This window comes from Nostoc sp. DedVER02 (genome assembly GCF_034530675.2).
In the GTDB taxonomy this organism is placed as follows: Bacteria; Cyanobacteriota; Cyanobacteriia; order Cyanobacteriales; family Nostocaceae; genus Nostoc.
In genome coordinates this window covers 173,014-220,787 of the sequence record NZ_JAVRCP020000006.1, presented here as the reverse complement: position 1 = coordinate 220,787, position 47,774 = coordinate 173,014, and the positions used below count along the sequence as shown (strand labels likewise).

Here is a 47,774-nt window from a genome sequence, read left to right as displayed (position 1 = left end):
GTTTGCATCTGTTTTATTATTTTCGAGAAATGGTATAAGAAGCAACGGAAAGAAGGCTTTTTTGATTGTGCTGAGTTTTTTGAAAAATTAAATATTATTCCAAGATCGCCCGAGTTACTTTAAATACATTAATAACAGCAGTTAATCGATATTAAATATAAGATGAATTTATAAAATCTACAAAAGATTTAAAGTTATAAAAAATATACGTAAATTTGATATTGATAAAGGAAAAGCTTTAGCAATCGTTGAAAATAAATTTATGGAAGGTTTTATTTGTAGTAATATTCCTGCGGAAATTACTAATCTTATTGTTCCAACTTGCTCCCCGATCGATTGCATTGGTACAGCCCGACCCAGGTATCGCTTGAATACGCAGGTATGAGTAGTTAAGTTTATAATTGGAAACTGTGACTCAAAACTCAGAACTAATCAGGACTTACGCAAGAACTCTCTGAAACTCTTATTCCTTTGTGTCCTACCCTTCGGGAAGCCACTTCGTGTCTATGCGTCCTTTGCGATTCGTTTTATCATGATTTTGCGTAAGTCCTATAATTAATTGGAGCAAAGCAACTGGTGAGCAGCTTATTACAAGGAGTCAACCTGTACTTAATTGGCATGATGGGCGTTGGTAAGACTACGGTAGGGCGCTTACTCGCAAAGCATCTAAGTTATGGGTTTGTGGATACCGATGATGTCATAACCCAAGCAACAGGTAAATCTATAAATCAGTTATTTGCAGAAGTTGGTGAAGCAGAGTTTCGCAAGGTAGAAAGTGACGTGCTTTCACAAGTTTGTGCTTTTACAAAATTGACTGTCGCAACCGGTGGGGGCATTGTATTACGGCGAGAAAATTGGAGTTACTTGCACCACGGTTTGATAGTGTGGCTAGATGTGCCAGTTGAACTACTTTACAGCCGTTTAGCTGAGGATACCACCAGACCGCTCTTGCAAGATGCTGACCTCAAGGGTAAACTGCGATCGCTTCTCGAACAACGAACACCACTTTACTCTCAAGCCGATTTGTACATCACCGTCCAAGAGGGAGAAACACCTGAAGACATTGCCAACAGAATAATTGAGGTAATTCCTAGCGTTCTCAAACCACAAGTTTCTCATTAATCGGGAATATTAATCTAACTGTGTCTGCACATTTTTTCAACTGGATGTCTTGGGTTTGCAAGCTCCATACAAGCGTCAGTATACAGATTATGGCGTAGCGTAATGTGATTGCTTCTCGAACAACGAACACCACTTTATTCTCAGCGAATACTTGAAGCAATTCCTAACGTTTTCAAAACACAAGTTTCTCATTAAGAAGACTTAAATTACCAAATTTTGGTCATCCGTAGGATAAACCCTGGTAATTCTGGATTACCACTAACTACTTCGGGATTTTCCAAAATCTCAACTTCTCGATTCGGACGGTAAATGTAGACTTTTCGATTCTGCCGATCTATTAACCAGCCTAGTGATGTACCGTTATCGATGTACTCCTGCATTTTCTCTTGTAATTTGATCAAGCGATGTCTACGACGGGCTACGCCTACGCTAGATGAGCGTAACTCAATCAGGTATCTACCACTCATCTATATCTACCTGTTCGCAACCTTGTTCAATTGCTTCGCGCATTAACTGAATATCATTTGGTGATATTGTACCTGCAAAATTTAATAATTGTTTACCAGGAACACCATGAATTTGCGAACCTACTAAAGTTCTGGCAAACTCCAGTACTCGATATTGCAAGTCTTCAGGCATAACTTTTAATTCTTCAATTAGCCGATCGAGAATCGATGTATCCATATTTCTCCTAATAATTTTCGATTCTGGTTGCTAGTCCTTATTTTAGAGACTTTCACCTTTCTGAGACAGATAATAAGTAAAAATTTTCTTTAATAGCAGAACAGTCTTTTCATCTAACAGAATCGCATTACCGCGATGTCTCTTGACTTGCCTCTATGCGTCTGGACATCCAAATAAGAGATAATTTGTGAGTGATAAGTAGAGCGATGTGAATAATTCAAGGTTTGTAGTGAGGACTTTAGTCCTCTTATGAGGGCTGAAGCCCTCACTACGAACTAATTTCAATATTTTTACATTACTACTTAATCTAGTTTGATTTATTCTCACCGACTTACTTACCTATACAAAAAGCCTATTTTTGCTCTTGGCAGCTATGAGATATTGTTACAGGTTACAAAGTCTTCTACACTTACTGAAATAGGTTTTAACTCTCTCTGTTAGGCTCCTCATGACGGTCAACGATTCTGAATACATTAGGCAAACTGAAGCCACTCGTGTACGTGTACTAAGCGAAGCACTACCTTATATTCAACAATTTGCCGGTCGCACTGTTGTTGTTAAATATGGTGGCGCAGCGATGAAAGATAGCGCACTCAAAGACAAAGTGATCCGCGACATTGTATTCTTGTCCTGCGTGGGCTTGCGGCCAATTGTAGTCCACGGCGGTGGCCCAGAAATTAATAGTTGGTTAGATAAGTTGGGAATCGAACCACAATTTAAGAATGGTCTGCGAGTCACTGATGCCGCCACAATGGATGTGGTGGAAATGGTTTTAGTTGGTCGAGTTAACAAAGAAATTGTCGCCCTAATTAACCAAGCTGGTGGATTGGCTGTAGGACTTTGTGGTAAAGACGGTAATCTATTTACAGCCCGTCCCCAAGGTCAAGAAGACATCGGTTTTGTCGGGGAGGTCAGTAATGTTAACATCAAGATTTTGGAAACCCTTGCTGGCAATGGGTATATTCCGGTAGTGTCTAGCGTCGCCGCAGACGAGACAGGGCAAGCTTATAACATTAACGCCGATACTGTAGCTGGAGAAATCGCTGCGGCACTAGGAGCAGAAAAGTTAATTTTACTGACCGACACCAGTGGAATTTTAAAAGATTACAAAGACCAATCTACTTTGATTCCGAAAGTAGATATCCGCGAAGCCCGCGAGTTGATTGTCAATGGTATAGTTAGCGGTGGGATGATTCCCAAAGTTAATTGTTGTGTGCGATCGCTTGCTCAAGGAGTTCGTGCAGCACACATTATTGATGGTCGCATTCCCCACGCCCTGTTACTAGAAATCTTTACTGATGTTGGGATTGGGACGATGATTCTCGGTTCGCAATTTATGTCGTAGAGTTTAATAGTCGTGAATGAATTTTTGATACTCGCCTGCCATACTCCCTGATTTCCTACCGAGGATAGGTAATAATAACCCGCGAAGGTGGGGAGCAGCTTGTCGTCAGACATCGCCCACCGCTAAATGGTGTACGCTGCCATGAATTATTTATAATCACCGGATTAACTAGGGTTGAGTCCCGAATTGCTGGATTGATCGGCGTGGAGTTTTTCACGTTTTGCCTTACCTGCGGATAGTAAGAATCGGGGTAATCAGTGCGTTGTGGCATTAGTCTCGTTTTTGGGTTTACAGCCATAGGTGTGGGAATCGGGCTACCATAAATCAAGGAACTAACAGCAGGTGAACGCATAACTCCATAAGCGCCATCAACAACGATCGCACGCTGGCCAAAAGCTGGAGCAATACTTGCAGGCATCACTGCTAAAGTCATACCTACTAGGAGCCAATTCAGTTGCGAATGCTTGATTTTCAGCATAATTTTGCTCACCTGCATTTGATACCAGAGTTTTTAATCAGAAAATAGTCTCAGTTCCTTAGTTAAAATTTTAGAAGTTTATCCACTTTCAGATTGCCAGCCTTTGAAAAGATTCCAAAAAGATTGCTGCATTGGCAAAATTAAAATAGTGCTAATTTTTGTATAAGACGTGAGTGCAGAAAGTTTAGAAATTGCTAAAACCTTTTATCAGACGGGGAAAATTGCCTTTGAAAATGGGCGATACCGCGAAGCTGTAGAAAATTTAGAAAAGGCCAGCGCCCTATTAGCTCGTAATTCTCCCTTTGGGGGTGAAGTAGAAATTTCCCTGGTGACAGCTTATGAAGCGGCTGGACGCACGGATGATGCGATCGCTCTTTGCGAAAGACTCAAACGCCATCCCTATATTGAAATCAGCAAACAAGCGCGACAGATGGTTTACATCTTAAAAGCACCAAAGCTGAAAAGACCCAGTGAATGGATGACCCAAATCCCCGATTTGAACAAACTACCAGATAATGAGCTAAAAATTTCTATAGCTGCTAAACCTACTAAATCTTCCGTGCAGCAGAAGCCTAAATCTATAGAGCCAGAATTTGTTGACCTCAGTCAGGTCAATACAAGGGATAATCGCTTTATCTGGGTAGCGCTAATTGCTATTGGTTTAACCATCTCGTACTTAGTTTGGTTGAATTTTTCAGGAACCCCTGGCTGATACCAATTTTGGATTTTGGATTTGAGATTTGAGTTTTAGTTCATGTGTCACCCGCAAGGATTGAGGCATCAACCAAAATCCAAAATTTAAAATCTTCGAACTTCATCCGTTTATTGATGAGGCTAATCCAAAACCCAAGTTGCGCTGGAAGCGCACCAAAAGCGCGACCTAAAATCCAAAATCTGTTGACTTTTGGGGAAATTTATGGTTTCAAATTATTCAATTTTGGGAAAGATTGTCTGGTGGTTAATCAGACCATTTAGTTATGTGTTGACATTAAATGGTCGAAATCGCATAAACCGCACCTTTTTGATGCGAAATCTGATTTTGTGGCTAGTGCTGTTAACATCCCTATTACTGACTGGCTGTGTTAAGTACGATGTGGGGCTTAACTTTGACAATTCAAATAGTGGCGAACTAGTACAGCATATTAAATTGGGAGAGCGGCTAACCAGTTTTAGTGGTGATTCTGTGTACGAATGGTTAAACAGTATAGAACGCCGCGCCCGTCAATTAGAAGGTAAAACGCAGCGAGTTTCCCAAGAAGAAATTATCGTCACAATTCCTTTTAGCAGTGGTAGGGAATTGCAAGAGAAGTTCAACGAGTTTTTTAATTCCCGTGGAAATCAACCCTCTGAATCTGTACAGAGTAAATCTGACTCAGAACTGCCGAAAATTGAATCGAACGTCCTCTTAGAGCAGAATTATTTTTTACTTTTAGTTCGGAATCGGTTAATTTATGATTTGGATTTGCGATCGCTCTCCCTAATTGCCAGCAAAGGTAATGTTCTGGCTAATGCTGGTTCAATTCTCGACTTGGAATTTAGCTTGAAGACTCCTTGGGGAGCTAAAAATATTCAACTAACTGAAACTGCCATTGAACCAGAAAAAAATGGCAATCAACTAGTGTGGAGACTTCAACCTGGGCAACTTAACCATATAGAAGCGGTTTTCTGGCTTCCCAGTCCCCTTGGTATTGGTGCATTGTTAATTACCCTATTTGTCTGGGGAGGATTGTACTTGAGATATAATTTCATGCCCGATCCTAGAATTCAGTTTCCTCCCAAAGCAGCAACTATCCAAGAATAGTAGCTCGATCTTGCCAGTTAAGGGATTTTCAAGAATTGAAGAAGAATTCAGAAGTCAGACAATACTGTTCGGTTAAGGTAAGAGACGCGATAAATCGCCGTCTCTACAATAATCAGTCCTTTGTAGAGACGGCGATTTATCGCGTCTTTAGGATCGTATTATTTTCATCAACTAACCTTAATCGAACCGTATTGAGAAGTCAGAATGAAGAGGCGACGCTCGAATACTCGCTATTCTCGTAGAGAGCGTCTTGAAAACCACCAAATTTTTAATACCGTTTATTCATCTACCAGTCGCACAAAATTTATTCTGTTAGCGGATAGCTAAGGTTTAGCCCATTCTGGCTCCTGACTCCTGAATTCTGTTTTGATCTATCTCATTTTGTCGGGTGAGCATCTTGCCTGCCCTTCCTTTATTTTTTCCACTCAAAACCCAAAAAAATCCCCCACCTTGCGGCAGGGGATTTTTATTACTTGCCTACAAAACTAGCAGCCGAATTAACCGAACTTACCAGCAGTAGAAGCAATCAAGAACGCGGCGTAAGTCACGACATAGCCAACAGCGAAGTGAGCTAGACCAACTACACGAGCTTGAACGATGGACAGAGCCACGGGCTTGTCTTTCCAGCGAACTAGGTTAGCTAGAGGAGTCCGTTCGTGTGCCCAAACAAGGGTTTCAATCAACTCTTGCCAGTAACCTCTCCAGGAGATTAAGAACATGAAGCCAGTAGCCCAAACTAGGTGTCCAAATAAGAACATCCAAGCCCAGACAGACAGGTTATTCACACCGTAGGGGTTGTAACCGTTAATCAACTGAGCAGAGTTAGCCCAGAGGTAATCGCGGAACCAGCCCATGAGGTATGTAGAGTTCTCATTGAACTGAGCAACGTTACCTTGCCAAACACCGAGATGTTTCCAGTGCCAGTAGAAGGTTAACCAACCAATGGTGTTGAGCATCCAGAACGCAGCTAGATAGAAGGAATCCCATGCTGAGATATCGCAAGTACCGCCACGACCGGGGCCGTCGCAAGGGAAGGCATAGCCGAAGTCCTTTTTATCGGGCATCAGCTTAGAACCACGGGCATCCAAAGCACCTTTGACCAAGATCAAGGTGGTGGTGTGCAGACCTAGAGCGATCGCATGGTGTACCAAGAAATCACCAGGGCCAATTGTCAAGAACAGGGAGTTAGTACCAGCATTGATGGCATCTAACCAGCCTGGCAACCAAACGTTAGCGTAGTTAGGCCATGCTGTGTAAGCAACACTGTCGGGGTTAGATAACAAAGTATCTAAACCGTACAGTACCTTACCGTTAGCAGCTTGGACGAATTGAGCAAATACTGGCTCAATCAAGATTTGCTTTTCAGGAGTACCGAAAGCAACTACTACGTCGTTGTGTACGTACAGACCAAGGGTGTGGAAGCCTAAGAAAAGGGATACCCAGCTGAGGTGGGAGATAATCGCTTCTTTGTGCTTTAACACACGCTCAAGAACGTTACCCTTATTTTGCTCTGGGTCGTAATCACGAACCCAGAAGATTGCACCGTGAGCAAAAGCACCAAGCATCAGGAATCCAGCAATATACTGGTGATGCGTGTACAACGCTGCCTGGGTTGTGTAGTCCTTCGCAATAAATGCGTAGGAAGGCATGGAGTACATGTGCTGCGCTACTAGGGAAGTAATAACACCTAACGCTGCTAAGTGCCATCCCAATTGGAAGTGCAGGGAGTTGTTGTAGGTGTCGTAAATACCTTGGTGAGGTAGGTTAAACGGCCCTTCAACTGGAATACCAAAGAAATTCTTGGCATTCAATGCTTCTTTAAGACTGTGACCAATCCCAAAGTTTGTCCGGTACATGTGACCGGCAACGATGAATAGAACTGCGATCGCTAAGTGGTGGTGAGCGATGTCGGTCAGCCACAAAGCTTCTGTCTGAGGATGGAAGCCACCCAAGAAACTCAGAATTGCAGTTCCTGCACCTTGAGATGTCCCAAATACATGACCGGGAGTGTCAGGGTTTTGAGAGTAAACACCCCAGTTGCCTGTAAAGAATGGTGTTAAACCAGCTGGATGGGGTGGGGTGTTGAGGAAGTTATCCCAACCTACGTGCTGACCGCGAGATTCGGGGACAGCAACGTGAATTAAGTGACCAGCCCAAGCCAATGAACTAACACCAAACAAACCTGCTAAGTGGTGGTTAAGGCGGTGTTCAGCGCTCTTAAACCATGCCAAGCTAGGACGGTACTTGGGTTGTAAGTGCAGCCAGCCAGCAAACAGTAGTACAGCAGCGAATACCAGCAAGAAGACTGAACCGTTGTACAGTTCGCCGTTATTCCGCATACCGATGGTATACCACCAATGGTAGAGACCAGAGTAGGTAATGTTTACCGGATTGCTAGCGCCAGCTTGGGTAAAAGCTTCGATCGCTGGTTTACCGAAGTGGGGGTCCCAAATCGCGTGGGCGATGGGACGGATGTGAAGGGGATCTTTAATCCACTGTTCAAAGTTACCTTGCCAGGCTACGTGGAACAGGAGGCTGGATGCCCACAGGAAGATGATTGCCAAGTGACCGAAGTGAGTTGCGAAAATCTTTTGGTAAAGATTTTCTTCCGTCATGCCATCATGGGTTTCAAAATCGTTGCCTGTAGCGATCGCATACCATATCCGACGAGTCGTCGGATCCTGTGCGAGATCCTGGCTAAATTTCGGAAATTTCGTCGCCATAGGTTTAATAAATCCTCTGACCTTTAGCCATCAAGTATCAGCGTCTAGAGTCCTGAGTTTTGAGTTCTAAGTTCCGAGTTCTCAGCACTTAGCACTCAGCACTCAGCACTCCATAACTGATTGCTACCCTACTGAAAGGATGTGTGCATGGAAGAACGCCCAAGTTGTGGCAATTCCTCCTAAGAGGTAGTGAGCTACCCCTACAGCCCGACCCTGAATAATACTCAAAGCGCGAGGCTGAATAGATGGTGCTACCTTCAGTTTGTTATGCGCCCAAACAATGGACTCAATTAGTTCTTGCCAGTAGCCGCGACCACTGAACAGGAACATCAAGCTGAATGCCCAAACAAAGTGAGCGCCTAAGAACATGAGTCCATAAGCAGATAGCGCACTGCCGTATGAATTGATGACTTGTGTAGCTTGTGCCCACAAGAAGTCCCGTAACCAACCATTGATGGTAATAGCACTTTGGGCAAAGTTACCACCAGTGATGTGAGTCACAGCACCGTCTGCATCTACGGTTCCCCACACATCTGATTGCATCTTCCAGCTGAAGTGGAAAATTACAATTGACAGGGAGTTGTACATCCAGAAGAGTCCGAGGAATACGTGATCCCAACCAGACACTTGACAAGTACCGCCACGACCAGGCCCGTCGCAGGGGAAGCGGAAGCCCAGGTTTGCTTTGTCTGGAATCAGACGAGAGCTACGGGCAAACAGCACACCTTTGAGCAGAATTAGTACAGTGACGTGAATGGTGAAGGCGTGAATGTGGTGAATTAGGAAATCCGCTGTACCCAACGCAATGGGCATCATCGCCACTTTACCGCCAACAGCCAAGATACCGCCGCCAAAGGCATAGCTAACTGGTTCTAGTGCATTGGGAGCAGTGCCACCGGGAGCCAATGTGTGGATATTTTGTACCCACTGGGCAAATACTGGCTGCAACTGAATCCCTGTATCAGAGAACAAGTCTTGAGGACGACCCAATGCGCGCATTGTGTCGTTGTGAATGTAAAGTCCAAAGCTATGGAAGCCAAGGAAAATACATACCCAGTTCAGGTGAGAAATAATCGCGTCACGGTGGCGAAGCACTCGATCGAGCAAGTTATTTTGGTTAACAACAGGATCGTAATCCCGCACCATGAAGATAGCAGCGTGAGCCGCTCCACCAACGATCAAGAAGCCACCAATCCAAATATGGTGAGTGAATATGCACAACTGTGTAGCGTAGTCAGTTGCCAAATATGGATAGGGGGGCATCGCGTACATGTGATGCGCGATGATGATGGTCAGTGAACCCAAGAAGGCTAGGTTTGTAGCCAACTGAGCGTGCCAAGATGTGGTCAGGTTTTCGTAAAGACCTTTGTGACCTTCACCTGTGAAAGGGCCTTTGTGGTTTTCTAGAATCTCTCTAATGCTGTGACCAATACCCCAGTTAGTACGGTACTGATGACCAGCAACAATAAAGAGAACTGCGATCGCTAAGTGGTGATGAGAAATATCAGTTAACCACAAGCCACCAGTTACTGGGTTCAGACCGCCCTTGAAGGTTAAGAAGTCAGCATACTGACCCCAGTTCAAGGTGAAGAAAGGTGCTAAACCAGCAGCAAAACTAGGATACAACTCGGTCAACAAGTCTTTGTTCAAGATGAACTCGTGGGGCAAGGGGATGTCTTTGAGAGCAACGCCTGCATCCAAAAGCTTGTTGGTCGGTGCGGACACGTGGATTAAGTGACCTGCCCATCCCAAGGAACCACAACCTAGCAATACTTGCAAGTGGTGATTCAGCATCGACTCCACATTCTGGAACCATTCCAGTTTAGGAGCGCGTTTGTGGTAGTGGAACCAGCCAGCAAATAAGAATAAGCCTGCTAGTACCAAGCCACCGATGGCAGTGCAGTAAAGCTGGAAGGAGTTTGTAATCCCCCAACCACGCCATACTTGGAACAAACCGGAAGTGATTTGAATACCGTGGAAACCACCGCCAACATCACCGTTTAAAATGTCTTGTCCAACAATAGGCCAAACGACTTGAGCGCTAGGCTTAACGTTTAACGGGTCACTTAGCCAAGCTTCGTAGTTAGAAAACTTCGCGCCGTGGAAAATCATCCCGCTCAACCAGATTGTCACTACGGCTAGGTGGCCGAAGTGGGCTGAGAATATCTTGCGGGATATATCTTCTAAATCGCTTGTATGTGTATCGAAATCATGGGCGAGTGCGTGCAGGTTCCAAATCCATGTGGTGGTTTTGGGACCTCTGGCTAAGGATCTGTCAAAGTGTCCAGGTTGCGCCCATCTCTCGAATGAGGTTGGAACCGGATCGTTATCGACGATTACTCTTGCCTTCTTTTCCTCTCGCTCCGGAGGACTTATTGTCATTTGACCTCCTCTCTTGATAAGGAATGAGGAATCATGAATACCACAAAGTGAACCATTACCGCATACTCAGAATTTCACTGAAGCCGCGATGAAGACCCTATGTGGATAGTTGTTTCTCGTTGAATTATAGAGTCTTCACCTGCACTTTGTTGGAGATATTTTAACAATAATTCAAACTTCGTGGAATATTGCTGAAATTACCGCCCGATCTGCCTTTTAACTTCAAAGTATTTGTCTAAAAGTCAATAGATTAACCATTTTAATTTACAAAGAATAACAATTGGTAAGTTTTATGATTTTGCTGTATACGCTTGGCTTACAGCTTTTATTGTTATTACTTATGAACATTTGTGTCATATTTCCATTGTTGTAAGTAAAAAGCTGTAAAAGGTATGACTTGTTTTAAAATTTACTGGAATAAGTAGGGGATTTGAGGTAGATTTCACCTTTTGGGCTATAGTGCCAGATGGACAGTTTGAGCGAAAATAATCTGTGCAATTGTCGAAGACTATCGCTGGGTACAACGCATGAACTCGTGGCAGAGAAGGGTGTTAGAAAAGCTTCTCCCTGAGAAGTTCCCTATTCTTAAGTGGATAATGACATTGGTGCTGGTATTAAGCTTGACCAGTTGTGGCGAGAAAGCCGATAGCCAGGAAGTATCAACTGGTTATAGAGAAAACCCTCCACAGATTTCTCAAATTTCAAAGCAATTTTCGGAAGTCTCCCCACCATCTGTTATTCAAGCACTGCGTCCAAGTTTGGAAGTTTATCAGCCACAAGTGGCAATTGTGACTCCTAAACCTGATGAAGTTTTCCAAGATAATAAAGTTACAGCCAGTTTTCAGGTTAAGGATCTACCAATATTTAAAGATCCACAATTACAACTGGGGCCGCATCTCCATGTAATTCTGGATAATCAACCTTATATTCCTGTTTACGATCTGAACCAACCCTTGGTTTTGCCAGAGTTATCTCCAGGTACTCATACTCTGCGTGTCTTTGCTTCTCGTCCTTGGCATGAAAGCTTTAAGAATGAAGGTGCTTATGCCGAAACAACATTTCACGTCTTTACTAAAACCGACGACAACAACCCAGATCCCAAGTTACCCCTGTTAACTTACAGCCGTCCTCAAAGTAGCTACGGGGCAGAGCCAATCTTACTAGACTTTTATCTAACTAATGCTCCTCTGCATCTCGTTGATAAGGAAAACACTAACGAAGGATTTAGTGATTGGCGCATCCGCGTCACAATTAATGGTGAAAGCTTTGTTTTCGATCGCTGGCAAGCAGTTTATCTTAAAGGTTTCCAAACTGGTAAAAACTGGATAAAGCTAGAATTTCTCGATAATCAGGGAAATCCTCTCAAAAATGCCTTCAATACGACAGTGCGAGTCATTGACTATGAGCCAAAGGGTAAAGATACTTTGTCGAAAATTGTCAGAGGAGAACTCACAGCAGATGAAGTGCGCGGCATTGTAGACCCGAATTATAAACTTACACCTACACCTACTGTTGAAAAAACACCCCAGATACAACCGAAGTTAGAAAAACAGCCCATTCCTGAAACTGAAGTTCCGAAAGAATCGAAAACACAACCAGAACAACCAAAATTGGAAGTTCCAACGGCTGTACCATCTCCCACCTTATCCCCAACACCACCAGAAATAATTACGCCAACGGTAACGCCGACTCCTGAATCAACGCCGCTACCTGAAAAAGTTACCCCTCAGCCAACTAAACCTAAAGTTGACGGATTTTTTAACCGTCGGGCGAGTAAGACACCTACTCCAGAAGCAACAGTTGAGCCATCTCCTAGTTTGCCACCCACGCTACCAGAGATTATTGAGCCTCCAGCACCAGAAATAATTACGCCAACCCCAGAACCACAGCCAGAGGTAACGCCAACTCCTGAATCAACGCCGTTACCTGAAAAAGTTGCGCCTCAGACAACAAAATCTAGATTCGGTGGATATTTTAAGCGTCGAACGAGCAAGACACCTACTCCACAGGTAACAGTTGTACCATCTCCTAGCTTGCCTCCTACACTGCCAGAGATTATTGAGTCTCCAGCACCGGAAATAATTACGCCAACAACTCCATCGGCTGAATTCTTAGAAAAACAAGTTCAACAGCCATAAAAGACAGGATTTAGCTCTCAATACTGCTCGGGTAAAACATTTTTAACTCGGCATTGGGTTTAGGGAAAAGGTTAAAGGGTAAAGGTTAAAGGTTTTTCCTTTTCTCTTTTCCCTTTAACCTTTAAGCAACAAGTATTGACTTAGCTCTTTATTTGTGAAAATTCGCGTTGTTCAGATACCCGATTTCTTTAAGAAGTCGGGGATATTAAAACTATGCAATAAAAAGTTTCAAAATTTTTGCTTTTGCTGAATCATTAGGGAATTTTAAGTAAGGATGACTTTTATTGCTTGCTTAGGATTAATATGGCTTTTCAGACTCCAGGTTCAGGTTTTTCATCAGCTTACGACGATGTTATCGTTGTACAATCAAGCAGGAAAGGGTGGTTCTCAAAAATTACCAACAGTCTGAGTATTGGTAACAAAATTAAATTTGGATATGGTCTTGCCCTCGGTGTGGGAATTGTCGGAACCACAATTGGGTTAGTGTTTGGCGATCGCTATCAGCAACAGGCGTTGCAAAATCAACAAAATGCCTTTAAAGAACTCAATTTGCTTTATCAGCTTCAAACAAGTATCCTTCAAACCCGGACGCATCAACAGCAACTCATTCCATTAGTGAGAAATCCAAAGCTGTACAAAGAGGAATATCACCACATTACTAGTACACATGCACCTGAAATGAAGCAGGTTTGGTTGGAACTTCAAACATATATAAAAACTGCCGATTATGCGAACCAAAGCCACACTGAGAATATTCCTCTGCTTCTAAAAACTTATGAAGGTGTAACACAAAATTATATCCAGCAACTTGAGGAACTATTTCAGCAACTTGATTTATCTCCTTTGACTGAGAGTAAAATTGCGATCGCTCAAGGACGACTATTGAAGTTTACCAACAGTGAGTTAGCGCTCCAGTTTGATGGTATATCTGATGAACTAGTCACTATAATTAATACCTCTTATCAGGAATTACAAGCAGCAACGGCAACGTTTAAGAGCGCAGCACAAATACGGTTTCAAATTATTGTTGCTAGTATTCTCTTGTCAATAGTAATTGCTAGTGTTTTAGCTTTTTTGACAAGTCGAACCATTACCCGTCCTATCGAAGCACTAACGAATGTGGCGCAGCAAGTCACTAAAGAATCTAACTTTGATCTGCAAGCACCTGTGATGACAACGGATGAAATTGGAATATTAGCTATTGCATTTAACCAAGTTTTGCACAGGGTTAAATGTCTACTGGAAGAACAACAAGCAGCTGCATTTTTCCAACAGCAAACGCAAGAAGCCCAATTGCTCCAAAGTGAGAAAATGTCTAGTTTAGGACGAATGGTAGCTGGCATTGGCCACGAAATTAATAATCCGGTAAATTTTATCTACGGGAATTTAGATCCTGCTATTCAACACGTAGATGATTTATTAACATTGTTACAAACCTATCGCCAAGAAGTGCCTATTCCACCTCTAGCGGTACAAGCCCACGCTAATGAAATTGATGCAGAATTTGTAGAAGAAGATTTACCTAAACTTTTGCACTCAATGAAGTTCGGTGCCGATCGCGTCCGCCAAATTGTCTTGAGTTTGAAAAACTTTTCTCGCCTAGATGAAGCAGAAGCCCATGCAGTCAATTTACACGAATGCATTGAGAGTACCTTACTCATTCTCAATAACCGCATCAAAAAAGGCATTACCATTGAGCGCTGCTACAGTGATATTCCTAGTATTGAAGGTTTTTCTAGCTCCCTTTATCAAGTGTTTATGAATATTCTCAACAATGCCCTTGATGCATTGGAGGAACAACATGATAGTCAGGAATACCCACGAATTGCGATCGCTACCGAAGTTCAAGACAAATGGGTAGTTGTGCGTATCGCCGATAACGGTTCTGGTATTGCCCCTGAGACTCAAGAGAAAATTTTTGAAATGTTTTTTACCACTAAAGCCACAGGCGTTGGCACTGGTATGGGGCTTTCAATTAGTCATCAAATTGTAGTCGAAAAACATGGAGGACAACTAACTTGTAAATCTGAGGTGGGTAATGGTACAGAATTTATTATTTCTCTCCCCATTCAAAAGGTGCATTTACCCAAAGACACTCAACAAATAATTACTAATTCGTAATTCGTAATTCGTAATTAAAAAACTGGTCAGAGTAAGATGTTTTTATAGGTGGTAGTCGAGAATGTTATGGTTTTTGGAGTATAAATCCTTATCCATAGCGTAATTACGAATTACGAATTTTCAGCTGTAATTCTTGCGCTAAAGCCTCAACAAAGAGAAGCCCCCCTAGAGGGTTTCCGATATTATCCAACCCAGGACTGTAGCAAGCGATCGCTCCCTCACCTGGTACTATTGCTATCAGTCCACCGCCAATCCCTGATTTCATCGGTAGACCAATTCTGACTGCAAACTCCGCAGAAGCTTCATAAAGTCCACAAATTGACATCACAGCGTTGACAATTCGGCGATTTTGTGAATTTACCAAGCTATTTTCAAAAGCTAGAATTTTTCCTAACAGGGCTAAATCTTCAACTCGCCCTGAAATGCAGCATATTTGATTATAAGTGTCAAGTGCTGTTTCAAGATTTTCTAGATGACCTGTTTCGGCAAGATAGTTTGCGATCGCTTCATTGGCTGTTGAGCGTGTTAATCGCACTGAAGTCAACATCACTTCGTCTAAATGTAGTTGACAACCTGCTAATTGATTCAACCATTGACAAAATAAAAAGGTGCGTTGGCTAGCGTCCTTTCCTGGTAACTTATCAGCGAGGGTGATTGCACCACTATTAATCATCGGGTTGCGGGGACGGCCGCGATCGCTAACTAATTGTTCTAAAGAATTAAAGGGTGCATCTGATGGTTCTACTCCAACCCAGCTAAAAACTGTTTCTGCACCAAAATGTTCTAGCAGATAAAGTAGGGAAAATGTTTTAATCACGCTCATTAGCGGGAAAATACAAGCTGTATCCCCAAAGCTGATGGTTTTCCCTGATTTACAGCAGATATGGACTGCAAACCAACCAGGATTAGCTTTTGCTAATTGCGGAATGCGATCGATAACTCGTCCCTGTTTCGCCTGGATTTTAGCTTGTTGTACCCAAACTGATAACTCTGTAGTAGTTAGTTTATTAAGTCCTTTCAAAGCTGTTAAACCATTTCTAGTTTAAATGAAGCTGTTACTGTTGAGCGGGTTGGTAGCGAACTTGTAAAGTTACAAAAGTTTCTATTCTTTGTTCTCCAGCGACAACAGGCGTGCTAGCTAAATTCATTGGAGCCGCTTTCTGTATTAAGTCAGTCATCTCCATCGCTACTGGCATAGGTGGACGAGCGCCGTTAATTTGAATGCTCACAATTTCCTGTTGCTTGAGTTGCAAAGCACCAAGCGCCGCATCTGCTTGAGAACGAGCATCTTTCGAGGCTGCATCAATTGCCTGCTTTTGGGCAGCAGCTATTGCCTTATCGGATGCTACTAATGTTACACCATCAATTCGCGTAGCTCCGGTTTTAATCGCTTCATCTAGCAACCTACCAATTTTTTCTGGAGGAATTTGGAAGCGTACAAGATTACTTGCAGAATAGCCAATTATTTGGTTGCCATCTTTTGGGCTGTAGCGAGGACTTAAAGTGATACTAGTGGTTTCTAATTTAGTCACATCTTGACGGGCTTTTAATAAGTTAACCACTGCTTGCGATCGCTTAACAAGCTCCTCTTGGACAAGTCCAGATGTTTCACCCTGTACCTGAACGCCTAAACTAACTCGTGCATTTGTTTTGGGAATATCCACCATACCTCTTCCAGAAACCACAAGTGTTTGAGATTGGAATGACACATTTGGTTCAACTCGGCTTTGGCTTTGAGCCGCTTGACAACCTACTAAACTTAACAAACATAAAGCAGATAGCAACCGTGGTAGTGTTTTACCAAAATCGACTTTAAAATTTATCAAAGAATAATACATAACTGTATGAGAAAATTTTCGTGTGTTTCTAATGTGGCACTTGGTCAATTGATAACTGATAACGTTACAGTTTTGGAAACTTAAAAAATTGCCTTGCCTTTTACTATGCTTCCCCGTGTTAGAGCGCCTGAATTACCGCAAAATTACTCTTGGCTCAATACCGATAAACCTTTGTCTCTTAAACAACTTAAAGGTAGAGTCGTAATTTTAGATTTTTGGACATACTGCTGTATCAACTGTTTGCATATCTTGCCAAACCTAAAATATTTAGAACAAAAATATAAAGATAGCCTTACCGTTATTGGTGTCCATTCCGCCAAATTTGACAATGAGAAAGAAACCGAAAATATTCGCCAAGCCATCTTGCGCTACGACGTTGAACACCCGGTTGTAATTGACAGCAATTTTCGACTTTGGGAAGAATATGCTGTACGTGCTTGGCCTACTTTAATAATTATTGATCCAGAAGGTTACGTAATTGGTCAAATTGCTGGCGAAGGAAACCGTGACGCTTTAGACGAGTTGATTCAAAAGTTAATTCAGCAACACCAGGATAAAGGTACGATTAATTTTCAAGAAATTAGCTTGACTTTAGAAAAACAGCGTCAACCATTAATTACACCCCTAGCTTTTCCTGGTAAAGTGTTAGCTACCCAAGCAGGTTTGTTCATTGCTGATTCTGGACATCATCGCCTGGTTATGAGTAGCTTCGATGGTGAAATTCTGCATTTGATTGGTACTGGAAAATCTGGTTTAACTGATGGTGCTTTTCACGAAGCGCAGTTTTTTGCACCACAGGGAATGGCTTATGATGCAGAAAATCAAATTCTTTATGTTGCTGATACAGAAAATCATACCTTGCGGCGAGTTGATTTGAAGCGTCAAGTAGTTGAAGTGATCGCAGGAACTGGTGAACAAAGCCGCAATATTCATCCTCATAGCGGTACTGCTTTAGAAACCGCGCTAAATTCCCCTTGGGATTTAGTGAAAGTGGGAAATACGCTATTTATTGCAATGGCTGGGCCGCATCAAATTTGGGAAATGGATTTAGAAACTAACATCATTAAAACTTATGCTGGTACTGGTGCAGAAGCTTGCATTGATGGTTCACTTACCGAATCTGCTTTTGCTCAACCTAGCGGTATTACTAATAATGGGCAAGAATTATATATCGCTGACAGTGAAGTTAGTTCAATTCGTGGTGTTGGAATTGTAGAACCCTATCAAGTGCGAACCATTTGCGGTAGTGGCGGTTTATTTGATTTTGGTGATGTAGATGGACAAGGTGAAAATGTCCGTTTGCAACACTGTTTAGGAGTTGAATTCGCTCAGAATTTTATATGGGTTGCAGATACCTACAATCACAAAATTAAATTAGTTAGTCCTAGTGGCAATTGTCAAACAGTTTTAGGAGATGGTAGTGCGGATTTACAAGATGGACAAGGTAAGAATAGCCAATTTTTTGAACCTTCTGGATTAAGTGCGATCGCTTCTTTTTTATATATTGCCGATACCAATAATCATGCTATCCGCCGCGTAGATTTGAAGACTCTTGAGGTTACAACAGTAGAATTTATTGGTTTGTGTGCGCCAGATGTTTGTATTCCACCTGATTCATAGTGTTTAAGTATTTTCACTAACTTGATATCAACAAAATTACAGAATAAGCTGGGAGTAAGCTTAAATTACCAAGCTAGTTATGCTCTGAATTGACTCGATTGATATGAATAATAAATTCATTACTCTAGACTGTGATGATGATGTTGTACTCTTGCAGACAGATACTTTTAAAGTTAGCAGATTAAAGGAATTAGTTCGGCAACAGATTTGCAGCAAGTGGGAAAATCATATTGCTTCTGATTTCTTAACTCAAAAAGCTATCACTTCAATTTCTGCATTTTTCCAGCAACTAGCTTTTAATCAAGAAACTATCAAAATAGATGAAATTAAATTTAATTTGGTTACAGATTGCCAGATACTTAAAATTAAAGGTACAGGCTGGCAGAAAGGTAAACTGGAAATTCAAATATATATATCAAATACAACCAAAGATAAATATAAATTTTGTCTTAAATTTTGTCCTTATGAACAAGATGAACCTGAATCGCCTTTAGATGATATCCGTAAAATGATACAAGCAGAAACAACATGAATACCATCCTCCACATCACCAAACGCCAACAATGGGAAGACGCGAAAATACTCGATAGCTATCGCGCTGATTCGCTAGAGAGTGAAGGTTTTATACATTGTTCAAAGTCAACGCAAATACTTAAGGTTGCACAGAGATTTTTTAATAATCAAAAAGAATTGGTACTATTGTTTATTGATTCTGAGAAAGTACAAGCTGAAATTCGTTATGAAGAGGCTGAAATTGGCGAGTTATTTCCTCATATTTATGGTGAGTTAAATATTGAAGCTGTGTATCAAGTGATTGATTTTGAAGCTGGGGAAAATGGTTTATTTGAGTTGCCGCAAGAAGTTATAAATTTAGAAGAATAACGAACCGCCAAGGCGCGAAGAGGGAAAATGATAAGTCAAGGGTTTGAGGTAGGTGTATATTGATAAAATGGCGTTATTTTTGGATTTCTAGCTAATGGCTAGGGCTTTGCTACATCCAATTTGGTAAAATTCCTTTTCGCTCATCTCTAATTTGAGTAAAAATGAAGTTATTTAACAACTAACATCCTATGGTTACTCTTCAACTCAGCCAAATTCGAGTTCCACCGGGGCAAAGGATAATATTGGAGGATGTTAGTTGGCAGGTATTTGAAGCAATCCTCAAGGAGTTGGGAGAACATCGTAGAAATCGAGTAGCATACAGCCAAGGAACACTAGAAATCATGGCTCCATTACCAGAACATGAGCGAACTAAGGTAATCATCGGAGACTTGGTGAAAGCTTTGCTAGATGAACTCGATCTAAATTGGGAATCTTTAGGTTCAACTACCTTTAAGCGGAAAGATACAAGTGTAGGTATTGAACCTGATGATTGTTTTTATATTCAAAACTATAAGCTAATGATTGGGAAAGACAAAATCGACTTAACAGTTGATCCTCCTCCTGATTTAGCGATTGAAATTGATGTCACTTCTAAAACCCAAATTAGTGCCTACGAAGCGTTGAAAGTACCTGAAATTTGGCGATATGAAAACAAAAACCTAGAAATTAGCTTGCTGCAAGGTGAACAATATGTGCAGTCTCTCATAAGCCCCACATTTCCTGCTTTTTCGATGATAGAACTTATTCCTCGGTTTGTGGAAATGGCACAAACTATAGGAATGAGTTCAACACTTAGAGTATTTCGACAATTGGTAAGACAACAAATACAAAATAGCGAAAGCAAATAGAATTCGCGGGTACAAAAATTCTTGTCCGCTAAGGTAAAATCAAGGTTTTGCCTGGGTAGACGCGATTTATAACGCCCTTTTAAAGTATTTCGCGCTTTACTTAAAGAAGGGGAATTAATAATCTAGAGTAATTGTGACCGAATTTAATTTACAAATCCAAGAAAATAGCGATCGCTTCTCTTCTAATATAGAGAATGAAGTACCTAGCTTACTTCCCTCCAGTAATACGATACACTGCACCGACACTAAAGGCGATCGCCTCGACCGTTTCCTTTCCCAAGAATTACCTGATTTATCCCGTTCGCGCATCCAACAGTTAATCGAACAGGGTAATGTCCAACTTAACGATAAAGTTTGCACTTCCAAGAAGATCAATGTCAAGCTAGGCGATCGCATCACTCTGGAAATACCAGAAGCACAACCCCTAGAATTGCTAGCAGAAAATATCCCTTTGGATATTCTCTACGAAGATGACCAATTACTCATTCTTAACAAACCCGCAGGTTTAGTTGTCCATCCCGCACCCGGTCATCCAGATGGCACACTGGTAAATGCTTTGTTGGCTCACTGTCCCAATTTACCAGGAATTGGCGGAGTCCAACGTCCGGGAATTGTCCATCGATTGGATAAGGATACAACGGGAGCGATTGCGATCGCTAAAACAGAAGTTGCTCATCATCATCTACAAGCACAACTCAAAGCAAAAACTGCACGTAGAGAATACTTGGGCGTGGTTTACGGTGCGCCAAAACTTGAAAATGGCACAATTGACTTACCCATTGGTCGCCATCCACAAGACCGCAAGAAAATGGCTATTATGCCTATTGAACAAGGCGGACGGTCTGCCGTCACTCATTGGCGAGTACTAGAACGCCTTGGTAACTATACATTAATCCACTTCCAACTAGAAACAGGACGCACCCATCAAATCCGCGTCCACAGCGCTAAAATGGGTCATCCCATTGTCGGCGATCCAGTTTATAGTTCTGGTCATTCAGTGGGCGTAAACTTGCCCGGTCAAGCACTCCACGCTTGGCGACTAAAATTGCAACATCCCATCTCTGGCGAGATGATTGAGGTGACAGCTACACCTCCCACCCAATTTACAAAACTTTTAGAGATGTTAAAAAGGCGAACTGCACCTTAAGCTGAAACTAACCCCATTTTACAGACATTGGCCATTGAGAAAAAAACCATACCCAATTCCCAATTCCCAATGCCCATTAACAACTAGCGTGCATCAGACATGGGATACAGTCTGTTCCACTAGTTATACCTAAATGAAACTCCTACATAACCCAAGACTCATGCACGCTATAAAAATATCAAAGCGATGTACTAGACCGCCGCCGACCAAAAATTGTTACTTAATTCCAGCTAACTGGCGATAAGGTACAGACTTTTCGATATCGATGTTGAATGACGAGATTCTTTGTGGCGTATTGCCAGCTGCATTGACACTTTGTGCCATAGACAAAAATAGAGCCGGATCGCCAGCCTTGGGTTTTTGCTCTTGTGGAAGGAATCTGCGTACTTCGACCTGCCAAATGATTTGGGGGAAACCCAGTTTAGCGCGGTGGTAATCTTCGTATCGAGGAGATTTGATGTTGAATGGCAACTCACCTGTAGACTGAGATGGTAGTATCCGACGGCGCTGATAAGGCACTGTAGAATATCCAAAATTGCTCAGGTACTCTTCAGTGTTGAGAACTTCATCAACAAAGCCTACAATACCCTTGGTAGCGACTACAATTGACCAAGCGATTTTTTCGCGCTCGTTGTATGGGTCGCGTCCTAGAACGCGCTGAATTACTTGCTCAACAAAGCGGTAATTATTGTTGAGGTCGTAAAAGCTTTTCTTAAAGGTATTGGAAAGCACTAACCCACGAACAAAGTCCCGAACAGTAATTTGTCCATTACGGAGTTGAGACTCTAAATATGTTTCGCGATCGGCAGCAAAAGCATAAAAGAAAAGTTGACGATATGCTGCTTCGATCAAATCGCCTAAATCTGATGGAGACAGGATATTGTCTGTAGTAAAAATCCTGGGCTGTTCATCGCCTGGTACTTCATATCCAGCTACACGCTGATTTTGACTTGAAGGTTCATATTCTAACAGAGGAATTGACATTCTAAAGCCTCCATGTTCTTAATCAAAGTTAACAACTTTAAATCACATATTAAGGGAGTAGTTGTATCAGAACCTCAGATTCTGATAAAATTTCACGAAACTTAACTAAGAGTGATTTCAGTATTTGGTAGCAAAAACGATTAATCGTGAGCGATTCAACTCATAGTGAATCAATAAAAGTAATGCAACTTAGTGCAACTTCCAGCTTAATAACTACAAATGATTAAAAAGTTTTGTTCACATATTTTAGATTAGAAGATTAGGTTTCACTTTTTTTAACTGAAGCAACAATATTTAACATTTAGCAAAAGAAATTAACGGGGATTGGGGATTGGGCATGAAGAAGAGACAAGGGAGAGACTTATTCAATAATTCCCCCTTGTCCCCCTGCCCCCTGCCCCCTGCCCCTTGTCCCCCTGCCCCCTGCCCCCTGCCCCTTGTCCCCCTGCCCCTTGTCCCCTGCCCCCTGCCCCCTGCCCCTTGTCCCCTGCCCCCTGCCCCCTGCCCCCTGCCCCCTGCTCTCTGCCTTCTCAACAATGACCTATCCAAAATTCCAGGGGATCTATGGTTGATTTACAGTAAGGCCAGCTACGTAAAATTGCTTCCATTCCTTCTTCCCAGTAGGGTGGTTCTAATCCCAGTCCTAAACATAGATGGGATAGGATGTTAGCAAACTGCTGATTGTGACCAAAGTCTCCTAGATGAGCATGAGCATATTCATGGACGACTACACCAAACCAGTCTTTAGGTGCAACTCGACCGACATCTACCAGAATAGTGATGGGATTTGTGAGAATATTGCACAGCCCGTCTATACCAAAAGATTGAGCTATGGGAACTGCAAAAATTTGGATGTGGCGACGCTCTTGTGGATGAAAACACTCATGACAAACTTGTAAGTAAGCGTTGATCTGAGCATTAACGGTGTTAATATTTTCGCCAATCCAAGTGCAAATGGGGATGCGATCGCGCAGGTTATCGAACACATCCACCATCTCTGGCTCTAGGGCTAGCCCCTGCACCCGGCGCAGATAATCTTGCCCACGAATAAAAGCATCACTCTGCTTGAGATAATTCACCAGCCCAAAACTGAATAAAATTGTTTTTTTTCTAGAGTATCCTGCCCTTGTGCAGATGTTACTTGTTCTGTGTTGGCAGCCTCAGCAGAACCTTCAATGCGGGTTTCACTACAAAACGATGCCGTGCTGAAGCCACCAAAGCGTTTCACTGTACTGGTTCGCAGTCGCATATTTGGACTGGCAAACCAGAACCTCTCAATGGAACTCATTGTTTCATATTCGGTTGTCAACACTAATCCGTCTTCATCATCCATGTGAAAAAGACCGACTACAGGCACGATTTCGGCGTAACCTCTTTCACGCAATAATTTACCGGCTCTAGGGTTATCTCTATCAGGCACGATCGCAAATATAGTTTTTCCCTGATGGTTCTCTTCATTTTCTCTATCCCAAGCCATTGTACCTAGCCAACGCACACGCGATCCACCTACTGATAGGCTGGGGTCGATTTCATGATACTTGCACAGTTCAATGATTTCTGGATGATTCGCTTCTAGAGTTTCTACCTCTATATCCGATTCTCCCGTCTCTGAGCGCTTGAACGCCAGGTGATGAGTTGCCCGTTGCGATCGCCACTTACCAGCACTTAGCTGAAAAAACTCCATTGCGTCTATCAATCTTCTGACTCCTACTTATGACTCCTGCGGATGATGTTATGCGTGTTTTTTCTTTTTACAGTTATTGCTATATAAACATTCTAAACCTTACAGCGATTAGCGATCGGCTTCAACAAACTCTCTACAAAGGGTGAGATGGAGATGCTATTACCAAATTGTAAACTTTTATGAGCGTGATTAATTATGGCTTGACAATGTAGACAATTTAATATCCCAGTGCTAAACTAGTAGAAAGCGATCGTCTTCACACTAGCAGTAAAAACAAATACCTTCGATTCAGTCAATCAGAGGAGTGAATGATGGATTTTCCAGTCGAACTAACCTTAGAACAACAGTTTCGCTTACAGAACTTGAAAGACCAGGTAAAGAATTTGAGTCAACAAGAAGCTCAGGAGTTTTTATTAGAAGTTTTACGGCAGATGATGGTAAAAGATAATTTGGTCAAACATCTCCTAAAACAAGCTTGATCGAGCAGAAAAAAGAATATCTTTTCCTTAAGACTTACGCATTGGCAGAATTCCATTAAAATGCGTAAGTCTTAATTTTTTGGGGATTGCGAAGAGGCAGGGAGCAGGGAGCAGGGAGCAGGGGGCAGGGGGAAATAACCAATTCCCAATGCCCAATGCCCAATTCCCAGACCCAAGATAAATATTACAGATTATTACTTTGTCTCTCATAGTAAAGACTAGGGCGCTATCGATCCCCTATGTTTTTGTTTGGCTACTCACAGTTGATCTGATTGAGAACAGGCCAGAAATAATATCCGCCATTTGTGAATATTAAGGAGAACTCATGGTTCTTGATGCTTTTTCCAGAGCTGTAATTGCGGCTGATGCCAAAACCGCTCCTATCGGTGGTGCTGACTTAGCAGCCCTTAAGTCTTTCATTGCTGAAGGCAACAAGCGCCTTGATGCTGTGAATGCGATCGCCAGCAATGCTAGCTGTGCAGTTTCGGATGCGATCGCTGGGATTGCTTGTGAAAACACAGGTTTGCTGCAAGCTGGTGGTAACTTATACCCCACCCGCCGGATGGCTGCTTGCTTACGTGATGCTGAAATCGTTCTGCGCTACGTAACTTATGCACTATTGGCTGGTGATTCTTCCGTATTAGACGATCGCGCTTTGAACGGTCTGAAAGAAACCTACACAGCTTTGGGCGTACCTACTGGATCTTCAGTTCGCGCTTTCCAAATCCTGAAGGCTATCAGCGTCGCTCACATCACCAACACCAATACTGAAGCTAACGCTGGCAAAAGATTCCGTAAACTGGAAACTCCTCAAGGCGACTGCTCTGCTTTAGCTGCTGAAGCTGCTAGCTACTTCGATCGCGTTATTTCTGCTCTGAGCTAATTGCTAATTCCTTACGGCTAAAGCCTATTAGTCAAGCCAACTGAAATTAAAACTCGATCAAATCAAATTTGGAGTATAAAAAGCAATGAAATCAGTTATCACTACGGTTATTGGATCTGCTGATGCAGCAGGTCGTTTCCCAACCTCCTCCGATCTAGAATCCGTTCAAGGTAGCATTCAGCGTGCTAGCGCCCGTCTAGAAGCTGCTGAAAAGCTCGCTTCTGGTATCGATAACGTAGCTAAAGAAGGTTATGATGCTGCCTTTAAGAAATATCCTTACCTGAGCCAAGAAGGTGAAGCTGGCGACACTCAAGTTAAGAAAGACAAGTGCCTCCGCGACATCAAGCACTACCTACGCTTGATCAACTACAGCTTGGTTGTGGGCGGTACTGGCCCTCTGGATGAGTGGGGTATTGCAGGCGCTCGTGAAGTTTATCGCTCTTTAAATCTGCCCACTGCTCCCTACGTTACCGCGTTGACTTATACTCGCGATCGCGCTTGTTCTCCTCGTGACTTGTCTCCTCAAGCATTGGTTGAATTCCGCGCTCTTCTCGACTACGTAATCAACTCCCTTTCATAGTAATCGGATTTGACTAGACGTAGACGAGCGATCGTCATACTCTAAAACTCAGGGACTCTCAATCTGTTGCTTTGCCTGTATGTGGTTGAGCGATCGATCAAGAGTCCCTTAGTTGTCAACTAATTCGTAATTCGTAATTCGTAATAATACTCGCTACCGTTACATAAACGTAATTCATGATTTCCCTTGAGGGATTTCAACCAAGAAATTTTCTTTTATGACCATAGATTCTCTATTTGAACAGTTGAAACACCCCAACCCCAATCTCCGGGAACGAGCTATGTGGGAACTGGCTGAGGTTCGGGATGAAAATACTATTTCTCGCCTGATGGATATTTTGGATGAAGAGGATGTAACTTACCGTCGTGCTGCTGTTAAGGCACTGGGTGCTATTGGTACTGATGCTGTCCCATCATTGGTAGATTCATTACTAAATAGCGAGAATGCAACTATTCGGGGTAGTTGTGCTAAGGCTTTGGCACAGGTTGCTGCTAACCATCCAGATGTTCCTTTCCCGAATGAAGGCTTAGAGGGATTGAAAACAGCACTCAACGATCAAAATGCCGTTGTTTATATTGCATCAGTAATGGCGCTGGGTGAAATTGGTTCTCCTGCCTTTGAGATTTTAGCTGAAGCTTTAAAAACAATAGATAATGTTGCGCTAGCTGTGGCGATCGTTAATGCACTGGGTTCGATGGGTGATATCCGGGGAGTGGAAGTATTGAGAGCATTAACTAATGATGAATCTGCTGATCCCTATGTTCGTGAATCAGCAGTGAGTGCTTTGCCCCGATTAGATCAGGTGATTAATTATAAAGGAAGGTAGCGATCGCTATCCCAAGAGGACGAATAGATTAAATGAACAGACTGGGTGTTACCTTGAAATAATCTCCAAGTGCTTTAGCTTGTGCCTTACTAATCGACCGCTTTCCATTCACAATTTCTGATACTACGCCACTCGACCCGATGATGTTTACCAAGTCAGCTTGGCGGGTGTTACTAACTTCCATAATGTGTTGGAGAATTTCATGCGGTGCAGATTTATCCATTGGATAATTCTCTGCTTCATACGCTTCAATCAAAATTACTATAAGCTTATGCAAAGCTTTCTCTTTTGGAGTCCGGTTCTTGCAAAACGTTAGACGCTCTGCAACAGCTAGGGCGCTATTATACTCCTCTTCTGTCTCAATTACCTTGGGAGCAACTTCACTTAGTAGACGACTATAAGTAACTTGGTCAAAAGTACAGTTCATTACCAAGCATCTTCCTCTAACTGTCTCTCAATTTGAGAAATCGCCAACTCAATCACCGCCTGAACTCCTGCTTCGTCTTCTTTGCTTAATGCGGCTTGTAGGGGTTCTAAAGCAGTGCGATCGCCAATTTTCATTAATGCTAGAGCCGCCGCTTTTCGAGTCTCCCAATCGGGATGATGCAGTAATTCTACCAAATTAGGAATTGCTGGTTGATAAGCCAGGCTGCCCAAAGCAGATGCCGCTTCACACCGTACCATTAAGGATGAATCTGTGAGGGCGTTTACCAGGATTTGAAATGCTCCCTCTTCAATGCCTTCTTCAGCAATTTTAGCGATCGCACCTACCACCGCAGCCCGAACATCAGCCGAGTCTGAGTTAATCTCTCGATATAAATGCTCCTTTGCCTCTGCCCCAATAAATCCCAGCGCCCATACTGCATGACCTTTGGCGCTTTCTGGATACTCTGTTGATGCTAAGATTTGCAGCAATGCTGGTACAGCTGCCTCACCGATTTTGGCCAGCCCTCCCACCGCCGAGGTTTTAACCACCGTATCTTCGTCATTTAAGAGGGCATTAACCAAAGTGGGAACTGCGATCGGATCGGCAATCAGTGTCAGGGTTTTGGCGCTGGCTCTGCGGACAACTGGGTTTGGGTGATTTGCTACAGCTTCCATCAACAAAGGGGTCGCCGGTTTCCCGACTTTACCCAACGCCTCTGCAAAACTCAACCGAATCATCCCCCGTGAGTCTCCCATACTCTCAATCATCTGCTTGAGTAGCTCTTGGTCATCAGGGTTGAAGGAGTTTAAGCCTAATTGCTCATTGACTGCTGCTAGTATTGCATCAGTTTCTGCCTGAGAGAGATTTAACGAATCCTCCCCGGATTGAGTTTTGGAGTCGAGCATGTGACTTATAGCTAAATTATCAAGATGATTACTAGTTGCTGGCGCTCAGGGCAGCTTGCTGATTACGGAGTTCTTGAAGGGCAGAATCAATCTTGGCAAGCTCAGGCTCCAGTTGTGCCATAACATTTACTCTCATCAACTTAGCCCGTTTTGCTGTTTCTGTAGTTTCTTGAACTAGACGTTCCCGATATAGTTCAAGTTCTGCAATAACTTCGGCAACATCTTGAGAGGTTATCTTATCGGTTGTTGTGAATTCTGAGGTTTCATCCATAACTTTTGTTTCCTAAATGCGTATTTATATGAATTATGTGTAGTTAGTTTTCGACTATCGTTTGCATTTGGTTACTCGCTAAAGATCTGCACTTATTAAATGCATAAAATTGAACTATTGGCAAGAGTTAACTAACTAATAGCTGACACATGCATATATTCTGATCTTCTCAGATCGCGTTACCACTGGTAAAGGTTTTTGATAGAAATCTTCAAAAGTTGAACCCGACTACAGTTTTTAATTTAAGTTATGATAAATTTTCTGGGCTTTTTAGGCTAAAGTGCGTAGGCGTATCGCGTTAATATAATTTACCAATGTAAACACGGAAATCTATGTAATGATTGCCAATCCTTGTCTCCAAGCTATAGTAGAAGCTCCGTCATATAAGGGTGAGCAACTATGGCCGTGGACTGTTGCAGACTATAAACCTTTCTCACGCATTCAGTTATATAGTGAAATGACGGATTGGGAAGTTGGTTTAATATTTGCCCAACTGGTAGATTACAACAGTTTACACAATGAGGGTAATGCTAACGATGTTCTATATCGAGTTATTGAGTCCAAGAAATTGATTTTGCCAGGAGGTCTTCAAGTTAGGTCTACTGCTGATAAATTAATCTATCCCAGTTGCTGTTGTGGTTTAGAAGAGTGGCGGGAGTGGTTGGATTTTTTGGCCACAGGGCGATCGCCTTGGCTTGGTCACGATCCAAGCCCTTGGATTGAAATGGTGAATGGTTTTGTTCGTGTATGGTCAGATGGAGGAATGGATTCAAAAGGCCGTGGATTTCATCTTGATTTTGAGCAATCCACCTTCAAGACGGAACTGAGAAAAGTGCAGCATGACTTGAGTACCTTCCTAATAAAAATTGAGGACTGGGCAAATGGTATTGGGTTTCCAGAACCTAACAAGCTATCTTCTAAGTTTGACGAATGCTTTGCTATTTCACATAAATGGTCAAAGAAATAGTTACCAACTGCTTAACTAATTCGTAATTAAATTCTGAATTACGAATTACGAATTACGAATTACGAATTACGAATTATTTAAGATGTTTCCTCTAGTGGGAAAATATCTCCTCGTAAGTAAGATTCAAAGTTTTTCTTAAAGTATTGAATGCTAGTGACATTCGGCTCATCACTTTCTGTTGGTGTGAATTCATAAATTGGTACTTTTTTCCTTACCAACTCGACCAAGCTGGGATGAAGCTGCTCAAAAGAATCTACTCTAAATATTGTTGTTTCAAATCTTAATTTAGCTGGATGAGAATATCCTAACTTCATCCAGGGCATCCAAGGACAGTCTCTCGCCCATTTAGCAGGAGGGACTTCAGTCGCATCGGGTCGGCAAGTATTTGATATAAAGTACTCAACTCCCTTAAATTTTTCTCCAGGGCAATAATCTGAATATTTACTATCTCCTGCTAACGGATGTGGATATTCTAAAGGAATTTCCATAACCGAGGTAATATATCCCTTACCTTTAGGTATAAGAAATTTCTTTGGCTTGACTGACCCTTGGACAATGCGGTTAGCAATGTGAACTACTGGTACTGGCTGACTCGTTGTTGGTGACTGCCAAAAGTGCAGAATTTCTTGTGTGTCAGGATCGCAAAATAAACCCAACTCTCTATTGATGCGATACCCAACTTCGCCGTGTTCGGGATCGGGTTTGAGAAATACTTTAGTAGCATTCATCCCAATAATAGAGAACAATTTTTCTTTTGGCTTATCTGGTGTTTCTTGCCACGAAATCTCTCCAGACCAGTTGTAATAAAGCTGTAACCCATGATTTTTTCTGTAAAAATCGAGGTTATTAAATTCGTAGTCTTCTAAATAATCATTCATATAGGATTACTATTTTATTTTTGAACGAACTTATGTATTGTAGAGTGTGTTAGAACAAAGTTCGTAACGCACTATTATCAAGGTTTGATGCCGTACTCTCCGCGCTCACATCCTACGGATATTTTCTCCAAATCAAACCGGATTCCTATATCTGTTTTTATCATCCTCAAATGGCTGCGTAAATGCAAAGTAGCCGTTAGACATTGCAATTCTTATTTACTAGACAGTAAGCAGATTTTATTTTGACGTAAACTTCGACTTAACTATTTTAGTCATCTAATGTCTAATGCCCAATCCCTAGTACGATAGTAAATATGACCTCTGAGCAATTATCCAAGAGCCATTTACAGATCAATGGATAAACGTTTTTTTAAAATGTTTGGGCTAACAGAAGATCAAGCGATCGCAATTATCGATACACCATTAGAACAACTCGAAGACGCTTCTGATAAGTATATTGCTGTTTCCCATTTAATTAACTATCCCACTGAACAATCGATCGCAGCTTTGGTACGAGCGATTGAAACCAGTAACCCTGATGAGTTAGATCATCGCATTGTCCGACGCAAGGCTGTGGAAAGTTTAGGGCGATTGCAAGCTGAATCAGCTTTACCTGTAATTCGGCAATGTCTTAAAGATGATGATATTTATACTGTTGAGAATACCGTGTGGGCGATCGGGGAAATCGGCACTAAAGATCCAGAAATTCTTGAAGAAGTGGCGCAACTACTGGATAAACCAGGTCAAATATATCGAGTTATTATTCACACTTTAGCTAATGCTGATTATCAGCCGTCTTTAGAACGTGTAAATAAATTTACTAAAGCAGAAGATGAACCTACCCGTAGTGCTGCGATCGCTACAGTTTGTCGTTTCACCGGTGACTACTCCCAAATCACTGAGGTGATGGCGCTGCTGCAAAGTTCCAGCGTTAATGCACGGCGCGGTTGCATTCAAGATTTGATTGATGCACGCTACTACAAAGCCATCCCAGAAATTGCCCGTTGTCCTGTATCTCTGGTGTTTCGGCTGCGAGGTTTGCGAATGCTTTTGGATGCAGGCGTTCCTAGTGGTGAAATTACCTTTGCAGAAATTCAACCTTATTTAGAACAAGTACTTTACGATCATCCCAACGACCTTGATTTAGTACATGAGTATGATGCAACCCCTGTACTAGATTTTGTCATTAACGAACTCTACGAAACCGATTTTGGACGTTGCTATTTAGCGACAAAAACCTTACTAGATATCTATGCAGAAGAAGCACCCCAAGCACTTTTAACAACTTATCTAGACAAAGCATATAACGATTATGGCGCTCATTATCATGTAATGAAGCTTTTCGGTTGGTTGAAATATGCTCCCGCCTACGATTTGCTAGTAGAAAATCTGCATAACCGCGAACCGCAGTTTCAGAAATCTCGCGCGGCGTGTGCGATCGCTCTTGGTGAATTGGGTGATGTACGCGCAATTCCTGAAATCAAAATTTGCCTCAATACCCCAGTTTGGGATTTAAAATACGCTTGTTTATTAGCGCTAGATCGTTTAGGAGATTCTTCTGGTCGGGAAATTTGCGTTAATGATGCTGATTGGTTGATTAGGGCGAAAGCAACAAGTATTTAATAGTTAGGAGTTAAGAGTTAGGAATTGTATCAAGTCTAAATATTATCGATGCAATGGCATTGTTAGTCGATACATTGGCACTGTCAGTTGATGCAATGGCATTGTTAGTCGATACATTGGCACTGTCAGTTGATGCAATGACGTTGTTAGTCGATACATTGGTACTGTCAGTTGATGCAATAGCATTGTTAGTCGATACATTGGCACTGTCAGTTGATGCAATGACGTTGTTAATCGATGCAATGGCATTGTTATTCAATACATTGGCATTGCAAATTAAAATACTTTTGTGTACGCCGTCGCTTTACAAGCTCTTAGAGGTTGTTTGAAAAGTATTTCGCTGTGACTTTAGGGTTTTTGAGACGCGATAAATCGCCGTCTCTACAAGTGTTTTGGTCTTATATGAACTGTATTGCCCCTAACCCCCTTAATCACCCTGATGTATTGGGGGGAAACCGGAAAATCCAGTTCCTTCCCCTTTATAAGGGGAGGGTTAGGGTGGGGTAAAACCTGTGTTCTTCAGCTATTTTCAGACTTGTGTGTACACCGTAGCCTTAAAAGGGGGGAACCGGAATCAAAGTCTCCCTTTTTAAAGGAGATTTAAAGGGATCGTAGCTCAGGACTTGCTACTCTTCACTGCTTCGTTTAACACTAACTCTGGTTGTGGTGTTTCCTCTTCTTCTGGCAAACCGTAGATTGACCTGTACAACTTCACGTACTCTTTAGCAGATTGATACCAACTAAAATCTTGACTCATGCCGCGTTTTTGTAGTTCTTGCCATTGCGGTTTGAAACGGAAGCCTTCCCAAGCCCGGATCATACAAGTGAAAAGGTCTAGCGGTTCATAGCGGTCAAAACAATAACCGGTGCCTGTGGCATTTTCAGGATCGTGATGGCTTACGGTATCAACTAATCCACCTGTGCGGCGAACAATAGGGACAGAACCGTAGCGTAAAGACATCATTTGACTAATACCGCAAGGTTCAAAACGACTAGGCATTAAGAAAGCGTCAGTACCAGCGTAAATGCGGCGAGACAGGGCATCGTTATACAGTAAGTAAGTTGCCATGCGTCCGGGAAAGCGGGATGCTAATTCCCACATCTGAGTTTCATAGTAGCGATCGCCTGTTCCCAGCAAAACAAACTGTGCATCTGTATAAGATAGGAAGCGATCCAAGATTTGTAATATCAAATCAATGCCTTTTTGTTCTACTAATCGGGTTACAATCCCAATAAAAAAGGCTTTGGAGTTAACTTCTAATCCTACTTCTTGTTGCAAAGCAATTTTATTAGCTTTACGTCTTTCTAAAGTATCAGCAGTAAAGGTTTGCTCAATGTATTTGTCATTTTCAGGATTATAAACTTCAGTATCAATACCGTTAATAATCCCAGATAACTTACCGCTAATAAAAGACAGCAAACCTTCTAATGTTTCACCATAAGTTGCTGTTTTGATTTGTTCAGCATAAGTAGGCGAAACTGTATTTACTTTATTGGCAAATTGCACTGCTGCTGCCATTGTATTGTGTCCTTGCATATACCAGGGACACCAAGTAATTTTCTCTAAATACCAACGCCACGGCCCTTGATAAGCCAGGTTATGAATGGTAAAGACTGTGGTGATATCAGGATCTTGGTGCATCCACACGGGAATCATCCCTGTATGCCAATCGTGACAATGGATAATTTCTGGTTTCCAGTAATTCCAAGCAAACTCGGCTGCACCGTTAGCAAATAATGTGAACCGCCAATCTTCATCATCTCCAGAATAGATGCGGCGCGGCATAAAGGCCGGATGTCCAAATAAGTACAAGGGAACATCAGTACCAGGTAGAACACTTTCATAGACTGCAAAGTGCTGGAACATGGCATCTCCCCACCAGATGGGTTCTTGGGGAATTTCCATTTTGTCTGGCAGGAAGCCATAGTAAGGCAAGAATATCCGCACATCATGCCCCATTTCTCTCAGGAATTTGGGTAATGCCCCAACAACATCACCCATTCCTCCTACTTTGGCAACGGGTGCTGCTTCTGCTGCAACAAATAGAATCCGCATGGTAATTTTTGCTTCCCCGATTCTGTCTAGAATTGTCCAGTTCACTCTGCGATCGCACGCGACCAACGCAATTTTTCGCGTTTTTGGTGCAACGGCGATCAATTCTTATCTAATCACATCGGCTTGCCCAATTGCTTAGGAACCGCGCTGAATTACCGCAAAAATTTCTGATAAAATTTCTTCTGCTCCCTGTTTCCGTAATACTTCTGCTAGTTCTGTGCCTAGCGCTTCGGCATTGTTGGCAATTCCTGTGACGGTATCTTTTACCAGCTTTTGACCATCTATACTGGCAACTATGCCTGTTAAAGTCAAAGTTTCACCAGATACTTCTGTATTTACACCGATGGGTACTTGACATCCGCCTTCTAAAGAGCGTAGAAAAGATCGTTCAGCGAGACAGCGATCGCGTGTTGCGGGATGTTCGATGGCTTTGAGTAGAGATAGCAATTCACTATCATCAGCACGGCATTCTATTCCTAAAGCACCTTGTCCAACTGCGTGGAGGGAGATTTCATTAGGAATAATTTGATGAATGCGATCGCTCATTTCCAATCTTTCTAATCCTGCGGCTGCCAAAATTAGGGCATCATATTCGCCTGCATCTAGTTTTGCCAAGCGTGTAATTAAGTTTCCCCGGACATCTTTAAAAGTAAAGTGGGGAAAGTTGTGGCGTAACTGTGCTAACCGCCGCAGCGAAGATGTCCCAATTACCGCACCTTCGGGTAATGTATCGATTTGTTTATCTTTGTGCTTTTCATGCACAACTAATGCATCGGCTGGATTTTCTCGTTCAGTAATTGCTGCCAGTGTTAACCCTTCTGGCAAGTTAGTCGGCAAATCCTTGAGGGAATGAACTGCAAAATCAATCTCATGATTGAGCATTCCAACTTCAAGTTCTTTAGTAAAAAGTCCTTTATCGCCAATCTTAGCTAATGCTACATCCAAGATTTTATCGCCTTGGGTAGACATGGTGTGGACTTCAAAAGTGATATCAGGAAAGCTTTTTTGGAGTTGCGCTTGTACCCAATAAGTTTGAACTAGAGCAAGTTGGCTTTTGCGCGAACCGATCCGAATAGTGCGTGGAGGACTAGAAACAACTGAAGTCATAAAACAATATAATATCGCAGGCGATAAATTCACTTTTATCTAGACTACCGTAGTCAGGGACTCATACTAATTTTGGGGTTTGAATTTTGGATTTTGGATTACAATTCTTTACCAAAAGCTGGTTTCAGCAATCTCGAACAATACTACTGAGTACAGCATTCGATTAATTTTTATAGGATTATTATTTGATTTTTGAACGAAATTAGGTATTTTAGAGCAATACGCTTGGGTTAAGGCTAAAAACTAAAACTAGCGTAAGTTGGGTTGAGGAACGAAACCCAACATTATCAAGGGTTTGATGCGTTACGCTGTCGCTAACACATCCTACTATTCTGGCGTAGGTTGGGTTAAGGAACGAAAGCCAACGTTATTAAGAGTTTGATGCGTTACGCTGTCGCTAACACATCCTACTGGCGTAGGTTGGGTTGAGGAACGAAAGCCAACATTATCAAGGGTTTGATGCGTTACTGAGTACAGCATTCAATTAATTCATAACGAATTAAATTTGGCAATACCCTGCAATGTTAATGCGTCGGGTAACAATGCCATTGCATCGAGCAACGATGCCAATGTATCGGGCTGCAATGCCATTGCATCGGGTAACAATGCCAATGTGTCGAGCAACAATGCCAATGCATCCTCTTGCATTAAAAACGCTACGCTTTGATGCAAAAGACGGGAGGCGACAGAAGCTTATGGGCTTTACAAGCGTGTCATTCGTTTCTGAGACTTATTGCGTAAGTCCTACTTGTAATAATGGGAGAGCGATCGCACAAGTAGTACCAATTCCTACTTTACTGGTAATGTTAATATGACCCTGGTGTAAATCTACACACTTTTTAACCACTACCAATCCTAATCCTGTACCAGGAATGCTTTTGACATTATTGCCACGATGAAATGGCTCAAACAGCTGCTTTTGATCCGCTAACGGAATTCCAATACCCCGATCTTGAACTTGGAGCATTACCGTATCTGATTTAAACTCCAGACTAAGATGAACATTCCCCCCTTGAGGAGAATATTTAATCGCATTCAGCAGCAAATTAGACAGAATGGAACGCAACAACCTTTCATCTACCGAGGCAGGAACAGCTTTTCCTTGGCAAACAAAACTAAGTGTATGCCTTTGGTCTGTACTTAAGCGCATTTCTTCCACAAAATAACCGCAGAATGCTTCTAAATCTAAAAGTTTGGGATTAAATTCTAGTTTTCCAGTTTCGGCTCGATTGATGGTTAGAATATCGTCTAGAATCTGAACCATATTTTTGACAGAGAGTTGAATTCGCTGTAAGTTCCTTAGTCGCTTAGAAGAGTTATCCCATTCATCTTGACAGTCTTCTAGCAATTGGGCTGCGGCTAAAGCAGTACTTAGAGGTGTGCGAAACTCGTGAGATGCCATTGAGAAAAAGCGTGTTTTGAGGACGCTGAGTTCTCGCTCTCGCTCTAGTGCCATCCGAATTTCATCTAACCGCTTGCGCCCTGTAATGTCACGTTGTACTGATATCCAGTGAGTGTACCAGCCAGTTTGATCGGCTACGGGTACAACGCTGAATTCATTCCAGAATTCAGAGCCATCTTTGCGATAGTTGATTACCTGAACCGTGACTGTTTCCCAACGAGAAAGGGCAATCCAGACTTTATCTAGTTCAGCGCGACTTGTTTTTGCTCCTTGCAGGATACGGGGCGTTTTACCTAAAACTTCTTCTAAGCTGTAACCTGTGATTCGGGTGAATGCTTCATTAACATAAATAATATTTGGCCCAGGTTCGCCAATTGGTTGAGCTTCGGTGATAACTACAGCATCATTTGTATTTACAACCACAGATTGCAGCAACCGCACCTGTTCTTCCTGCTGTTTTTGGTGGGTGATATCAGCAATCACTGCCACCATACCGTTGATACTATCATCGCTATCATGCAAGGGAGCGGCAGAGAAAACTATATCGATCGCAGTGCCATCTTTCTTAAAACGGCGCAATTCAACTCTGGTATAAGTTGTCCCTTGCAATATACTTTGTTGCAGAGTATTGTATTCCTCTAATTGATCGTCTAAAAAAATTGGGTTAGGACGATCGATCACCTCCGCCTCTGTCCAGCCAAACATCCGTTCAGCAGCAGGATTCCAGATTTTCACATTTCCTTCTAAATCAAGTGTGAAGATGGCGCGAGGAGAGGCAGTAATTAAGGCTTGCAGGGCGGATTGGGTGCGTTGACGTTCAGCTATTTCGGCTCGGAGGGAAACATTGGCTTTCGCTAACTCTTGAGTTCGTTGTTGAACGCGGTTTTCTAATTCAGCGTTGAGTGTCTGTAGCTGTTTGTAAAGTTCTGATTGTTGGATAGCGATCGCCACTTGGGTTGCAAGTTGCTTCATCAATTCAATTTCCCAAGATTCCCAGATGCGGGTGCGATCGCACTGATGAGCAATTAATAAGCCCCAAAGATAAGGAGTAGAAGCAGGAGTTTGGCGATCGCGTTGCTTATCTGCTTCCCGATTTTCTTGGAGAATTGGCACTACCAACTTGGCTTTGACACCGAAGTGTTTTACAAAGTCTGCTAGACATGATTCGACATCAGCTTGTTCAATATTAGCGATCGCGCGGGTTTTCCCCAATGAATAAGCTTGATGATATTCTCTCGGAAACACTTCTTCTGGAAAAGTTTCTCCCAAAATCTTTGTATATTCAGGTAAAACTGTTTCAGTAATTGCGCTACCAGTGCCATCTTCCCAAAGGCGATAAATCAGCACCCGATCTGCTTGGAGAAACTCGCGCACTTCTGCAACTGTGGTAGTAAGAACCTCCTCTAACTCCAAAGATTCACGAATATGTTGAGCAATCTGATTTACTAACCGTTCCCGCTCAGTTTGTTGCCGTAGAATTACTTCTGCTCGTTGCCGTCTAGTTACTTCTAGGTTGAGAAAATAGTAAATTGTCCCTAATGCAACAATGCTAAAGCCGATAGAGATTGGAGCAAGATTGATAATATTAAAATCTGGCATGATAATAGAAAAGAAAGATTAGAAGTATCTGGTTTAGTTTACTGTTTTCTGCTTATCCATTAGTTATGAACATTGATAAACTAAACATAGGACTTTCAAATTGGCAGAAGTCATGAGTGTTGCGAAATCTGTATCCCTAACCCTGGAAGAGTTTCTCAAGTTACCAGAAACAAAGCCTGCAAGTATTTATATTGATGGAGAGATTATCCAGAAACCAATGCCGAAAACCCGCCACTCACGACTTCAGGCTAAATTGGTTAGTGGAATTAATGAAGTCACAGAAGAAAAGCAAATCGCTTATGCTTTTCCAGAGTTGCGTTGTAGTTTTGGTGGTCGGTCAATTGTTCCAGATGTAGCGGTTATTCGTTGGCAACAAATTGAGTTTGATCAGAACGGAGAACCTATAGATGATGTGCTAATTGCTCCTAATTGGACAATTGAAATTCTTTCTCCAGATCGGAGTTCCAATCGAGTTACAAGCAATATTTTGCACTGCCTAAAATATGGTTGTCAGCTAGGATGGTTGATCGATCCTGATGATCGATCAGTTCTCGTATTTAAACCACATCAACAACCAGAGTTTTATCATAGAGAAGATCGCTTGCCTGTTTTAGATGGGATTGATTTAGAGTTGACAGTAGAACAGGTATTTGGCTGGTTAAAGATGAATGCATAGCGAACAAGCCATATTAATCTGTAAATTTAGTTTCTACTTCTAAATACTCACAATGGAACTTACTGATATAGCCAAATCTGGAAATGCTTGTGGGTAAATAGTACCTCCAGTTAATGTGATTTTTGAAGCATATTCTCCATCTTGAGGATCTCGAAATACTACAATGTGTCGCTTTTGAAGATTAACTACCCAATATTCAGAAATTTCTACTTCAGCATAAATTTTAGTTTTTATTTGTAAGTCCTTATCTAAACTGGAATCTGAATATTCGATTAACCAGAAGATATTTTTAGGATAGGGATGATGTTCTAAATATTCACGTCCCAATCTTTGTACAACAGCAATATCAGGCTCAGGTTCAGAGTTGTTAGGAAGGGTAATCGGTTTACTAGGGCGAACCGTGGCGCGATCGCCTAAAAGTTGAATCAGATATTCCCCAGCTTCACTGCTGAAGTAGGCATGAGGTTCTCCTTCTGGTGACATTTCTACAATTTCTCCCTTTAGTAGTTCTACATGCCGAGCGTCTAGGATGCCTCCCGCGATCATCCTGTGATATTCATCTATTGTCCACTTCGCTGTAGTTACAATCATAGAAATGCTTTTTATCGCCTATTACCTCACATCGTAACGTAATCATAGAAGTTATTAAGTGGGTAGTAGTACGCCAAGGGAACTTGGCGGGGTAAAGGGTAAAGGGGAAGGGGGAAAGGGTTTAAATCCCTTACCCTTTTCCCTTTCCCCTTTCCCCAGCCCTCACTTAGCATTTTTGGGTTGGCAGACTAGTAGGCGTAATTAAATATTAAGATCAAACCTCACCCTCAATCCCTCTCCGATACTTTGGAGAGGGAAGCCGGAGCAGGGTGAGGTTTTTTATTTAATTTGACCCACTTACTTAGATATCAAAACTTTTAACAATGTTTATCAAATCTAGTGTATAAACCACCATACTTAAACCAGTATTGCCTTAACTGATGACAAGGCGTAAACAAACTGGCTTTAACACGATAAAGAAGAACCTGTCGATGGTCGCCCATCCAAATTTTATCAATCGGCTCAACAGAAATTAATGTTCCTCCTAAAACGGTTATACAGTCAGTAAATCTATCAACACAAGAATAGTCTATGGTTTCAAATACAAAAAAGTGACCCGAACAGATTAAATGACGGCTTCTTATCCAACATTGGAGCTTTTTATGCGCTTGTGGCGGCAACATTGTTTTGCTTCAAGTATTTTGAAATAAATGCAGTGGTTAAATCGATTTTTAAATGAACTTATTGGATAAATAGTTTTTTGTTTTATGCAGAGGCGCTTCTGGTGGAAATTGCCTATTCTACATTTTTGAAAAGTAGAGTGCGATCGCTATATTAGGCGATCGCACTTTGTTAAATTCTCAGCTAGTATCCGCCCAACTTTGGCAAGTAACCAGATACAGTTAGCCAAGTAAACAAGACAATCAGCCCCAGCAACGAAGCTAATAGCCATAACACCACATCCCTGTCAGAACTGCGTAAAAAGGTTTTTAAAGTAAAAGGCTCAATCTGCTTTCTAATTATGGGAAGCGGTAATTTGTCACGATAATCTTCGCCATAACGAGCCATCCTTGCAAAAGGTAATTCACCTTGAGAACGTCCTTGCAAAATTCGTCGCCGTTGATAGGGAACTGTATTGTAACCAAAGTTACTAATGTACTCCTCACTATCCACTAAAGTATCGATAAAACCTTGTATTCCTTTGGTAGCTAGCACAATCGACCAGGCCAGTTTTTCGCGTTCATTGTAAACTTCACGACCGAGGAAACGTTGTACACATATCTGCACAAAGCGGTAGTTATTGTTGCTTTCGTAATTGAGTCGTCGAAATGCATCAGATATTGCTAACCCTCGAATAAAATCCTTGACTGTAATTTGACCGTTTCTCAGTTGGGATTCTAAAAAGGCTTGGCGGTTGCTATCTAGCATCTGTTGTTCGTGGAAAATCTGACGATAGGCAGCCATAATCAAGACATCTATTTCTAGTGACGATGGCAGATGTTCGGCTGTATAAATTCTTGGTTGCTCATCGCCAGGAATCTCATATCCAGATACACGATGGTTTCGAGATGAAGGGGAGTAATTTAATAAAGGAATAGGCATAATATATTTGGGAATTGGGAATTGGGCATTGGGCATGGGGAATTGGGCAAAACAGTCTGAGTAAAAAGGTGGGATTTCCTACTCATAACTCAGCACTCATAACTCAGCACTAGTTAACAAGGGTGATACTCGCAATCACGCCGCCTTGCTGGTGAATGCGTTGATATTCTTGCGAGAGTTTATTGAAGGGTACGAGATAAACTTGGTTGCTGCGGCGAAATGGAGAAATCTGATTTACTGCCTTTGCTCGATAACCAGTAACTTCCAATCGATATACCTTACCTTCATCACTAGCTGCTACACCATGACGAGTTCTAGAACCAAGTGGCGGATTGCGGAATGTTGCACCACTGCTAGCTGGTGAAACCACAGGGGTAGGGGTGCTTTGAATTACCAAACTATTTAAACGAGGTTGCTTACCTGCCAAATTCCCTTTGAGGCTGCTACTAGAGGCTCCTCGAACTAATTGGAATATATGGGTAAACTGCACGATATTCTGAAAAGCTTCGGTTTTGTAGCCTCGAATATAAGGTACAATGTTCTCTCCGAAGGTATCTTGGTACTCGTCGCTATCAAGATAGGAATCAATATCAGCGTCAAAGCCTTGTTCATCGAGAATAGTACTGTGCGATCGCATTTCTTCTAAGTCAATAGGAGCGCGACCAAGCAAATGCCTAAAGTTCAACTCAATTGCCCGATAACGAGGACAATTGTGAAAAAATCGAGAACGATATAACTCAGACTTCGCCACCAAACGCACAAATTCGCGGACGCTGATTTCACCCCGCTTAAACTGCGACTCAGGAATAGTCAGCCGCTCACTTTCCATCACATAGGCATTTCCTAACACCTGTCTGTAGATAACTGTGATGAGAGCTTCAAGTTCTTCTGCTGAATAACCGGGTACTCTCTCAATTGAGTCACTGTCTTCAAACAGGCTGATACCTAAACGTGAACTTGCTCCAAAAGCCATTTTCTGAAAATCTCCTGGTTAAACATCAAGTTCTTTTGGAACTTCTTAAGGAGGTTATTAGAAACCTACATTCAATCAAGAATTGCATACCAGAAGTAAGGAAATCACTCAGGAAATGGTAAAGAAATCGGAAAGAAATCACAAAAACTAAAAATTGTTACTTTTTGCAATATTTTCTCAAAGAGCGTTCACAGATTGTTTTAAACATAACTAGTATGTAGGGTTAAAAAAATTTATGCGAATTCTCTTAGTTGAAGATGATGTCCGCCTGGCCGAAACTTTAGCAGAAGCCCTTACAGACCAGCGTTATATGGTTGATGTGGTGGCAGATGGTGAGGCTGGATGGAATCAAGCCAAAATGCTGGATTATGATTTGCTGCTGCTTGATGTGATGTTACCAGAACTAGATGGAATTAGTTTATGCCATCGGTTGCGATCGCACAACTACACTATGCCTGTTCTCATGCTGACTGCTCGTGACACCGTTAGCGATAAAATCACTGGATTAGATGCGGGGGCTGATGATTATGTCGTTAAACCAGTTGATTTGCAAGAACTATTTGCCCGAATTCGCGCCTTGCTTCGGCGGGGTAATGTTTCATCACCACCGATTCTAGAATGGGGCAATTTGCACCTTAACCCCAGCACTTACGAAGTGAGTTATGGAGAAAATATGCTCCATTTAACCCCAAAAGAGTACGGGATATTAGAGTTATTGCTACGAAATGGTCGTCGGGTTCTGAGTCGCAGCGTGATTATTGAACATATTTGGTCGCTAGAGTCTCCTCCAGAAGAACATGCTGTGAAAGTTCATCTTAGAAGTCTACGTCAAAAGCTCAAAGCAGCCGGAGCTTTTGATGATTTTATTGAAACAGTTCATGGTATGGGCTACCGTCTTAAACAACTGCTTTAATCCAAATTTTGCAGTCCCATCGCAATCTTACTATGTTTCTCAATTTGTCCCATTACTTGTTTAGCTCGTTGAATTACTACTGCTGGTAAACCTGCCAATCTTCCTGCTTCAATACCATAAGACTTATCAGCGCCTCCCGGTTGAACTTGGTGCAAAAAGATAATTTGGTCGGGTAATTCTTTCACCGTCACTTGATAATTAGCTACATTCGGCAAAATACTTGCCAGTTCATTCAATTCATGGTAGTGAGTAGCAAAAATTGTTCGCGCCCGAATATCCACTGCAATATATTCTGCCACCGCCCAAGCGATGGAAAGACCATCGAATGTCGCCGTTCCTCGACCAATTTCATCTAATAAAACTAGTGACCTAGATGTGGCATGGTTGAGAATATTCGCCGTTTCATTCATTTCCACCATGAAGGTAGATTGACCAGTTGCAAGATCGTCTACTGCCCCTACACGGGTGAAAATGCGATCGCATATTCCCAATCTAGCAAACCTAGCTGGTACAAAACTACCAATCTGCGCCATTAACTGAATCAATCCCACCTGACGCAAATAACAACTTTTGCCACTGGCGTTTGGCCCGGTAAGAATAATCAAATCGGGATTGTCATTTGTCATTTGTCCTTGGTCATTTGTTATTTTTTCTTGGTCATCTGCTAATGGCAAATGACTAATGACTAATGACTCTTGACCCAATTGAGTCGAATTCGGCACAAAGAAACCCGCAGGTAAAGACTGTTCCACCACAGGATGACGGCCATCAACAATATTTATTTCCCTTCCAGACAACATTTCTGGACGACAGTAACCTTGATGCACCGCCAACTCAGCCAAACCACACAATACATCCGCCGCTGCCACTGCACGAGATAGATTACGAATTACTTCCGCCTCTTGTGCTACCTCTTCTCGCAACGCTGTAAAAATTTCATACTCCAACTGATTTAAATCATCGCGTGCTGTGAGAATTCGGGCTTCTCGTTCCTTCAAATCTGGGGTGATGTAACGTTCCTCATTGGTGAGAGTTTGCTTGCGAATGTAATTAGCGGGTACTTGGTCAGCTTTGGTGCGAGAAATGCTGATGTAATAACCAAAAGTTTTGTTAAATCCTACCTTCAGCGTCGAAATTCCCGTCTTAGCCCTTTCATCAACTTCCAAGTTGGCAATCCATTGCTGGTCTGCTTCTACAGTTGCTTTTCTCTCATCCAACAGGGGATTTACACTAGGACGAATCAATCCACCTTCTTTAATTAATATGGGTGGCGACTCCACAAGATGGGCGTGTAACTTTTCTGCTAATTCTTCCAACACACTTGGGACTTTCTGTAAAGCTTTGAGAAATGGCGATCGCGCTTCATTTACCAAGTGAGATAATTCCGGTAAACGTGAGAGAGAATCTGCCAAAGCTACTAAATCTCTGGCATTAGCTGTACCAGAACCCGCCCTTCCAGTGAGACGTTCTAAATCATAAATTTGGCGTAACAACTGCCGCAAATCTTGACGCAGAGGTGTATTTTCCATCAATTCTTGGATGGTATCAAGACGTGCCCGAATGCCTTTAATATCAAGTAATGGTTGCAATAACCACCGCCGTAAAGCCCGCCCACCCATCGCTGTACTAGTTCTATCTAGTGACCAGAGTAGAGAACCGTGAAAAGTTCCATCCCGAACGGTTTGAGTAATTTCCAGATTACGGCGGGTTTGACTATCAACAATCAAGTAGTCAGTGACAGTATAGGTGCGGAGTCTTTGCAGAGGAACTTGGTTTTCTTTTTGTGTATCTTCCAGATATTCTATAAGACCACCAGCCGCACGGACAGCGAGGGGAAGATCATCGCAACCCAGTCCTTCGAGCGATCGCACCTTAAATTTCTGCAATAATCTAGGTCTAGCTTCTCCTTGAGAAAATGGAACTTGCGATCGCAAACTATAACAAAATGATGGTGGCAAACACTCCGGTAGATGGGGCGAAGTTTCTCCGGGACGTAGCAAACTACCCAAATCAGGCGCATTTGTCGGAACTAACACCTCTGAAGGTTGCAAGCGCATTAATTCCTGGGTCAAATGTTCTAAATCACTATCTTGAGTTGTGAGAAATTCCCCTGTGGAGATGTCTGCATAAGCTAAACCCCAATGATTTGCGGCAATTACCACTGCTGCTAGGTAATTATTGCGACTGGATTTTAGCATTCCTTCTTCTAACAAAGTGCCGGGGGTAAGAATGCGCGTTACTTCCCGCCGCACCAATCTACCAGCAGCTTCAGAAGCATCTTCCACTTGGTCGCAAATTACCACTGCATAACCTTTTTCTACCAACATTGTGGTGTAGCGTTCCCAAGCGTGATGCGGAACACCAGACATCGCCACTCGTCCCTGTTCACCAGCTTGCTTGCTAGTGAGGACTAATTCTAATTCTTGCGCTAGTTTGACAGCATCTTGAAAATAGCATTCAAAGAAATCACCCACCCGATACAGCAATATTGCGTGAGGATATTTATCCTTCGTCTCGACATAGTGCAAGTACATTTGACTTAGCTTACTCCGGTCAACCTGCTGATGGTCGGAAATAAAAGTACTTGCATCGGGTTTGGTAGATGGAGTTTCAGAGTGAGAGGCGGTCATAGATGCTATCGAGTTACGCACAGAAATTCCACAATATCCGATGATAGCTTGATGTTAGGGGTGAATTGCGATCGCTCAAGGATATTTTACCCTTTGTTATATTAGCTTGCTGATGCACCCATTATTGCAGCTAGTGTGGTGAAGAGGCGATCGCAGTCTGGCGAAGCCTTACGTACTTTATCCACATCCAATAATTCTAAAAGCTTTGAGGCATGTTTGATTTTTTGGTACTCACCTTTTGTAGTAGGACGAGTAGCGCTCAAGCATTTTTACCCTTTTGGTGCGATCGCAACAGCACATAGGTGATATAGTGGCAGTAATTACTTTGATGCTCCCACACCTAAAATGTGTGAGGTTTTTAAAGACTAAGCCAAGTCTTCAGTAACCTATAGACTCAAGTAAGTATACAGGTTTACAAACACGGCACTAAATTTTTCCCACTGTTTATTTAGGCTGGACATTTCAAAAAAATGGACGTAACTGGATTCGAACCAGTGACCTCTACGATGTCAACGTAGCGCTCTAACCAACTGAGCTATACGTCCTTAACCACACGAATATTAACGTTAGCATATACTTCTTGGATCAAGCAAGAAAAAAAGAAAATTAAGCTAACTTTATTATGTGACACTATTTTATGGAGTTAGGCAAAGTTAGGATATTCGCTCGTTAGCTGTTGGTAATATCCTTTTATGAGATGACCCTAGTGTATGATCGATAAGGTTATTCGGTTCTGGTGGGGAGCAGCTACCAGAGGTAACGGGGAAAGTTCGGTGCAAATCCGGCGCTGTCCCGCAACTGTAAACCAATTTGAAATGTAATCTAAAATTTCAAATTGAGTAAGTCAGGATGCCCGCCGAAATAGATTTACCAGTTCTATATATCTGCGAGGTACAGATGACTACTACTATAAATGTTTCCCCAACGAATCCTTTGGGTGTTGCTGACCATACTTTATTTGTGTGTAAAACTTGCGCTAGCGTTTGGCAAGAGGGAAAACGCTTAGGTGAAAGTGGTGGTCAAAAACTTCTAAACGAACTTCAGCAGCTTGCACAAGATTGGAACTTACGAGATGAATTCCCAATTAAAGAAGTTGAATGCATGAGTGCTTGTAATCGTTCTTGTGTAGTTGCTTTTGCTGCCAAAGGCAAATTAACATATTTATTTGGTGATTTAGCCGTTGATGGTAGTGCATCTGCGGTACTAGAATGCGCTAGTCAATATTATGTTAAAGCAGATGGTTTACTGCCTTGGTCGGAGCGTCCAGAAGCCATGAAAAAGGGCATTTTAGCAAAAATTCCACCTTTATTGTAATGATGCGCGTTTTGATTTTGGGTGGGACGGGAGATGCCGCAGAATTAGCTGCGAAACTGGCGACTATTCAAGGGTTAGAAGCAATCACGTCTCTAGCCGGCCGCACCCGTGAACCTTCAATTCCGTTGGGCGATTTACGGGTTGGTGGCTTCGGTGGTGTAGCTGGATTGGCTAGCTATTTGCGTCAAATGCAAATCGATTTATTAATTGATGCAACCCATCCTTTTGCGAGTCAAATTTCTTTTAATGCGGCAGATGCGGCAACTGAAGTCGGAATACCGCGTTTAATGTTAATTCGCCCGCCTTGGGAAAAAGAAAGTGGCGATCGCTGGATTGAAGTTGACAGTGTTGAAGCCGCCGCCGCATCTCTAGCAAACCAGGCACAGCGAGTATTTTTGACAGTTGGCAGGCAAGAACTAGCCGCTTTTGTTAAGTACGAGAAAATTTGGTTTCTGATGCGGATGATTGACCCTCCGACTGATGATGCTTTAGTGCCAACAGGAGAGATTTTGTGCGATCGCGGGCCCTTTACCCTCAATAATGAAAGGCAAATCCTAATTCATCATAATATTGATACCATCGTGAGCAAAAATAGCGGTGGCAATGCGACAAAACCCAAAATTATTGCAGCGCGAGAACTGGGCGTGAAGGTTGTCATGATAAACCGTCCAGCCATACCGCCAGGAGAACAGGTTACTGATGTTGATGGTGTTTTAGAGTGGTTAAAAGTAAAAAGATAATCTCGATAAAATTTAGTTGCTTAAGATAAACTATGGCGTTGAAAAAATTCCCAAATGGTTTGACTGGCGTTTAAGCCAAGCTGGGCATTAAACTTATTGAGGTTGGGATCGGTTGAAGCACCACCAGGCCAAAAATGTCCCCCATTTACTACAGCTAATTGTAAGACCTCTGAGTTGCCACTACAATTTGAGTAGTAAACAGCTTTGACTTTTGAGCTTTCGCTAGAGTTAATTCCAGGAAGTTGTGGAGATGCATCAGATGAAATACATCGATCGTGCGATCGCCAAAAGCTTAACATATCTGAAATAGAAACAAGCGCTCCTCGTTGACTGTGGTCATCACCTTCATAACGGACATCTTGATCGTTTGTACCGTTAACGATCATCATTGAGATCGGAGTCTGAGGTTGGCAATTAGGTTTGAGTCGAACTGGAAGAGAGCCAGCTACTGATGCAAAAGCAGCAATTTTATCAGATAGCTTACATGCTAAAGCTTGGGTAAGGATTCCGCCTCTAGAGAAACCAGTGGCATAGACTTTATGACTATCAATATTGATTTCTTGCTTAAGATGATCGATTAAAGCACTGACAAATA

At 42.2% G+C, this 47,774-nt stretch carries 47 protein-coding genes, 1 tRNA gene and 1 riboswitch (1 of these 49 running past the window's edge); of the genes, 22 read left to right on the top strand and 26 right to left on the bottom strand.

What is annotated here, in order from left to right; all coding sequences use genetic code 11:
• Positions 1 to 576: 576 nt before the first annotated feature.
• Positions 577 to 1,122: a shikimate kinase gene (locus RMZ41_RS10130; RefSeq protein ID WP_322640177.1), complete on the top strand. Its 546-nt coding sequence runs from the start codon at positions 577 to 579 to the stop codon at positions 1,120 to 1,122.
• Positions 1,123 to 1,328: 206 nt separating this feature from the next.
• Here RMZ41_RS10130 and RMZ41_RS10125 read toward each other — a convergent pair whose 3' ends face one another.
• Together RMZ41_RS10125 and RMZ41_RS10120 are read right to left on the bottom strand one after the other, a co-directional pair.
• Positions 1,329 to 1,589 carry a Uma2 family endonuclease gene (locus RMZ41_RS10125; protein ID WP_409875055.1) on the bottom strand — a complete coding sequence of 87 codons (261 nt, stop codon included), beginning with the start codon at positions 1,587 to 1,589 and terminating at the stop codon, positions 1,329 to 1,331.
• Positions 1,579 to 1,806, bottom strand: coding sequence for a hypothetical protein (locus tag RMZ41_RS10120; RefSeq protein WP_322640176.1), 228 nt, complete (start codon positions 1,804 to 1,806; stop codon positions 1,579 to 1,581). Before RMZ41_RS10120 ends, RMZ41_RS10125 begins: the two co-directional genes overlap by 11 nt.
• Positions 1,807 to 2,254: 448 nt before the next feature.
• Here RMZ41_RS10120 and argB point away from each other — a divergent pair, with 448 nt between their 5' ends.
• A complete protein-coding gene (gene argB / locus RMZ41_RS10115) occupies positions 2,255 to 3,151 on the top strand; it encodes an acetylglutamate kinase (RefSeq protein WP_322640175.1) in 897 nt (298 codons plus the stop codon).
• A 55-nt stretch (positions 3,152 to 3,206) separates the two neighbouring features.
• Here argB and RMZ41_RS10110 read toward each other — a convergent pair whose 3' ends face one another.
• Positions 3,207 to 3,629, bottom strand: coding sequence for a hypothetical protein (locus tag RMZ41_RS10110; protein WP_322640174.1), 423 nt, complete (start codon positions 3,627 to 3,629; stop codon positions 3,207 to 3,209).
• A gap of 169 nt (positions 3,630 to 3,798) precedes the next feature.
• Between RMZ41_RS10110 and RMZ41_RS10105 the strand changes: the two genes are divergently transcribed.
• Together RMZ41_RS10105 and RMZ41_RS10100 are read left to right on the top strand one after the other, a co-directional pair.
• Positions 3,799 to 4,341, top strand: a complete 543-nt coding sequence (locus RMZ41_RS10105) for a tetratricopeptide repeat protein (RefSeq protein WP_322640173.1) — start codon at positions 3,799 to 3,801, stop codon at positions 4,339 to 4,341.
• A gap of 204 nt (positions 4,342 to 4,545) precedes the next feature.
• On the top strand, positions 4,546 to 5,430 hold the full coding sequence (locus RMZ41_RS10100; RefSeq protein WP_322640172.1) for a DUF3153 domain-containing protein: 885 nt from the start codon (positions 4,546 to 4,548) through the stop codon (positions 5,428 to 5,430).
• Between the two features lie 497 nt (positions 5,431 to 5,927).
• Here RMZ41_RS10100 and psaB read toward each other — a convergent pair whose 3' ends face one another.
• Positions 5,928 to 8,153 carry a photosystem I core protein PsaB gene (gene psaB / locus RMZ41_RS10095; protein WP_322640171.1) on the bottom strand — a complete coding sequence of 742 codons (2,226 nt, stop codon included), beginning with the start codon at positions 8,151 to 8,153 and terminating at the stop codon, positions 5,928 to 5,930.
• Between the two features lie 123 nt (positions 8,154 to 8,276).
• Positions 8,277 to 10,535, bottom strand: a complete 2,259-nt coding sequence (psaA, locus tag RMZ41_RS10090; RefSeq protein WP_322640170.1) for a photosystem I core protein PsaA — start codon at positions 10,533 to 10,535, stop codon at positions 8,277 to 8,279.
• Positions 10,536 to 11,062: 527 nt separating this feature from the next.
• On the opposite strand from psaA, the gene RMZ41_RS10085 reads away from it, so the two are divergent.
• On the top strand, positions 11,063 to 12,673 hold the full coding sequence (locus RMZ41_RS10085; protein WP_322640169.1) for a hypothetical protein: 1,611 nt from the start codon (positions 11,063 to 11,065) through the stop codon (positions 12,671 to 12,673).
• Positions 12,674 to 12,976: 303 nt separating this feature from the next.
• The gene (locus RMZ41_RS10080) at positions 12,977 to 14,794 is read left to right on the top strand and encodes an ATP-binding protein (protein WP_322640168.1); all 1,818 of its coding nucleotides are present in this window, start codon (positions 12,977 to 12,979) and stop codon (positions 14,792 to 14,794) included.
• Positions 14,795 to 14,897: 103 nt separating this feature from the next.
• Here the strand turns inward: RMZ41_RS10080 and glsA are convergent, their stop codons facing one another.
• Together glsA and RMZ41_RS10070 are read right to left on the bottom strand one after the other, a co-directional pair.
• Entirely contained in the window at positions 14,898 to 15,815 is a 918-nt protein-coding gene (gene glsA / locus RMZ41_RS10075; RefSeq protein WP_322640167.1) for a glutaminase A, read from the bottom strand.
• 34 nt (positions 15,816 to 15,849) lie between these two features.
• A complete protein-coding gene (locus RMZ41_RS10070; RefSeq protein ID WP_322640166.1) occupies positions 15,850 to 16,620 on the bottom strand; it encodes an SIMPL domain-containing protein in 771 nt (256 codons plus the stop codon).
• Positions 16,621 to 16,737: 117 nt separating this feature from the next.
• On the opposite strand from RMZ41_RS10070, the gene RMZ41_RS10065 reads away from it, so the two are divergent.
• The 5 genes from RMZ41_RS10065 (at position 16,738) to RMZ41_RS10045 (ending at position 21,129) form a co-directional block, all read left to right on the top strand.
• Positions 16,738 to 18,252: a thioredoxin-like domain-containing protein gene (locus RMZ41_RS10065; RefSeq protein WP_322640205.1), complete on the top strand. Its 1,515-nt coding sequence runs from the start codon at positions 16,738 to 16,740 to the stop codon at positions 18,250 to 18,252.
• Between the two features lie 103 nt (positions 18,253 to 18,355).
• Positions 18,356 to 18,784 (top strand): KGK domain-containing protein, encoded by a 429-nt coding sequence (locus RMZ41_RS10060; RefSeq protein ID WP_322640165.1) that lies wholly within the window; start codon positions 18,356 to 18,358, stop codon positions 18,782 to 18,784.
• Positions 18,781 to 19,134: a DUF952 domain-containing protein gene (locus RMZ41_RS10055; protein WP_322640164.1), complete on the top strand. Its 354-nt coding sequence runs from the start codon at positions 18,781 to 18,783 to the stop codon at positions 19,132 to 19,134. The genes RMZ41_RS10060 and RMZ41_RS10055 overlap by 4 nt, the downstream gene beginning before the upstream one ends.
• Before the next feature lie 188 nt (positions 19,135 to 19,322).
• Complete coding sequence (locus RMZ41_RS10050; RefSeq protein WP_322640163.1) at positions 19,323 to 19,982, top strand: Uma2 family endonuclease; 660 nt, start codon at positions 19,323 to 19,325, stop codon at positions 19,980 to 19,982.
• Positions 19,983 to 20,211: 229 nt separating this feature from the next.
• The gene (locus RMZ41_RS10045; RefSeq protein ID WP_322640204.1) at positions 20,212 to 21,129 is read left to right on the top strand and encodes an RluA family pseudouridine synthase; all 918 of its coding nucleotides are present in this window, start codon (positions 20,212 to 20,214) and stop codon (positions 21,127 to 21,129) included.
• A gap of 216 nt (positions 21,130 to 21,345) precedes the next feature.
• Here RMZ41_RS10045 and RMZ41_RS10040 read toward each other — a convergent pair whose 3' ends face one another.
• From RMZ41_RS10040 to RMZ41_RS10030, 3 genes are all read right to left on the bottom strand, one after another.
• On the bottom strand, positions 21,346 to 22,113 hold the full coding sequence (locus RMZ41_RS10040; RefSeq protein ID WP_322640162.1) for a phycobilisome rod-core linker polypeptide: 768 nt from the start codon (positions 22,111 to 22,113) through the stop codon (positions 21,346 to 21,348).
• A gap of 530 nt (positions 22,114 to 22,643) precedes the next feature.
• A complete protein-coding gene (locus tag RMZ41_RS10035) occupies positions 22,644 to 23,192 on the bottom strand; it encodes a hypothetical protein (RefSeq protein ID WP_322640161.1) in 549 nt (182 codons plus the stop codon).
• Positions 23,189 to 23,806 carry a phycobiliprotein lyase gene (locus RMZ41_RS10030; RefSeq protein ID WP_322640203.1) on the bottom strand — a complete coding sequence of 206 codons (618 nt, stop codon included), beginning with the start codon at positions 23,804 to 23,806 and terminating at the stop codon, positions 23,189 to 23,191. The genes RMZ41_RS10035 and RMZ41_RS10030 overlap by 4 nt, the downstream gene beginning before the upstream one ends.
• A 299-nt stretch (positions 23,807 to 24,105) precedes the next feature.
• On the opposite strand from RMZ41_RS10030, the gene RMZ41_RS10025 reads away from it, so the two are divergent.
• The 4 genes from RMZ41_RS10025 (at position 24,106) to RMZ41_RS10010 (ending at position 26,565) form a co-directional block, all read left to right on the top strand.
• Positions 24,106 to 24,276 carry an NblA/ycf18 family protein gene (locus RMZ41_RS10025; protein WP_242060871.1) on the top strand — a complete coding sequence of 57 codons (171 nt, stop codon included), beginning with the start codon at positions 24,106 to 24,108 and terminating at the stop codon, positions 24,274 to 24,276.
• A gap of 325 nt (positions 24,277 to 24,601) precedes the next feature.
• Complete coding sequence (locus tag RMZ41_RS10020; RefSeq protein ID WP_322640160.1) at positions 24,602 to 25,159, top strand: bleomycin hydrolase; 558 nt, start codon at positions 24,602 to 24,604, stop codon at positions 25,157 to 25,159.
• A gap of 85 nt (positions 25,160 to 25,244) precedes the next feature.
• A complete protein-coding gene (locus RMZ41_RS10015; RefSeq protein WP_322640159.1) occupies positions 25,245 to 25,739 on the top strand; it encodes a bleomycin hydrolase in 495 nt (164 codons plus the stop codon).
• Between the two features lie 217 nt (positions 25,740 to 25,956).
• Entirely contained in the window at positions 25,957 to 26,565 is a 609-nt protein-coding gene (locus tag RMZ41_RS10010; protein ID WP_322640158.1) for a HEAT repeat domain-containing protein, read from the top strand.
• Between the two features lie 28 nt (positions 26,566 to 26,593).
• On the opposite strand, the gene RMZ41_RS10005 is transcribed toward RMZ41_RS10010, so the two are convergent.
• The 3 genes from RMZ41_RS10005 to RMZ41_RS09995 are packed head-to-tail and all read right to left on the bottom strand — an operon-like array spanning position 26,594 to position 28,168.
• Complete coding sequence (locus tag RMZ41_RS10005) at positions 26,594 to 26,992, bottom strand: transcriptional regulator (RefSeq protein WP_322640157.1); 399 nt, start codon at positions 26,990 to 26,992, stop codon at positions 26,594 to 26,596.
• The gene (locus RMZ41_RS10000; RefSeq protein ID WP_322640156.1) at positions 26,992 to 27,897 is read right to left on the bottom strand and encodes a HEAT repeat domain-containing protein; all 906 of its coding nucleotides are present in this window, start codon (positions 27,895 to 27,897) and stop codon (positions 26,992 to 26,994) included. The genes RMZ41_RS10005 and RMZ41_RS10000 overlap by 1 nt, the downstream gene beginning before the upstream one ends.
• A 31-nt stretch (positions 27,898 to 27,928) precedes the next feature.
• A complete protein-coding gene (locus tag RMZ41_RS09995) occupies positions 27,929 to 28,168 on the bottom strand; it encodes a hypothetical protein (RefSeq protein WP_322640155.1) in 240 nt (79 codons plus the stop codon).
• Positions 28,169 to 28,505: 337 nt separating this feature from the next.
• Between RMZ41_RS09995 and RMZ41_RS09990 the strand changes: the two genes are divergently transcribed.
• Complete coding sequence (locus RMZ41_RS09990; RefSeq protein ID WP_322734364.1) at positions 28,506 to 29,135, top strand: hypothetical protein; 630 nt, start codon at positions 28,506 to 28,508, stop codon at positions 29,133 to 29,135.
• Between the two features lie 77 nt (positions 29,136 to 29,212).
• Here the strand turns inward: RMZ41_RS09990 and RMZ41_RS09985 are convergent, their stop codons facing one another.
• The gene (locus RMZ41_RS09985; protein ID WP_322640153.1) at positions 29,213 to 30,013 is read right to left on the bottom strand and encodes a DUF1838 family protein; all 801 of its coding nucleotides are present in this window, start codon (positions 30,011 to 30,013) and stop codon (positions 29,213 to 29,215) included.
• A 354-nt stretch (positions 30,014 to 30,367) separates the two neighbouring features.
• Here RMZ41_RS09985 and RMZ41_RS09980 point away from each other — a divergent pair, with 354 nt between their 5' ends.
• On the top strand, positions 30,368 to 31,636 hold the full coding sequence (locus RMZ41_RS09980; protein WP_322640152.1) for a HEAT repeat domain-containing protein: 1,269 nt from the start codon (positions 30,368 to 30,370) through the stop codon (positions 31,634 to 31,636).
• Positions 31,637 to 31,689: 53 nt separating this feature from the next.
• Positions 31,690 to 31,965, top strand: a complete 276-nt coding sequence (locus RMZ41_RS09975) for a hypothetical protein (protein ID WP_322734363.1) — start codon at positions 31,690 to 31,692, stop codon at positions 31,963 to 31,965.
• A gap of 287 nt (positions 31,966 to 32,252) precedes the next feature.
• Here the strand turns inward: RMZ41_RS09975 and glgA are convergent, their stop codons facing one another.
• The 5 genes from glgA to RMZ41_RS09950 all read right to left on the bottom strand — a co-directional run bounded on the left by glgA (position 32,253) and on the right by RMZ41_RS09950 (position 37,800).
• Entirely contained in the window at positions 32,253 to 33,692 is a 1,440-nt protein-coding gene (gene glgA / locus RMZ41_RS09970; RefSeq protein WP_322640202.1) for a glycogen synthase GlgA, read from the bottom strand.
• A 135-nt stretch (positions 33,693 to 33,827) separates the two neighbouring features.
• Positions 33,828 to 34,799 carry a hydroxymethylbilane synthase gene (gene hemC / locus RMZ41_RS09965; protein WP_322640150.1) on the bottom strand — a complete coding sequence of 324 codons (972 nt, stop codon included), beginning with the start codon at positions 34,797 to 34,799 and terminating at the stop codon, positions 33,828 to 33,830.
• A gap of 327 nt (positions 34,800 to 35,126) precedes the next feature.
• Positions 35,127 to 35,279 carry a hypothetical protein gene (locus tag RMZ41_RS09960; protein ID WP_322640149.1) on the bottom strand — a complete coding sequence of 51 codons (153 nt, stop codon included), beginning with the start codon at positions 35,277 to 35,279 and terminating at the stop codon, positions 35,127 to 35,129.
• Positions 35,280 to 35,288: 9 nt separating this feature from the next.
• On the bottom strand, positions 35,289 to 35,447 hold the full coding sequence (locus RMZ41_RS09955; RefSeq protein ID WP_322734362.1) for a hypothetical protein: 159 nt from the start codon (positions 35,445 to 35,447) through the stop codon (positions 35,289 to 35,291).
• Between the two features lie 82 nt (positions 35,448 to 35,529).
• Positions 35,530 to 37,800, bottom strand: coding sequence for a PAS domain S-box protein (locus RMZ41_RS09950; protein ID WP_322640147.1), 2,271 nt, complete (start codon positions 37,798 to 37,800; stop codon positions 35,530 to 35,532).
• Positions 37,801 to 37,912: 112 nt separating this feature from the next.
• Between RMZ41_RS09950 and RMZ41_RS09945 the strand changes: the two genes are divergently transcribed.
• Positions 37,913 to 38,476 (top strand): Uma2 family endonuclease, encoded by a 564-nt coding sequence (locus tag RMZ41_RS09945; RefSeq protein ID WP_322640146.1) that lies wholly within the window; start codon positions 37,913 to 37,915, stop codon positions 38,474 to 38,476.
• A gap of 39 nt (positions 38,477 to 38,515) precedes the next feature.
• Here the strand turns inward: RMZ41_RS09945 and RMZ41_RS09940 are convergent, their stop codons facing one another.
• From RMZ41_RS09940 to RMZ41_RS09930, 3 genes are all read right to left on the bottom strand, one after another.
• The gene (locus RMZ41_RS09940) at positions 38,516 to 39,067 is read right to left on the bottom strand and encodes a Uma2 family endonuclease (protein WP_322640145.1); all 552 of its coding nucleotides are present in this window, start codon (positions 39,065 to 39,067) and stop codon (positions 38,516 to 38,518) included.
• A gap of 804 nt (positions 39,068 to 39,871) precedes the next feature.
• Positions 39,872 to 40,609 (bottom strand): phycobilisome rod-core linker polypeptide, encoded by a 738-nt coding sequence (locus RMZ41_RS09935; RefSeq protein ID WP_322640201.1) that lies wholly within the window; start codon positions 40,607 to 40,609, stop codon positions 39,872 to 39,874.
• 109 nt (positions 40,610 to 40,718) lie between these two features.
• A complete protein-coding gene (locus tag RMZ41_RS09930) occupies positions 40,719 to 41,582 on the bottom strand; it encodes a phycobilisome linker polypeptide (protein ID WP_322640144.1) in 864 nt (287 codons plus the stop codon).
• Between the two features lie 235 nt (positions 41,583 to 41,817).
• Here RMZ41_RS09930 and RMZ41_RS09925 point away from each other — a divergent pair, with 235 nt between their 5' ends.
• Complete coding sequence (locus tag RMZ41_RS09925) at positions 41,818 to 42,495, top strand: response regulator transcription factor (protein WP_322640143.1); 678 nt, start codon at positions 41,818 to 41,820, stop codon at positions 42,493 to 42,495.
• Here RMZ41_RS09925 and mutS read toward each other — a convergent pair.
• The 3 genes from mutS to RMZ41_RS09910 all read right to left on the bottom strand — a co-directional run bounded on the left by mutS (position 42,492) and on the right by RMZ41_RS09910 (position 45,670).
• Positions 42,492 to 45,125: a DNA mismatch repair protein MutS gene (gene mutS / locus RMZ41_RS09920; protein ID WP_322640142.1), complete on the bottom strand. Its 2,634-nt coding sequence runs from the start codon at positions 45,123 to 45,125 to the stop codon at positions 42,492 to 42,494. The two genes, RMZ41_RS09925 and mutS, sit on opposite strands and share 4 nt — an antisense overlap.
• A gap of 101 nt (positions 45,126 to 45,226) precedes the next feature.
• Positions 45,227 to 45,388, bottom strand: a complete 162-nt coding sequence (locus RMZ41_RS09915) for a DUF4276 family protein (RefSeq protein ID WP_322640141.1) — start codon at positions 45,386 to 45,388, stop codon at positions 45,227 to 45,229.
• A gap of 208 nt (positions 45,389 to 45,596) precedes the next feature.
• A tRNA-Val gene (locus RMZ41_RS09910) sits at positions 45,597 to 45,670 on the bottom strand.
• Positions 45,671 to 45,836: 166 nt separating this feature from the next.
• Positions 45,837 to 46,001: riboswitch (cobalamin riboswitch) on the top strand.
• A 21-nt stretch (positions 46,002 to 46,022) separates the two neighbouring features.
• Between RMZ41_RS09910 and RMZ41_RS09905 the strand changes: the two genes are divergently transcribed.
• Both RMZ41_RS09905 and RMZ41_RS09900 read left to right on the top strand, forming a co-directional pair.
• Complete coding sequence (locus tag RMZ41_RS09905; protein ID WP_322640200.1) at positions 46,023 to 46,439, top strand: DUF1636 family protein; 417 nt, start codon at positions 46,023 to 46,025, stop codon at positions 46,437 to 46,439.
• Between the two features lie 2 nt (positions 46,440 to 46,441).
• The gene (locus RMZ41_RS09900) at positions 46,442 to 47,179 is read left to right on the top strand and encodes a cobalt-precorrin-6A reductase (protein WP_322640199.1); all 738 of its coding nucleotides are present in this window, start codon (positions 46,442 to 46,444) and stop codon (positions 47,177 to 47,179) included.
• 20 nt (positions 47,180 to 47,199) lie between these two features.
• Here RMZ41_RS09900 and RMZ41_RS09895 read toward each other — a convergent pair whose 3' ends face one another.
• Positions 47,200 to 47,774: the 3' portion of an alpha/beta hydrolase family esterase gene (locus RMZ41_RS09895; protein WP_322640140.1), read on the bottom strand. Its footprint extends 388 nt past the window's final position; only the last 575 of its 963 coding nucleotides appear in the window; its start codon lies beyond the right edge, outside the window; the stop codon is at positions 47,200 to 47,202.

Excerpts from the sequence above, each read along its gene's own strand:
- RMZ41_RS10125 (WP_409875055.1), bottom strand. The coding sequence starts at position 1,589 with ATGAGTGGTAGATACCTGATTGAGTTACGCTCATCTAGCGTAGGCGTA.
- RMZ41_RS10120 (WP_322640176.1), bottom strand. The coding sequence starts at position 1,806 with ATGGATACATCGATTCTCGATCGGCTAATTGAAGAATTAAAAGTTATG.
- argB (WP_322640175.1), top strand. The coding sequence starts at position 2,255 with ATGACGGTCAACGATTCTGAATACATTAGGCAAACTGAAGCCACTCGT.
- RMZ41_RS10110 (WP_322640174.1), bottom strand. The coding sequence starts at position 3,629 with ATGCTGAAAATCAAGCATTCGCAACTGAATTGGCTCCTAGTAGGTATG.
- RMZ41_RS10100 (WP_322640172.1), top strand. The coding sequence starts at position 4,546 with ATGGTTTCAAATTATTCAATTTTGGGAAAGATTGTCTGGTGGTTAATC.
- psaB (WP_322640171.1), bottom strand. The coding sequence starts at position 8,153 with ATGGCGACGAAATTTCCGAAATTTAGCCAGGATCTCGCACAGGATCCG.
- psaA (WP_322640170.1), bottom strand. The coding sequence starts at position 10,535 with ATGACAATAAGTCCTCCGGAGCGAGAGGAAAAGAAGGCAAGAGTAATC.
- RMZ41_RS10085 (WP_322640169.1), top strand. The coding sequence starts at position 11,063 with ATGAACTCGTGGCAGAGAAGGGTGTTAGAAAAGCTTCTCCCTGAGAAG.
- RMZ41_RS10080 (WP_322640168.1), top strand. The coding sequence starts at position 12,977 with ATGGCTTTTCAGACTCCAGGTTCAGGTTTTTCATCAGCTTACGACGAT.
- RMZ41_RS10065 (WP_322640205.1), top strand. The coding sequence starts at position 16,738 with ATGCTTCCCCGTGTTAGAGCGCCTGAATTACCGCAAAATTACTCTTGG.
- RMZ41_RS10060 (WP_322640165.1), top strand. The coding sequence starts at position 18,356 with ATGAATAATAAATTCATTACTCTAGACTGTGATGATGATGTTGTACTC.
- RMZ41_RS10055 (WP_322640164.1), top strand. The coding sequence starts at position 18,781 with ATGAATACCATCCTCCACATCACCAAACGCCAACAATGGGAAGACGCG.
- RMZ41_RS10050 (WP_322640163.1), top strand. The coding sequence starts at position 19,323 with ATGGTTACTCTTCAACTCAGCCAAATTCGAGTTCCACCGGGGCAAAGG.
- RMZ41_RS10040 (WP_322640162.1), bottom strand. The coding sequence starts at position 22,113 with ATGTCAATTCCTCTGTTAGAATATGAACCTTCAAGTCAAAATCAGCGT.
- RMZ41_RS10025 (WP_242060871.1), top strand. The coding sequence starts at position 24,106 with ATGATGGATTTTCCAGTCGAACTAACCTTAGAACAACAGTTTCGCTTA.
- RMZ41_RS10020 (WP_322640160.1), top strand. The coding sequence starts at position 24,602 with ATGGTTCTTGATGCTTTTTCCAGAGCTGTAATTGCGGCTGATGCCAAA.
- RMZ41_RS10015 (WP_322640159.1), top strand. The coding sequence starts at position 25,245 with ATGAAATCAGTTATCACTACGGTTATTGGATCTGCTGATGCAGCAGGT.
- RMZ41_RS10010 (WP_322640158.1), top strand. The coding sequence starts at position 25,957 with ATGACCATAGATTCTCTATTTGAACAGTTGAAACACCCCAACCCCAAT.
- RMZ41_RS10005 (WP_322640157.1), bottom strand. The coding sequence starts at position 26,992 with ATGAACTGTACTTTTGACCAAGTTACTTATAGTCGTCTACTAAGTGAA.
- RMZ41_RS10000 (WP_322640156.1), bottom strand. The coding sequence starts at position 27,897 with ATGCTCGACTCCAAAACTCAATCCGGGGAGGATTCGTTAAATCTCTCT.
- RMZ41_RS09995 (WP_322640155.1), bottom strand. The coding sequence starts at position 28,168 with ATGGATGAAACCTCAGAATTCACAACAACCGATAAGATAACCTCTCAA.
- RMZ41_RS09990 (WP_322734364.1), top strand. The coding sequence starts at position 28,506 with ATGATTGCCAATCCTTGTCTCCAAGCTATAGTAGAAGCTCCGTCATAT.
- RMZ41_RS09985 (WP_322640153.1), bottom strand. The coding sequence starts at position 30,013 with ATGAATGATTATTTAGAAGACTACGAATTTAATAACCTCGATTTTTAC.
- RMZ41_RS09980 (WP_322640152.1), top strand. The coding sequence starts at position 30,368 with ATGGATAAACGTTTTTTTAAAATGTTTGGGCTAACAGAAGATCAAGCG.
- RMZ41_RS09975 (WP_322734363.1), top strand. The coding sequence starts at position 31,690 with ATGGCATTGTTAGTCGATACATTGGCACTGTCAGTTGATGCAATGGCA.
- glgA (WP_322640202.1), bottom strand. The coding sequence starts at position 33,692 with ATGCGGATTCTATTTGTTGCAGCAGAAGCAGCACCCGTTGCCAAAGTA.
- hemC (WP_322640150.1), bottom strand. The coding sequence starts at position 34,799 with ATGACTTCAGTTGTTTCTAGTCCTCCACGCACTATTCGGATCGGTTCG.
- RMZ41_RS09960 (WP_322640149.1), bottom strand. The coding sequence starts at position 35,279 with ATGCTGTACTCAGTAACGCATCAAACCCTTGATAATGTTGGCTTTCGT.
- RMZ41_RS09955 (WP_322734362.1), bottom strand. The coding sequence starts at position 35,447 with ATGCAAGAGGATGCATTGGCATTGTTGCTCGACACATTGGCATTGTTA.
- RMZ41_RS09950 (WP_322640147.1), bottom strand. The coding sequence starts at position 37,800 with ATGCCAGATTTTAATATTATCAATCTTGCTCCAATCTCTATCGGCTTT.
- RMZ41_RS09945 (WP_322640146.1), top strand. The coding sequence starts at position 37,913 with ATGAGTGTTGCGAAATCTGTATCCCTAACCCTGGAAGAGTTTCTCAAG.
- RMZ41_RS09940 (WP_322640145.1), bottom strand. The coding sequence starts at position 39,067 with ATGATTGTAACTACAGCGAAGTGGACAATAGATGAATATCACAGGATG.
- RMZ41_RS09935 (WP_322640201.1), bottom strand. The coding sequence starts at position 40,609 with ATGCCTATTCCTTTATTAAATTACTCCCCTTCATCTCGAAACCATCGT.
- RMZ41_RS09930 (WP_322640144.1), bottom strand. The coding sequence starts at position 41,582 with ATGGCTTTTGGAGCAAGTTCACGTTTAGGTATCAGCCTGTTTGAAGAC.
- RMZ41_RS09925 (WP_322640143.1), top strand. The coding sequence starts at position 41,818 with ATGCGAATTCTCTTAGTTGAAGATGATGTCCGCCTGGCCGAAACTTTA.
- mutS (WP_322640142.1), bottom strand. The coding sequence starts at position 45,125 with ATGACCGCCTCTCACTCTGAAACTCCATCTACCAAACCCGATGCAAGT.
- RMZ41_RS09905 (WP_322640200.1), top strand. The coding sequence starts at position 46,023 with ATGACTACTACTATAAATGTTTCCCCAACGAATCCTTTGGGTGTTGCT.
- RMZ41_RS09900 (WP_322640199.1), top strand. The coding sequence starts at position 46,442 with ATGCGCGTTTTGATTTTGGGTGGGACGGGAGATGCCGCAGAATTAGCT.